Origin of the sequence: Desulfitobacterium sp. THU1, from assembly GCF_038181555.1 — a bacterium.
Taxonomy (GTDB): domain Bacteria; phylum Bacillota; class Desulfitobacteriia; order Desulfitobacteriales; family Desulfitobacteriaceae; genus Desulfitobacterium.
Window position 1 is genome coordinate 346,029 of the sequence record NZ_JBBWUA010000001.1, and the last position, 56,887, is coordinate 402,915.

60 protein-coding genes and 4 tRNA genes (1 of these 64 running past the window's edge) are annotated in these 56,887 nt (G+C 44.5%); 49 read left to right on the top strand and 15 right to left on the bottom strand.

Annotation, left to right across the window (positions count from 1 at the left end; genetic code table 11):
- Window positions 1-115 precede the first annotated feature (115 nt).
- The 3 genes from AAC978_RS01555 to AAC978_RS01565 are packed head-to-tail and all read right to left on the bottom strand — an operon-like array spanning window position 116 to window position 1,997.
- The gene (locus tag AAC978_RS01555; protein WP_341546199.1) at window positions 116-703 is read right to left on the bottom strand and encodes a bactofilin family protein; all 588 of its coding nucleotides are present in this window, start codon (window positions 701-703) and stop codon (window positions 116-118) included.
- A 4-nt stretch (window positions 704-707) separates the two neighbouring features.
- Window positions 708-1,643: a M23 family metallopeptidase gene (locus AAC978_RS01560; protein ID WP_341546200.1), complete on the bottom strand. Its 936-nt coding sequence runs from the start codon at window positions 1,641-1,643 to the stop codon at window positions 708-710.
- A gap of 3 nt (window positions 1,644-1,646) precedes the next feature.
- Window positions 1,647-1,997 carry a LapA family protein gene (locus AAC978_RS01565; protein WP_341546201.1) on the bottom strand — a complete coding sequence of 117 codons (351 nt, stop codon included), beginning with the start codon at window positions 1,995-1,997 and terminating at the stop codon, window positions 1,647-1,649.
- A gap of 392 nt (window positions 1,998-2,389) precedes the next feature.
- On the opposite strand from AAC978_RS01565, the gene AAC978_RS01570 reads away from it, so the two are divergent.
- From AAC978_RS01570 to AAC978_RS01635, 14 genes are all read left to right on the top strand, one after another.
- The gene (locus AAC978_RS01570) at window positions 2,390-3,463 is read left to right on the top strand and encodes a SpoIIE family protein phosphatase (protein ID WP_341546202.1); all 1,074 of its coding nucleotides are present in this window, start codon (window positions 2,390-2,392) and stop codon (window positions 3,461-3,463) included.
- Between the two features lie 4 nt (window positions 3,464-3,467).
- A complete protein-coding gene (locus AAC978_RS01575) occupies window positions 3,468-3,923 on the top strand; it encodes an ATP-binding protein (protein ID WP_341546203.1) in 456 nt (151 codons plus the stop codon).
- A gap of 17 nt (window positions 3,924-3,940) precedes the next feature.
- Window positions 3,941-4,243: an STAS domain-containing protein gene (locus tag AAC978_RS01580; RefSeq protein ID WP_341546204.1), complete on the top strand. Its 303-nt coding sequence runs from the start codon at window positions 3,941-3,943 to the stop codon at window positions 4,241-4,243.
- A 60-nt stretch (window positions 4,244-4,303) separates the two neighbouring features.
- Complete coding sequence (locus tag AAC978_RS01585; protein WP_341546205.1) at window positions 4,304-6,265, top strand: methyl-accepting chemotaxis protein; 1,962 nt, start codon at window positions 4,304-4,306, stop codon at window positions 6,263-6,265.
- A 357-nt stretch (window positions 6,266-6,622) separates the two neighbouring features.
- A complete protein-coding gene (locus AAC978_RS01590; protein ID WP_341546206.1) occupies window positions 6,623-6,811 on the top strand; it encodes a ferredoxin in 189 nt (62 codons plus the stop codon).
- A gap of 15 nt (window positions 6,812-6,826) precedes the next feature.
- A complete protein-coding gene (locus tag AAC978_RS01595) occupies window positions 6,827-7,018 on the top strand; it encodes an aspartyl-phosphate phosphatase Spo0E family protein (protein ID WP_341546207.1) in 192 nt (63 codons plus the stop codon).
- A gap of 135 nt (window positions 7,019-7,153) precedes the next feature.
- Window positions 7,154-8,029 carry a D-amino acid aminotransferase gene (locus AAC978_RS01600; protein ID WP_341546208.1) on the top strand — a complete coding sequence of 292 codons (876 nt, stop codon included), beginning with the start codon at window positions 7,154-7,156 and terminating at the stop codon, window positions 8,027-8,029.
- A gap of 154 nt (window positions 8,030-8,183) precedes the next feature.
- On the top strand, window positions 8,184-8,483 hold the full coding sequence (locus AAC978_RS01605) for a type II toxin-antitoxin system RelB/DinJ family antitoxin (RefSeq protein WP_341546209.1): 300 nt from the start codon (window positions 8,184-8,186) through the stop codon (window positions 8,481-8,483).
- A 3-nt stretch (window positions 8,484-8,486) separates the two neighbouring features.
- On the top strand, window positions 8,487-8,825 hold the full coding sequence (locus AAC978_RS01610) for a type II toxin-antitoxin system RelE/ParE family toxin (protein WP_341546210.1): 339 nt from the start codon (window positions 8,487-8,489) through the stop codon (window positions 8,823-8,825).
- 157 nt (window positions 8,826-8,982) lie between these two features.
- Complete coding sequence (gene mutY, locus AAC978_RS01615; RefSeq protein ID WP_341546211.1) at window positions 8,983-10,140, top strand: A/G-specific adenine glycosylase; 1,158 nt, start codon at window positions 8,983-8,985, stop codon at window positions 10,138-10,140.
- A 19-nt stretch (window positions 10,141-10,159) separates the two neighbouring features.
- On the top strand, window positions 10,160-11,773 hold the full coding sequence (locus AAC978_RS01620) for a S41 family peptidase (RefSeq protein WP_341546212.1): 1,614 nt from the start codon (window positions 10,160-10,162) through the stop codon (window positions 11,771-11,773).
- Window positions 11,774-11,794: 21 nt separating this feature from the next.
- Entirely contained in the window at window positions 11,795-12,136 is a 342-nt protein-coding gene (locus AAC978_RS01625; protein ID WP_445900268.1) for a MazG nucleotide pyrophosphohydrolase domain-containing protein, read from the top strand.
- Between the two features lie 161 nt (window positions 12,137-12,297).
- On the top strand, window positions 12,298-13,215 hold the full coding sequence (locus AAC978_RS01630) for a cell wall hydrolase (protein ID WP_341546214.1): 918 nt from the start codon (window positions 12,298-12,300) through the stop codon (window positions 13,213-13,215).
- A gap of 131 nt (window positions 13,216-13,346) precedes the next feature.
- Window positions 13,347-14,432, top strand: a complete 1,086-nt coding sequence (locus AAC978_RS01635; RefSeq protein WP_341546215.1) for a hypothetical protein — start codon at window positions 13,347-13,349, stop codon at window positions 14,430-14,432.
- A gap of 96 nt (window positions 14,433-14,528) precedes the next feature.
- On the opposite strand, the gene AAC978_RS01640 is transcribed toward AAC978_RS01635, so the two are convergent.
- From AAC978_RS01640 to AAC978_RS01655, 4 genes are read right to left on the bottom strand one after another with little or no spacing between them, the layout of a single operon-like run.
- On the bottom strand, window positions 14,529-14,735 hold the full coding sequence (locus AAC978_RS01640; RefSeq protein WP_341546216.1) for a hypothetical protein: 207 nt from the start codon (window positions 14,733-14,735) through the stop codon (window positions 14,529-14,531).
- A 4-nt stretch (window positions 14,736-14,739) separates the two neighbouring features.
- Window positions 14,740-15,336, bottom strand: coding sequence for a hypothetical protein (locus AAC978_RS01645; protein WP_341546217.1), 597 nt, complete (start codon window positions 15,334-15,336; stop codon window positions 14,740-14,742).
- Window positions 15,337-15,352: 16 nt separating this feature from the next.
- A complete protein-coding gene (locus tag AAC978_RS01650) occupies window positions 15,353-15,478 on the bottom strand; it encodes a hypothetical protein (RefSeq protein ID WP_341546218.1) in 126 nt (41 codons plus the stop codon).
- Window positions 15,479-15,500: 22 nt separating this feature from the next.
- Window positions 15,501-16,007 (bottom strand): YlbF family regulator, encoded by a 507-nt coding sequence (locus AAC978_RS01655; protein WP_341546219.1) that lies wholly within the window; start codon window positions 16,005-16,007, stop codon window positions 15,501-15,503.
- A gap of 174 nt (window positions 16,008-16,181) precedes the next feature.
- On the opposite strand from AAC978_RS01655, the gene AAC978_RS01660 reads away from it, so the two are divergent.
- Window positions 16,182-16,868, top strand: coding sequence for a GDSL-type esterase/lipase family protein (locus tag AAC978_RS01660; protein WP_341546220.1), 687 nt, complete (start codon window positions 16,182-16,184; stop codon window positions 16,866-16,868).
- Window positions 16,869-16,977: 109 nt separating this feature from the next.
- On the opposite strand, the gene AAC978_RS01665 is transcribed toward AAC978_RS01660, so the two are convergent.
- Complete coding sequence (locus AAC978_RS01665; RefSeq protein WP_341546221.1) at window positions 16,978-17,712, bottom strand: ZIP family metal transporter; 735 nt, start codon at window positions 17,710-17,712, stop codon at window positions 16,978-16,980.
- A 211-nt stretch (window positions 17,713-17,923) separates the two neighbouring features.
- Here AAC978_RS01665 and spoIIR point away from each other — a divergent pair, with 211 nt between their 5' ends.
- On the top strand, window positions 17,924-18,622 hold the full coding sequence (spoIIR, locus tag AAC978_RS01670; protein ID WP_341546222.1) for a stage II sporulation protein R: 699 nt from the start codon (window positions 17,924-17,926) through the stop codon (window positions 18,620-18,622).
- 211 nt (window positions 18,623-18,833) lie between these two features.
- On the opposite strand, the gene AAC978_RS01675 is transcribed toward spoIIR, so the two are convergent.
- Window positions 18,834-19,655 carry a LytR/AlgR family response regulator transcription factor gene (locus AAC978_RS01675; protein WP_341546223.1) on the bottom strand — a complete coding sequence of 274 codons (822 nt, stop codon included), beginning with the start codon at window positions 19,653-19,655 and terminating at the stop codon, window positions 18,834-18,836.
- Between the two features lie 188 nt (window positions 19,656-19,843).
- Between AAC978_RS01675 and AAC978_RS01680 the strand changes: the two genes are divergently transcribed.
- The 8 genes from AAC978_RS01680 to AAC978_RS01715 all read left to right on the top strand — a co-directional run bounded on the left by AAC978_RS01680 (window position 19,844) and on the right by AAC978_RS01715 (window position 26,948).
- Complete coding sequence (locus AAC978_RS01680; protein ID WP_341546224.1) at window positions 19,844-20,536, top strand: GerMN domain-containing protein; 693 nt, start codon at window positions 19,844-19,846, stop codon at window positions 20,534-20,536.
- Window positions 20,537-20,875: 339 nt separating this feature from the next.
- The gene (locus AAC978_RS01685) at window positions 20,876-21,352 is read left to right on the top strand and encodes a MarR family winged helix-turn-helix transcriptional regulator (protein ID WP_341546225.1); all 477 of its coding nucleotides are present in this window, start codon (window positions 20,876-20,878) and stop codon (window positions 21,350-21,352) included.
- A 135-nt stretch (window positions 21,353-21,487) separates the two neighbouring features.
- On the top strand, window positions 21,488-22,048 hold the full coding sequence (locus AAC978_RS01690; RefSeq protein ID WP_341546226.1) for an HD-GYP domain-containing protein: 561 nt from the start codon (window positions 21,488-21,490) through the stop codon (window positions 22,046-22,048).
- Between the two features lie 124 nt (window positions 22,049-22,172).
- Window positions 22,173-23,042, top strand: a complete 870-nt coding sequence (gene murI / locus AAC978_RS01695; RefSeq protein WP_341546227.1) for a glutamate racemase — start codon at window positions 22,173-22,175, stop codon at window positions 23,040-23,042.
- 172 nt (window positions 23,043-23,214) lie between these two features.
- On the top strand, window positions 23,215-24,222 hold the full coding sequence (locus tag AAC978_RS01700) for a 2-hydroxyacyl-CoA dehydratase family protein (RefSeq protein ID WP_341546228.1): 1,008 nt from the start codon (window positions 23,215-23,217) through the stop codon (window positions 24,220-24,222).
- 444 nt (window positions 24,223-24,666) lie between these two features.
- The gene (locus AAC978_RS01705; RefSeq protein ID WP_341546229.1) at window positions 24,667-25,476 is read left to right on the top strand and encodes an acyl-CoA dehydratase activase; all 810 of its coding nucleotides are present in this window, start codon (window positions 24,667-24,669) and stop codon (window positions 25,474-25,476) included.
- Window positions 25,477-25,519: 43 nt separating this feature from the next.
- Window positions 25,520-26,389, top strand: a complete 870-nt coding sequence (locus AAC978_RS01710) for a fumarate hydratase (protein ID WP_341546348.1) — start codon at window positions 25,520-25,522, stop codon at window positions 26,387-26,389.
- A gap of 1 nt (window position 26,390) precedes the next feature.
- On the top strand, window positions 26,391-26,948 hold the full coding sequence (locus AAC978_RS01715; protein WP_341546349.1) for a Fe-S-containing hydro-lyase: 558 nt from the start codon (window positions 26,391-26,393) through the stop codon (window positions 26,946-26,948).
- A gap of 90 nt (window positions 26,949-27,038) precedes the next feature.
- Here the strand turns inward: AAC978_RS01715 and AAC978_RS01720 are convergent, their stop codons facing one another.
- The 4 genes from AAC978_RS01720 to AAC978_RS01735 all read right to left on the bottom strand — a co-directional run bounded on the left by AAC978_RS01720 (window position 27,039) and on the right by AAC978_RS01735 (window position 29,624).
- Window positions 27,039-27,449, bottom strand: coding sequence for a PIN domain-containing protein (locus tag AAC978_RS01720; protein WP_341546230.1), 411 nt, complete (start codon window positions 27,447-27,449; stop codon window positions 27,039-27,041).
- Window positions 27,442-27,729 (bottom strand): AbrB/MazE/SpoVT family DNA-binding domain-containing protein, encoded by a 288-nt coding sequence (locus AAC978_RS01725; RefSeq protein WP_341546231.1) that lies wholly within the window; start codon window positions 27,727-27,729, stop codon window positions 27,442-27,444. The genes AAC978_RS01720 and AAC978_RS01725 overlap by 8 nt, the downstream gene beginning before the upstream one ends.
- 76 nt (window positions 27,730-27,805) lie before the next feature.
- Complete coding sequence (locus tag AAC978_RS01730) at window positions 27,806-28,570, bottom strand: formate dehydrogenase subunit gamma (protein WP_341546232.1); 765 nt, start codon at window positions 28,568-28,570, stop codon at window positions 27,806-27,808.
- Window positions 28,551-29,624: a 4Fe-4S dicluster domain-containing protein gene (locus AAC978_RS01735; RefSeq protein WP_341546233.1), complete on the bottom strand. Its 1,074-nt coding sequence runs from the start codon at window positions 29,622-29,624 to the stop codon at window positions 28,551-28,553. Before AAC978_RS01735 ends, AAC978_RS01730 begins: the two co-directional genes overlap by 20 nt.
- Before the next feature lie 337 nt (window positions 29,625-29,961).
- On the opposite strand from AAC978_RS01735, the gene AAC978_RS01740 reads away from it, so the two are divergent.
- The 17 genes from AAC978_RS01740 (at window position 29,962) to AAC978_RS01820 (ending at window position 44,857) form a co-directional block, all read left to right on the top strand.
- A complete protein-coding gene (locus tag AAC978_RS01740) occupies window positions 29,962-30,981 on the top strand; it encodes a two-component system sensor histidine kinase NtrB (RefSeq protein WP_341546234.1) in 1,020 nt (339 codons plus the stop codon).
- Window positions 30,982-31,134: 153 nt separating this feature from the next.
- A complete protein-coding gene (locus AAC978_RS01745) occupies window positions 31,135-31,329 on the top strand; it encodes a hypothetical protein (protein WP_445900272.1) in 195 nt (64 codons plus the stop codon).
- Window positions 31,330-31,502: 173 nt separating this feature from the next.
- Entirely contained in the window at window positions 31,503-32,750 is a 1,248-nt protein-coding gene (locus tag AAC978_RS01750; protein WP_341546236.1) for a globin-coupled sensor protein, read from the top strand.
- Window positions 32,751-32,799: 49 nt separating this feature from the next.
- A complete protein-coding gene (locus AAC978_RS01755; RefSeq protein WP_341546237.1) occupies window positions 32,800-34,026 on the top strand; it encodes an HD domain-containing phosphohydrolase in 1,227 nt (408 codons plus the stop codon).
- Between the two features lie 145 nt (window positions 34,027-34,171).
- Window positions 34,172-34,828, top strand: a complete 657-nt coding sequence (locus AAC978_RS01760) for an O-methyltransferase (protein ID WP_341546238.1) — start codon at window positions 34,172-34,174, stop codon at window positions 34,826-34,828.
- Between the two features lie 113 nt (window positions 34,829-34,941).
- Window positions 34,942-35,664: a ribonuclease PH gene (rph, locus tag AAC978_RS01765; protein WP_341546239.1), complete on the top strand. Its 723-nt coding sequence runs from the start codon at window positions 34,942-34,944 to the stop codon at window positions 35,662-35,664.
- 51 nt (window positions 35,665-35,715) lie between these two features.
- Complete coding sequence (locus AAC978_RS01770; protein ID WP_341546240.1) at window positions 35,716-36,324, top strand: XTP/dITP diphosphatase; 609 nt, start codon at window positions 35,716-35,718, stop codon at window positions 36,322-36,324.
- A gap of 65 nt (window positions 36,325-36,389) precedes the next feature.
- Window positions 36,390-36,466, top strand: a tRNA-Pro gene (locus AAC978_RS01775).
- Window positions 36,467-36,495: 29 nt separating this feature from the next.
- Window positions 36,496-36,572: transfer RNA gene (locus AAC978_RS01780), tRNA-Arg, on the top strand.
- 16 nt (window positions 36,573-36,588) lie between these two features.
- Window positions 36,589-36,664, top strand: a tRNA-His gene (locus AAC978_RS01785).
- A gap of 245 nt (window positions 36,665-36,909) precedes the next feature.
- Window positions 36,910-37,683 (top strand): IclR family transcriptional regulator, encoded by a 774-nt coding sequence (locus tag AAC978_RS01790; RefSeq protein ID WP_341546241.1) that lies wholly within the window; start codon window positions 36,910-36,912, stop codon window positions 37,681-37,683.
- A gap of 285 nt (window positions 37,684-37,968) precedes the next feature.
- Window positions 37,969-38,607 (top strand): hypothetical protein, encoded by a 639-nt coding sequence (locus AAC978_RS01795; protein ID WP_341546242.1) that lies wholly within the window; start codon window positions 37,969-37,971, stop codon window positions 38,605-38,607.
- A 297-nt stretch (window positions 38,608-38,904) separates the two neighbouring features.
- Window positions 38,905-40,149 (top strand): (Fe-S)-binding protein, encoded by a 1,245-nt coding sequence (locus tag AAC978_RS01800; protein WP_341546243.1) that lies wholly within the window; start codon window positions 38,905-38,907, stop codon window positions 40,147-40,149.
- A 61-nt stretch (window positions 40,150-40,210) separates the two neighbouring features.
- Window positions 40,211-41,512, top strand: coding sequence for an FAD-binding oxidoreductase (locus AAC978_RS01805; protein WP_341546244.1), 1,302 nt, complete (start codon window positions 40,211-40,213; stop codon window positions 41,510-41,512).
- A 19-nt stretch (window positions 41,513-41,531) separates the two neighbouring features.
- Window positions 41,532-42,911, top strand: coding sequence for an FAD-binding oxidoreductase (locus AAC978_RS01810; RefSeq protein WP_341546245.1), 1,380 nt, complete (start codon window positions 41,532-41,534; stop codon window positions 42,909-42,911).
- A gap of 267 nt (window positions 42,912-43,178) precedes the next feature.
- Window positions 43,179-43,529, top strand: coding sequence for a cupin domain-containing protein (locus AAC978_RS01815; RefSeq protein ID WP_341546350.1), 351 nt, complete (start codon window positions 43,179-43,181; stop codon window positions 43,527-43,529).
- 206 nt (window positions 43,530-43,735) lie between these two features.
- Window positions 43,736-44,857 (top strand): DUF5667 domain-containing protein, encoded by a 1,122-nt coding sequence (locus AAC978_RS01820; RefSeq protein WP_341546246.1) that lies wholly within the window; start codon window positions 43,736-43,738, stop codon window positions 44,855-44,857.
- 170 nt (window positions 44,858-45,027) lie between these two features.
- Here AAC978_RS01820 and AAC978_RS01825 read toward each other — a convergent pair whose 3' ends face one another.
- Window positions 45,028-45,474, bottom strand: coding sequence for a hypothetical protein (locus tag AAC978_RS01825; protein ID WP_341546247.1), 447 nt, complete (start codon window positions 45,472-45,474; stop codon window positions 45,028-45,030).
- 345 nt (window positions 45,475-45,819) lie between these two features.
- Here AAC978_RS01825 and AAC978_RS01830 point away from each other — a divergent pair, with 345 nt between their 5' ends.
- From AAC978_RS01830 to AAC978_RS01840, 3 genes are all read left to right on the top strand, one after another.
- Window positions 45,820-46,374 carry a flagellin gene (locus AAC978_RS01830; protein ID WP_341546248.1) on the top strand — a complete coding sequence of 185 codons (555 nt, stop codon included), beginning with the start codon at window positions 45,820-45,822 and terminating at the stop codon, window positions 46,372-46,374.
- Window positions 46,375-46,561: 187 nt separating this feature from the next.
- Complete coding sequence (locus AAC978_RS01835) at window positions 46,562-47,299, top strand: LytR/AlgR family response regulator transcription factor (protein ID WP_341546249.1); 738 nt, start codon at window positions 46,562-46,564, stop codon at window positions 47,297-47,299.
- A 339-nt stretch (window positions 47,300-47,638) separates the two neighbouring features.
- Window positions 47,639-48,634, top strand: a complete 996-nt coding sequence (locus tag AAC978_RS01840) for a sensor histidine kinase (RefSeq protein ID WP_341546250.1) — start codon at window positions 47,639-47,641, stop codon at window positions 48,632-48,634.
- Between the two features lie 43 nt (window positions 48,635-48,677).
- On the opposite strand, the gene AAC978_RS01845 is transcribed toward AAC978_RS01840, so the two are convergent.
- Window positions 48,678-48,760 (bottom strand) — tRNA-Leu (locus AAC978_RS01845).
- Between the two features lie 184 nt (window positions 48,761-48,944).
- On the opposite strand from AAC978_RS01845, the gene AAC978_RS01850 reads away from it, so the two are divergent.
- From AAC978_RS01850 to lon, 5 genes are all read left to right on the top strand, one after another.
- The gene (locus AAC978_RS01850) at window positions 48,945-50,060 is read left to right on the top strand and encodes an MGDG synthase family glycosyltransferase (RefSeq protein WP_341546251.1); all 1,116 of its coding nucleotides are present in this window, start codon (window positions 48,945-48,947) and stop codon (window positions 50,058-50,060) included.
- 315 nt (window positions 50,061-50,375) lie between these two features.
- Window positions 50,376-51,656, top strand: coding sequence for a trigger factor (tig, locus tag AAC978_RS01855; RefSeq protein WP_341546252.1), 1,281 nt, complete (start codon window positions 50,376-50,378; stop codon window positions 51,654-51,656).
- A gap of 40 nt (window positions 51,657-51,696) precedes the next feature.
- Window positions 51,697-52,962 carry an ATP-dependent Clp protease ATP-binding subunit ClpX gene (gene clpX, locus AAC978_RS01860; RefSeq protein ID WP_341546253.1) on the top strand — a complete coding sequence of 422 codons (1,266 nt, stop codon included), beginning with the start codon at window positions 51,697-51,699 and terminating at the stop codon, window positions 52,960-52,962.
- 164 nt (window positions 52,963-53,126) lie between these two features.
- On the top strand, window positions 53,127-54,866 hold the full coding sequence (lonB, locus tag AAC978_RS01865) for an ATP-dependent protease LonB (protein WP_341546254.1): 1,740 nt from the start codon (window positions 53,127-53,129) through the stop codon (window positions 54,864-54,866).
- 110 nt (window positions 54,867-54,976) lie between these two features.
- Window positions 54,977-56,887, top strand: the 5' portion of a protein-coding gene (lon, locus tag AAC978_RS01870; RefSeq protein WP_341546255.1) for an endopeptidase La. Its footprint extends 501 nt past the window's final position; the window shows 1,911 of its 2,412 coding nt (coding positions 1-1,911); the start codon lies at window positions 54,977-54,979; its stop codon lies beyond the right edge, outside the window.

Sequence of the window (56,887 nt, forward strand, 5' to 3'; positions counted from 1 at the left end):
GTAAAAAAATCCTCACCCACCAGAATTTTTGGATAAGAGGTCAAAAAGAAGAGTGTCACCGGCCTTATTAAAAAGGAACGGTGACACTCCTAAGTATAGATAAGTAGAAATACTTCTAGCGTCTTCTTCTGGAAGACTTGCCATAGGCAACATTTCTTGGTTGCGAGCCATGAGAACTTTCATCTGTAGAAGATTCCTCAGTATCATCTTCGAGTGGATCTAAGGGTTTTAAAATGTCATCCACATCGATATCGCTTTCTGATTCTCGTTCGCTAGCCGAAGCGACTTCTTCAGCAGCTTTAACTTGTTTGGGAGCCTGCTTCTGTGCATCTTCTAAGAGACAGCTTGTGCCAATGAATTGGGCCCCTTGGTCGATCTTCAGCTGTTTGCTAAAAATATTGCCTTTCATGCGGGCAGTGGAACAGAGCTCAAAGGTCTCTTGGGTGACTACATCGCCACGGATTTCGCCGGAGAGGCTGACGGCATTAGCTTTGATATTGGCCTTGATAACAGCACTGGGGCCGACGATGAGGTCCCCGCTGATAACGATTTGTCCTTCAACCTTGCCGTCGATGCGGGCATTGCCCTTGAGGCTGAGTTTGCCATTGAACTCGGCATCACCGGCAATATAGGTTGTTTCACCGGAACCGGCTTGAAATGTACTGGACGTGCGCTTTGGACTCTCTGGATTTTTACCCCACATTCGCTCATTGCTCCTTTGTAAAATCTGTGAATTGTAGTGGATCGACGGTTACGCCGTTGATGCGGGCTCCATAATGGAGATGGGAGCCGGTGCTACGTCCGGAGTTTCCGCTGTAGGCGATCAGTTCACCTTTCTCTATCTTATCTCCCTCTTTAAAAAGCAAGCGAGAATTATGGGCATAGATGGTTTCTATCCCCTGACCATGGTCGATCTCGAGGACGCGACCATAGACTCGATCGTAGGTTGAGACGGTGACTACACCGGAAGCGGTGGCATAGACTTCGGTACCATAATCACAAGGCATGTCTACCCCGTTATGAAACTCCTTCGACCACCCACCGAAAGGATTGCGGCGATAACCAAATTCCGAAGCAATGTCGAAATCCACCTTGAGGGGCAAGATACTGGGGGTGTGGTCGATTTCCTCTTGGTTCTCTACGGCCAGAGCATAATAGTTTTCCAAAAGTTTCAGCTCTCGGGAAATTTGTTCTGGGTCACTGATCGTAGGTGCTGGGGTGGTAGGGGTGGTAGGGGTGGTGCTACCACGGCTTAGGGTAGAGGAAGCGATGCTGGTATTACTGGTGGTAGAAAAGGCGGATGATTTATCAGGGTCAATTTTGAGGATAGAGGTGAGACGCAATTCGAGCTCTTGCATGGTAGCAATGTCTTTCACTACCTGTTGAGATTGAGCCTTCAGCTGAGCAATCTCCTGATCCTTGGCCAGGTTTTCCTGCTTAAGCTCTTCAACAGCTGCTAATTGAGCTTCTTGTGCACCGACAGTTTTAGATAGATAGAGATTAAAGGAGAACATTCCAACGAAGAGGAGGCAGATGGAACAGATTCCGGAGATAATCAGTTGTCTCCCTTTTCGGGTCACTTGAAACTGCTTGGTTTGACCATGATCCGGTGGGATCATTAAAAAGGTATATTTATTCTTCACAAGTTAAACTCCTTCGTCAGCTGGTTTAGACTCTGAGGCGGACATTGCTTCAGCTTTAGCTATTTCTGCTTTGGCAGCTTCCGAGATGGCTTTGGCTTTGGCTGCTTCGGCTTCCGTTAGGGCCTTGGCGTCTGCTTTGGCCTTCGTTTTGGCCTTTCCTTTGATGCGAAACTCACGCCAGATGGCCATAAAGAAGACAATGAGGGCACCGGCCAGGGCCGAACCCAAGATAACAAGGACTAGGGGAACCTCAGCAACATACCACAATAAATTTATGGCCACGGGGGCGGCATTTTGTACGGCAAAGATGGCCACAATTAAAGCAATAACTAGGGTGAAAATCAAAAAAATCATCTTAGCACCCCTTTCATTAAGATGGTAACGCATTCCAAGACGTAGAACAACCAAATTTATTTTCGACCTTGTCCCTTGAGAATCCTGCCAAAAGAAGGGGATTTTCGAAAATTTATCTCGACTATCCCTTAGTATGGCAATATTATAACAAAAATATATGTGGGAATTTTCTCAAAAGGTCGGAAATTAAGCAGGATTATTGCAATTTGTCGAGAATTGATATTAAGAGTAATTATAATAATTTACCAGTATTTATAGTAATATAAGGAAATAAACGGCGGGTAGACCCCAAAGGAAACTAAGGAAAAGCCGAGAGAAAAAGGCGATAGAACTGTGAGGAATGATGAGTGCGAGCAGAGGGAAACAATAGATCAAGGCCCTTATCCCTAGGGATGATAGATTTTTGTGAATCCACAGGCGATATTTTTGCTCGGGTTTTCGAGTATGCCCAAGAAGGGATTTCCATCACAAACCCCCAAGGTGAGATTATCTATGTGAATTCGGCTTTTACCCAAACTACAGGCTACACTCTAGCAGAGGCGCTGGGTAAGAATCCGCGGATTCTCAAGTCCGGTCGTCATTCGCAGCAGTTCTATGCCACTATGTGGGGAGATCTGTCTGTCAAAGGTCAGTGGCATGGGGAGATCTGGAATAGGCGAAAAAATGGGGAAATTTATCCGGAATGGCTAAACATTCACGCTGTTCGCCATGGGGAGCTGGGTCTCACCCATTACATAGCGATTTTCCGGGATATCACTGAGGATATGCGAATTCGCCAAGAGGTCGAATTAGCTGGACGAATTCAAAAAAAGATTTTACGGCCAGATTTTGCTAATGATAAATTAACCATGAAGAGTATTTTTCTTCCTTACCAGCATTTAAGCGGAGATTATTATGATTATCGCTGGGATGAGAAGAATCAGATTTTTAAGGGCTTCCTTTTTGATGTGATGGGTCATGGCGTGGTTACAGCCCTACAAGTGTCTGCCCTGCGAGTTCTCTTCCGACAAGTGGTCGGACGGCAAATCCCCCTCTCCAAGAAGGTGGAGTGGATGAATAAGGAAGCAGTCGGCATTCTTCCAGAGGATTCTTTTGCAGCGGCGACACTTTTTGATATTGATTTAGCTCAGGGGAAGCTCACCTACGTGATGGCAGGCATTAACCATTTCCTAATATCTTCTGCAGAGGGAGGAGGGTCAGGGGTCGAGGCCCTAAGCCAACCGGGGATTTTTTTAGGGATTTCAGAGCATGCCGAGTTCGAGGAGCACGAATGCCCAGTTAGACCGGGGGATGGGCTGATTTTCCTTACGGATGGCTTCTATGATTTGATTCAAGCAAAAGCATGCCCTCTACAAGGGCAAAGTATAATGGGTGTGATGACTTGGCTGGATTCCTTAGCCAAAAAGAAAGAACTAACCGATGACGCCACTGCTTTAGGGTTTATCCTCAGTGAAAAAGGAGGGTAAGGATATGCGGCAAAAAATAATGCGGAAAACTTTTTATACAGAGCAGGAGTATCGCGACGATCGTGAGCAATTGCAGCACTGTTTGCGGGAGGCTTTGGCGATGCAGGGTGGCAAGGATACGGACTCCTTAGAAAACGAGGTCACTTTGCTGGAAATAGCTCTGAATGAAGCGGTGAACAACGCTTTTAAATATGCTGAAGACAAGGTCGCTGTTCCGGCGGTAACCCTTAGCATGTGTTTGCTCCATTCCCAATGGCTAATTATTCGAGTTAAGGATAGTGGCACCGGCTTTAAAGCTGATCAAGTCATGGCCAAGCTTGCTTGCTTGTGCGGGAAGGAAGAGGAGGCATGGCAGTGGGGAGAATCTGGTCGAGGTCTATATATTATGGCTCAGGTCATGGATAAGGTTCGTTATAATGCCAAGGGTAACTGCGTTATGCTTTTGAAAACATTATTTTAAAATGGGGGTTATGTTTCATGTCAATAAACATTCAGTCTGATAAGCCTGAGGTCCAGGTGGAATTAGAAGGCAAGATATATGTGGAGGATGCGGCGATCCTTAGGGAAAATCTCCTGCAATTGATTGAGAAAGGGAAAACACATTTTGTTTTCGATATGACCAAGCTGAATTACATTGATAGCTCAGGGCTGGGAGTTTTAGTGGCTATTCACAAACGAGCTGTCGAACGCGGCGGCGGGATCGTCGTCAAGGGACTGCAAGGTGCGGTAAAGGAGCTCTTTCTTTTGACCCGCCTCAATCGAGTATTTGAAATAATTTAAGGACCTTAGGCACTAGGAGTTTGATGACTAGAAACAAGGTATATGAAGTGAGGTGTTGAGATGAAAATTGGTGTAAGACTAAAAATTCTCGGCGGATTTCTAGGAATTATGGTCATTTTTATTGCCACGAGTTTAATCAATATGTATTACCAGAACCAGGTGAATGATGAAATCGACAATATCCTGCATCATTCCAGCGTTGTTAATTCTGCCCAGACAATTAAAGCGGATATCTGGAGAGCACAACAAGGGGATATGGCGGGAATATTGCAAAATTTTGAGGAGTTAAGGAGTTTAGAGCGGCTGGAAGTGGAGGATAAACAGGATCTGGAGAAACTCCAACCTTTACTAGAGGCCCATCAGGCTGATCCTACTACGGGGTCGTCAAGCTCTCTCGGGCCCATTGAAGAGGTTTTAACTTCTATTATTGATAGAAATGATAAGGTCCTGTCTGAGCATGAAGGCTTGGTCCATGACATTACCGACCATGCGTCGATGGTGAGTATACTAGGCTTAGCTATTGCCGCTTTGTTTGCCTTATTGATGGGTTATTTTATCTCGCGTTATGTCCTGAATTCTATCAATGAAATCCAAGAGACCATGAGCAAAGCAGGGCTAGGAGACTTAACCGTCGTTGCACCCGTCAAGTCTAATGATGAATTTGGTGACTTAAGTGCGGCCTTCAACGTGATGATCACCCGTTTGTCGGAAGTGGTAAAGCATGTCCGTGAGATGACCGAGAATCTGGCAGCGACATCGGAAGAGTTAGCGGCAACTAGCGAAGAGGCTTCGGCGGCTGTAGCCGAAGTGAGTGAAAGTATGCAGAATGTAGCTGCGGAATCCGATACGGGGGCAAAGTCCATTGTGGAGGCATCTCAGGTTCTACTAGAGCTTTCCTCCTTAACCCAAATCGCTAAAAACCAGAGTCAAGCAGCGGCCGTGAATTCACAACAAACCATGAAAACTGCGGAACAAGGCAAATATACGGTGGATGATGCAGTCAATCGTATGGCGACCATCCGTTCCAAGACCATAGAGACAGAAGAATTGATGCTACAGCTCAATGAGCTTTCCAAACAGATTGATTCGATTACAGGGACTATTACGGGGCTGGCGGACCAAACAAATCTCTTGGCTCTCAATGCTGCTATCGAGGCTGCTCGGGCTGGCGAATCCGGACGGGGCTTCGCCGTGGTGGCTGAGGAAGTCAGGAAGTTGGCCGAGCAGTCTACACAAGGAGCTCATGATGTAGCAGGCTTAGTCCAAAAGGTTCTCCTAGGGGTTGAGGATGTGGTACAAGCCACCCAAATCACCCGGCAAGAGGTGGAGAGTGGAGTTCAGGTTATGAACCAGGCAGGCGACGCCCTCAATAATATTTACGGTGCCGTTAAAAAAACTGCTGAGGATGTCCAGTCCAGCGTCGAAGTGACGGATTCGGAAGTAGCTAGCTCAGATAAGATTGTGACCTTGATTAACTCCGTGGCTTCTGTCATTGAGGGCACCTCCGCTCATGCCGAAGAAGTAGCGGCTTCTTCCCAAGAGATCAACGCATCCTTGGAAACGGTGGCCTCTAGTATCCAAGGAACTGCCCAAATGGCCCAAGAGCTTAATCAAAATGTCGAGCACTTCAAACTCACGGGTACGGTGCTATCGACGATCGAGACTTTGGAAAAGGCTAAAACCGACCACTTGCTCTGGAAGTCACGCATTGTCAATATGCTGAAGGGCATTGAGAAGGTTGCGCCTGAGGAAGTTACTTCACATGTGCACTGTCGTTTGGGTAAATGGTACTTCCAAGATGACAATACTTTAAAGGGGTATCCCGAATTTAAGGCGTTAGATGAGCCCCATAGTCAGGTTCACAAAATGGCCCAAGAAGCGGCCAAGGCCTACCACGAAGGGAACATTAGGCATGCACAAGCCTGTTTGAAAAAGCTGGATAGACACTCAGGCAAGGTGATCAAATACTTGAATAATTTGATCGAGAAAGAAAAACGCAAATCCCCGACTATTACCTCATAAAATAGACACCATACGATAATACGATAAGTTGTAAAGCGAGATTGGGTTTCAGCCATGGAATCTGTCTCGCTTTTCTTTATTCTTCCATATTCCTACAATTTCTACTAAAAAACAGGTAAATCCCAGCTGAAACAAAGGCTGGCCTCGACATTTTTTTCGATATTTTTTAGCAAAAATACATTAGAATAATTATAGAACCATATATACCCATCTCTCAAAAAAAGAGCTAATCCGTAAGTATGTCAGAAGGACAAGTCAGTGTGATTAAATGTACTCTTTTCCTATGCGTTGTATCAACCTTCCTGTATCTCCAATCAAGTAGAATGGTCTTAAAATGATGAAGGGAGTGGTTTGGGTATGATAGCTAAAGTTAACAGAGAGAGTTGTATTGGGTGTGGGGCGTGCGAAAGTGTGTGTCCCAAGGTATTTCAGATGGATGAGGAAGGATTAGCCATTGTCATTGCGACCCCTGTTCCCCAGGATGAGGAAGCTGGGGCACAGGAAGCAGCAGATGGTTGTCCAGTCGAAGCAATTACCTTGGAATAGAAAGTGACTGATTATATGGACAACGAGTATTTACTTAAAGAAATTGAAGATTTAAGGCACCAACTTTATGTCTTATCCGAAGATAAGGAACTGGCGGACCCTGAGGTGGTCCAATTGAGCCAGGAATTAGATATCTTGTTAAATATTTATTATAGGAATTACCTGAATAGGAACTATCTTAGGCTAGATTATCGTAAGGTTGTTTGAAGGGAAGAGTAACCCCAAAGCAGTAACTGCTTTGGGGTTTGCTTTATAGGAGAGTGGTAAAAGTCTCAGCGAAGCCGGGTTTTCTTTATCCAAAAGTCAGTATATAATCCAAGGTAGAGATTGGAGTTGATGCACATGATAGAGAGTACAGGGATTGCTTGGGTAGATGGTAAGATTACCAGTATGGAAGAGGCGAGGATACCTTTTCTTGACCGTGGGTATTTTTTTGGTGATGGAGTTTATGAAGCGGTCAAGGTCATCGAGGGTAAGCTTTTCGCTTTGGAAGAGCATCTGGAGCGTTTTGAACGGAGTATGAAGGAAATTCGCATTACCCCACCTAAAACGAAAGCGGAATTTACAGATATTATCAGGGAGTGTATAGAAAAAGCAGGAATACCTAATGCCATGGTTTATTTACAGGTAACAAGAGGGGTTGGCCCGAGAATGCATGCCTTTTTACCCCAAGGGGAGCCGATGGTCACTTTGTTTGTGGCCCCGATGGACTCCTTAGAGGAAAGTGTACGGGTAGCTGGAGTCAGCTGTATTACGGTACCGGATGAGCGATGGGCTCATCCTCATATCAAGACCCTTAACCTCTTGCCTAATGTCTTAGCCAAACAGGCTGCCGCAGAGAAAGGAGCATTTGAGGCTATTTTTGTCCTAGGAACAGAACCTGGTGGAGGTGTGGTTACAGAGGCCTCCAGCAGTAATATAGCTGCAGTCATCAACGGAAAAGTAGTGACTCCGCCCCTCAACGGACGGATCTTACCCGGGGTCAGTCGGGCGATCATGCTGGAGACCGCCCGGGCAGCCGGAATAGAGGTAGAAGAGCGGGAAATTACCTTAGAGGAGCTACTTAGCGCTGAAGAGGTCATCCTCACCAGCACGGGTGTCGAGGTCTTAGGGGTGCGCGAACTAGATGGGGTGACTGTAGGACAAGGGGTTGCCGGTCCGCTGACGCGACGGTTATATGAAGTTTTTATGGCTGGATCTGTTCAGCGATTATCGTAGGCGTTGTCCCGCAAGGGATAGCGCCTATCTCTTTTTCAAGGATTAACGTTAGAAGTGCAAAACTGAGATATGGAGTCGGAAAAGGATGATGAATAATGTATTGCTTAACGTTATACAATAGAATATAATAATTAGAACGAAAGGTGGTGCTATTATGGCTACTAAAACTGCAAATGTTCTCGCACGTGTCGAGCCAGAAATAAAGGAAAAAGCGGAAGCTATCATGTCAAAACTGGGAATTCCGGCTTCCGTTGTTATCAATATGCTCTACAAGCAAATTATAATGACCAAGAGTATTCCGTTTTCTTTGTCGCTTCCCGACTTGCCGATGGCCCGGGATGAAATGAATGCAGACACATTCAATACAATTATGCAGAATGGCTTGGATGAAGCAAAAGCTGGCCATTCTCGTGTAGTTTCTGAGGTGTTTGTTGACCTAAGACGAGGATTATAGCTTATGGCAGACAATATGTATACGGTTAAAATCACCACACAGGCGGAGGAACAACTGCAGGAAATCGTAAAATACATCGCTTTCGAGTTAAAGGCACCGAAAGCAGCCATACGCCTGCTTAATGAAATGGAAGACTCGATCTCGTCTCTTTCACAGTTTCCGCAGCGGGTTGCGTTGACCGAGGAAGAACCGTGGCGTACTTGTGGCGTTCGCAAAATGTCTGTGAAAAATTTTTTCGTTTATTTTTGGATTGACGAAGAAAATAGTAAGGTGCAGGTTACCGCCGCTATTTTCAGCAAGCGTGACCAACTAAAACAGCTTTCGCAGATGGGTATGGAGTAAAATACTGCAAATTATAAGTATTTATGATTAAAAGGGCTTGGCCTCGTTTGAAGCTAAGCTCTTTTGCGTACAAAATATAGTTGGGTGAAATATCCAGAGCATGGCCGGGGGAGATGCTTTATAATAAGTTTCAGAGGATTGGCAGAGGAGAGCTGTGATGAGAACTGAGATAAATAATTGGGCTCCCAGCCTTGTGGGTTGGTATAAACGGGTTAAGAGGGATTTGCCTTGGCGAAGGTCAAAGGATGCTTATGCTATATGGGTATCTGAGGTGATGCTTCAGCAGACTCAGGTTATCACTGTTATTCCTTATTACCAACGGTTTATGGAGCGGTTTCCGGATGTCTTCGCTCTGGCTAAAGCAAGCGAAGAAGAGGTGTTGGAGCTATGGCGTGGGCTGGGGTATTACTCTCGTGCCAGAAGGTTATGGGAGGGTGCCCGCTACGTGGTGAGGACAACAGCGGGAAGAATGCCGGAAGACTTTACCTCCCTGCTCATGATCCCCGGAGTTGGTGAATATACTGCCGGGGCTATTGCTAGTATTGCTTATGAAGAACGTGTCCCGGCGATCGATGGGAATGTGAAAAGAGTGTTGAGCCGCCTTCGGCGCTGGGAAGAAGATGTGGAAAAAGCCAAATCTTATCGCTTTTTTCAAGAGTACTTAAAAATTATTTTACCTGCGGATTGTCCGGGGGACTTTAACCAAGGATTGATGGAGCTGGGGGCGACGGTGTGTACTCCCAAGAATCCTAAATGCGGACTATGCCCACTGCAGGATGATTGTCAGGGTTATACATTAGGTGATCCTATGGTCTACCCGGTGAAAAAAGGTCGTGAGAAGGTTAAGGAAGTCCTTCGTCCAACTCTAATCCTGTTGCACGGGGGGCAAGTTCTTCTGAAGAAACGACCCTCGAGAGGGCTGTTGGCTAATCTGTGGGAATTTCCGGGGGAAGAACTCATGCTCGACTCCCTGGCAGACTATTCTTGGTATGATCTCTACAAAACACAGGTGATCGACCGCACTTATGATGAGCTCGTCGAGGAACTGCTTCAGGTTAAACCGAATGTACAAGGGCCCTTAGTCCATACGTTCAGCCATCGACGTTGGCATATGTATTGGGTAGTCATAAATCTTGATACCGTTCATGATTTAGAACGAGTGCTTAGGGAGTCATCTTTAGATTATCTTGGGTCTAAGGATGGGGGCAGGTGGCTGGAGATATCGCAGCTGGAGCGCATCGCTCTGCCGGTGGCTTTTCAGAAGATCTGGTCCACCGCAACAGGAATCACAGAATGTGTGTCGAATTCCTGTTAGAGATAAGGGGGATAAAGAAATGTTTAAAGTAGGAAGAATGCTGGCGGCATCCGCCCTGGCATTGATTATTGGGATATCTGCGCCGGCTCAGGCTTGGGCAAGTCCCATAGAAGATGTGCGCTCTTTATTAGAGAATCAATATGTGGAGCCTGTTGACGCTCAAGTGCTTAACGCACCCACTGTTGATGAGATGCTGAAGCGGTTAGAGGACCCTCATACGGTCTTTTTCACCCATGCGCAATACGAGGATTTTATCAATTCCATGGACATGAGTTTTTCGGGGATTGGAGTGTATATTGAGCTAGTGCCGCGAGGCTTGCGTATAGTTTCGGTGATTGAAGGCTCACCGGCGCAGGATGTGAAGCTCCAGGCAGAGGATGTAATTATTGAGGCAGCCGGGCAGAGCCTAGCTGGTCTTCCTCAGGAGGTGGCCACGGGGCTTCTCAAGGGGCCCTCGGGCAGCAGTGTGGATATTGTGGTGCTACGGGGAGAGGAGCGCCTAAATATCAAGGTTCAACGGCGGGAGATTGAGGTGCCCACCGTCGCTGGTGAGATGCTTAATGAAGATATTGGCTATGTAGCAATTCAGTCCTTTGGCGCGACCACTGAGGAGACTTTTGCAAAGGTCGTCAAGGGATTAGAAGCCCAAGGGGCTGATGCTTGGATTATGGATTTGCGGAATAACCCGGGAGGGTATCTAGAATCAGCCTTAGGTTTGGCGGGCTTTTTTGTCGGTGATCAAATAGCCCTTCAGACCAAGGATAGCTCCCAAGAATTCACTTCTTATAAGGGTGAAAAGCAGGACTTTATCTTTACCGAGCCTGTGCTTTTTTTAACCAATGGGAATAGTGCCAGTGCCTCAGAGATCTTAACTGCGGTGGTCAAGGATTATCAGAAGGCCGCAGTGGTGGGTGAGACAACCTACGGCAAAGGTTCAGTGCAGAGTTTATATGAGCTCAGTAACGGTGATGTACTAAAGATCACCGTGGCTAAGTTCTATTCTCCCCTTGGCAAGGAGATCAACGGGATAGGAATTGGTCCCGATGTGGAGATTCTAAAGAATGATCCGGTGCTGCTGGCCGAGCTGATGCTAGATAAATATACTCGCGAGGATGGCAAGAGTGAATTAAATCCAGATATTGTGCAATTTGCTTCCGGTGGGAAGGATTGGGAGATACCCCTTGAGCAAGCGAGAACTTCGGAATACTGGTCTACTTATCGGGAATTTATCCAAGGTAATAATCCTCCCGGCGGACTAACCTGGCGGAGTGGATCAAACTGGAAGGAGTTTTCTGTTACTGAACAAAGGGCAGTGTGGCCACTTTTTTACCCCGGCTATAAGGGGATGAGCGAATTAAGGGATATGCCCTTAGATAAAACCTTTACGGTTCGCTTCACGGCACCTATCAATTTTCAAAGTGTGACTGGAGAAACCATCGAGCTTGTGGAGAGTGAGAGCGGACAACGCATCCCAGTGAAGTTCGAGGCTAAGGACAATCGGACCGTTTTGGTTAGTCCTGTGGAGCCGATGGAGTCAGGAAAAACCTATTGGTTGATCACCCATCAAGGGATTGAAGATCAGGAGGGAACGACTCTGCACGAGGGGGTTCTCACCCTAGTTAAAACTAAGTAAGACAGTGAAGTAGGAGTGTTGATGATGGAAAAGTGTAAGGGGGATTCCGTTCTCTGCCACTCGAAAACAGTGACCCTGCCGCGTTTAAATCGACTGAGTCCCTCTTTAGAGAGCACGGCGTTAAAAATCATGGAAGAGTCGGGTGAGTTGGCCCAGGCCATTGGCAAATTTCGTGGGCTCAATGGTGAACTCCTAAGGGTCGAAGAGACAGAAGCTATGCATATGGTGGCTCAAGAGCTGATCGATGTGGCTCAAACGGCAGTGACCATGATGTTTGTCTTAGAAGAACAGTACGGAATTGATATTGAAGAAATTCTCGAGGAGCATGTCAAGAAGCTAAAGCAGAAAGGGTATTGCGATTAAGAAGTGTTGACTGAGTCACAAAAAGCCAAGATCTGACCTTTAAGAGGTCAGTTTTTTGGCTTTTTGTGACTTTTTTACCAAAAAATTAGGTTTGGTGTTATAAAAATCATCCATCTTGGGAAAGACTAGAAATAATTTATGAACTCAAGAGGTGATTTTGTTTGCCACTCCGACGAAGCCGAAAAACCACGGCAATTTTCCTGGGCTGGCTACTCGCGACATTGTTTTTGTGTCAGGGTATGGTTTACCCAGTCAATGGAGAATTAGGTATGATTACGTTCGAAATAGTTGACATTCAAGTACCGGATCCAGATAAGAATGCGGTTAAGGACGAAGTTGAGAAAGATCATGTCATTGAGAATTCTCAAGAAGTCAGCAATGGTCAGGCTAGTAACACTCAGATCAGTAATCCACAGACCAGTAATACACAGAAAAGTAATGTGAATACACAAAAAGTTAACGATCAAAGCATGGATACTAATAGTACTGCCTTGCCGGCTTATGAGCTAGATTTAAAGGGCGGGGCTCAGCTAGTAACCATCCAGATGGGAGAGACTCTCTCAGAAGTTGCCCATAAGTACCGCACATCAACGGCAGATCTGGTAAAACTGAATAAGATTATTGAGCCGAATTATGTTCAGGCTGGTCAAAAACTATGGGTTCCTGCCTCAGGTAAGATTATCTACTCGGCAACAGCAGATCCTACTCGAGGAATGCCGACTGTGACTCAAGAAGAACTTGACTTGCTGGCTCGCGTAATCCATGCGGAGGCGCGGGGCGAAGATTTCGAAGGACAAGTTGCGGTAGGGGCTGTGGTACTCAATCGGGTTGAAGATCATCGTTTTCCGGACACAATTCATGATGTGGTCTATCAACCGGGTGCTTTTACTGCCGTCATCGATAAGCAGATTCATCTTACCCCGAACCAAAGTGCTTATCGGGCAGCAGAAGCTGCCTTAATGGGCGAGGACCCAACCCAAGGAGCAATTTACTATTATAACCCAAGAACGGCGACTGACCGCTGGATTAAGACCCGCCCGGTGGTGAGAACCATTGGGAATCATGCCTTTGGCATTTAATTATTTGAATTTATCTGATGGAGAGCCTGTTTTGCTTAAGCAAGACAGGTTTTTCTCTTATATGTAGGAACACAAAACAGTTCAGATCTTCATATTCTATGGAGAGAAGTTTGTCGTCGGGAGGGAGAAATGTGAGATTTACCTTGAATCAAGGTAACGGGTCCTTTAGACAGATGGATCCACGAACACCGCGCCGGGTGGACACCTATCAGGGGATGCCTGGGAGTGGGATGCCGCCCGGACAAAGTCAAGGATGGGGCCCGACCGGAAATACACCGATGTTCACAGGCGGGGGATATACCTACGGATCAGCAAATGCTCCGGGAGGGGTTAACCCTGCAGGAATGCCGGCAGGATTTCCGCAGGTCGGAGGTCCACCATCGGGAATGCCCGGTTATGGTTATATGGGTCAACCCCCTATGAACGGGCCCGGGATATCGCCTGGGGGATCTATTCGCAACAATCTGGGCTCAGAATTAAAGAAACGGGGCTTTTTTCAAAAGGATGGGCAAATTAACAACTCTCGGGGTGGCTTCTTTGGTGCCAAGCCGCATAAGCAGGGAGCACCTCAAGGAGGGGTAACTATGGGGGCCGGACCTTTTTCGTTCTTGGGTAGTGGGGGCGAACCCGGGGCCCCCGGAATGCAGCCCCGGCAATTGTTTCTCGAGGCGGCACAGCAGGGAATCAATGCCAATGGTATTGCCTCTATCTCTAACGATAATGTATTTTCCTGTATAGCCAACTTACCGTCGCCAACCACCCTGACTGGACGCGGTCCCGGAACTTATGCAGCCTATCTTGTGGATAATAAAGGCCAAACTGGTTTCTTGGCCGGTATCTTGAGGCCCGTGGGGAATGGTGTATATCAAGCTCAGTTTCGCAGTCAGGTTCCCTTAGCCCACTATAGTCGGGTCGTCATCTCCTTGGAAAATCCTCAGCAATTGGGTCATGTACCCCAGGGGCCGATTATCTTACAAGTGAAACAAGCCCCGGGTCCCATTCGCTTTCTTTCCCCCATTAAAAAGGCAGGGGGGTCTGTGTGGAGTAAGGTTTCCGGACTGGTACAGAGACGCTTCGCCTCCCCGGCTAGTGTCGAAGGAGTGATACCAGAAGGAGTAGCCGTTGCCCCCGGGGCGGAACTACCTTCGGGTACTCTAGAACCCGTGGTGGAAGGGAGTGCCACCGCCGTCAGCGCTCCTGGAGAAATTGTGCCGTAATAGGCGTCGGGAAGAAGTTGTACCGTGATCGGAAAGTAAGTAGATTGATTCAGAAGTCTCGCTATTTGGCGAGACTTTAACTTTTATAAAATTCTATTACAACAAGAACAGGATCATCAGGATAATAAGTAAAAATCCTAAGACACTTAGGGTAACAGCAATGCCTAGGGTGCGCAGGGTAGTTGAATTAAGAATCGGATTAGCAGTGAAGACAATGAGAAAAAAGAGGGTAATGGCAATGAAGCCGGCCCCAGCAGGTGGTGAGGTGAAGACAAAGGCTGAATTGTTCGCTGGCCTATTCATAGAGTTACCTCCTTAGACACTGAGGGGCGGCTGTGCCAGCAGAGCCATTCACGTTGGCCTGCTCAAGGAGAAATTGAGCGATTAGAGTAATCACGGCAATGATAAGATTGCCCGGCACTCCGGGTATAGAAAATAAGGGGACATTGAAGGAGGAATCAGGTGATCCGTCAAAACCATCGAAGGGGCCGCTCACCAAGAGGGAAACACTTAAATGATCAGGAAAAAGAGGCTCATCCCCATTCAAGGCTCCCTGCGGGACGGGTCGGCACGGACTTGGGTTAACACTAGTGCTTTGGCCTTGGGAATAATTTTGGATAAGGTCGGCCAGTTGGGCTAGGGTCAGGGTCACGGGATAGTTCTCCCGAGGAAAGTTTTGGGGAGATGCTAGTTCATGTGTGAAGCGCTTAGCTAAAAAGGCTGTAAAGATATCTAAGGTGGCTACGACGAGGCTGGCATAGGGTAGTTTTACCTTAGCTAAGGGCAGTATGGCGGCAGTAACCGGGGCGAAAGGGATATTTCGCCGAATGGGACTGGAAATAAGCAATGAAAAGGAAAGGGGAGTGACAGGCGGGGTGGCGATGGATTCAGTTGCTGTTGCCAAATCACTCACATCCTCTCTACATAAACCAGGTGTTGAGGATGAGAAATCCTCCGATGGCGAGCACGATGAGAAAGGCCAGAAGGGTAACGGGATGGGTTATCTCATTTTTGAATTGAGGGCCGCAATAATTATTCGGTGGCATAAATGATCACCCTGATTAATTATCAATTATCGTTTAGGCCGGGGATTTTTAGGCCTGGGGGCAGTTTTAAACCTGGGGGAAGCTTCAAGTCCTTGGGAATTTCTAAGGTCTTCGTTTGCTTGCCTCCCCCCACACTGTCGAGCACTTTTTGGGCCATATTTTTGATTTCATCAGGCAAGGGAAGCTGATCAACACTAGGCATACCATGAATGGTGGTAGTTATGGTGAGATTAACCATGGCCATGACCCGTTCAAAGCTCTGTTGGGCTTGGAAATAGGTGCGAATCAGTGGGTATTTGTTCATAAGACGAACCTTAAGGTCGATAAGAGCCAGAGCTTCCTTCTCAGGTATGACCTTACTGATCATTTGGGTGGTGACGATCTGTCGTTCTTTCTCTTGATACTGGAGAAAGGCTTCATTGGCCTCCGAGTCAGCTTTGATGGCCGCTTCAGCAGCTAGCACAGCTTGTACTTCGTGGGTTTGGGATAGAGCTTCCCCGAGCTCTCTGGCCTTGTCAATGTAGCTCATTAATAGGGCACCTCCTTCGCTTCCTTACACTAAAGTATGCTTAGTAGGTGCTGATGGTGATGAGGAGATTTTGATGGTCTTCTGTAGCAGAAATTCTCATAAGTTGGAGGGATTGGGGAGAGATTCGTAGAATATTTATTCATTGACGTTTTGGTTAAGGGGGATGACAGATTTATGCGAACTTATCGAATTGAGATACGCTTGATTCAGCTTTCAGTATTTATTAGTATGCTTGTCGTGATTGCAGGCTTTTTGGGCCTATGGGATAATCAGGTTGGCAAGCAAGCTGTCACTACCCCTCAACAAGAAGATACAACCCCTCCGCCTGTTGAGAATACAAAGATTGTGGCTCTGGGGGATTCCTTTACCTTTGGTTATCCTGGCGATTTAAAAAAAGCTTGGCCCGCAGTTCTAGGGGAAACCTTACAGGTGGATGTGGTGAATAAGGGTAAGACCTTTCAGAATGCTAAAGATCTCTATTCCCGATTTGAAACGGATGTGCTCAATGAGAAGCCTGGCCGGGTGATTATCTTTTCCGGGAATGGGGATGCTCTTCAGGATATTTCCTTAGAGATCTATCAGGAATATATTCAGGCTATGGTTGATAAGGCGGAAAGTAATCATATTACTCCGATTCTGGCCTTGCCTTTGCCATATCCGGGGGTACAATCTCTGATTAAGGAATATCGGGAGTGGGAAAAAAGCTATGCCAAGGAGAAAGAAATCCTTGTTTTGGATTTTGCTTCTGTTTTGATGGATACTGATAATAAATATTTAGAGGGTTTATCCGAGGATGCTAAGTATCCCACGGATACCGGTTATAAACTCATGGGGGATTATGCAGCTCGTGTACTGCGTTAAAGTTGGTATGCTGTGCTCGTTCACTGGTTCAATGGTTGATCAGAAAAAGGCTTCCTACAGATTCTGGAGTGTAGTTCCGGAGCTGCGGGAAGCTTTTTATTATTCTTTATTAATGTAGAAGGCTGATGAGGGCGAAGAGGATATAACCGGTGACCCCGCCCAGCAAAGCGTAATGAGGGTGACGTTCGCGGGAAAGGGGCCAGAGTTCCGCGACAACTAAGAAGGACATGGCGCCGCCGGCTAAAGCGAGGAAAAAGGACAGGGAGTTTTGCACCCTATCCATAGCGAAAAGACCGATCAAAGCCCCAAGGGGCGTAAAGAAGGCGATGCCGAAATTTAAAAGGAGTATTTTCCACCCTTTTAGTTTAGCCATTTTTAGTGGCGCAGTTGTGGCCATCCCCTCCGGTAGATTGTGCAGGGTAATGGCTAGGGCGATGAGGAGGCCAAGCTCCCCAGTGGCTTCTTGTCCGACGGAAATAGCCATACCCTCTGGAAGGTCGTGGAGGGCAATCCCCGCCGCGACTAATAAACCGATTCGCTTCAGCCTTTGCTGGCGAGAGAGCGGTAAGGAGGGGGAAGAAGAATTAAGTTGACGGTCGGCTAGCTTCATAAAGATGATGCCAAGGGCAAAACCGAATATGACCTGTCTTAAGGGACCGATTTGCCAAGCGGTAGGTAACAGATCTAAGGAGACTACAGCAAGCATGACCCCACCTGACCCGGCTAGAAGCGTGGCAAGTACGCGTTCTTGGGGTCGCCCGAAGATCAATACCAGAACACTTCCTAAAGTTGTCGCAAGTCCTGCAACGGTGCTTACCCAAAGGATGGGGAGCCAATCCTGCATTATGGATTCCTCCTAAGAAGAGTAAAAAACTAATACTTTTTGATAGGTATGTAGAAAAGGTTACGGATAGAAGTTGACCACCTTTTTTCCTAGGTTGCAAACTGGGACCTGTCACATCTTTTTATTTTTTATCAGGCATATGTCTAAATCTTGTACCTCTTTGGACATAATGGAGCTAGATGGATGTTCTGAGAGAAGAGAGGGTTTTAGTGTGAAGAGTGCTCAAGGTGCTGATTATTCAAAGATAGCAGGGACGATACTGGTTCTGATCCTAACGGTTCTTTTTCAAATCGAAGTTTTTCATTCCTCATTTGCTTATGCTCGTTCTGTAGAGCAGGCCAAGGACATGATCGAACTAACTCAGGCAGCAGAGAATTGGCGAGAGCTTATTCGTTTTCATGTAGTGGCGAATTCCGATTCTAATGAGGACCAAGCACTCAAGCGTGCGGTCAGAGATGCGATTCTTAAAGAAGTCTCCCCCAAGCTTGCTCGGTCCAAGACCTTAGCGGAGTCGCGGCAAATCCTGACAGGCTTGCGCCCGGAGATGGAAGAGATTAGTCGAGATGTCATCAAGGCCTGGCAAAAAGGGTATGAGGTAAAAACAGAGTATGGAGATTTTATATTTCCCACCAAGTCTTATGGCTCACTCATTCTACCGGCGGGAGAGTATGAGGCGGTACGTGTAGTGATTGGTGAGGGAAAGGGATCAAACTGGTGGTGTGTGCTTTTTCCGCCTCTTTGCTTTGTCGATATCGAGCATTCAACAGCCCAACCCGTCGACGGTAAAATAGGAATCCCTTATGACGAAAGCAATACCCTTTCTGATACTATTGCCGTGAGCGAGCAAGCAAAGCCTGAAGTTCGTTTTTGGGTGGTAGAGAAGCTTAGGGATATAAAAGATAAAAAATAAAAGACAAAAGACAAAAGACAAAAGACAAAAGACAAAAGATAGAAGATAGAAGTTAGAAGATAAGTAATAAGTAATAAATGATTAAAAAATGATTAGTGATTAATGATAATTAGAAGAGCCCCGTCCTTACAAAATACAATAGAAGGATATCGCTGTAAGGGTGGGGCTCTATTCTATATAATTTTGCTTTAAACCAACCTGGAAATTCCTGCTAAAGGCCAAGGATTTCCTTTAATTTACGGGATTGGGTACGGCTGACGGGGACTTCGCTGCGCTCTTGGTCGTCGACCACGACGGAGTAGGTGCCATTAAAATAAGGAACGAGCTCGCGCATGCGTTTGATATTGACCAGGTAACAGCGATGAGTACGGAAAAACAGATTGGGATTAAGGCGCGCTTCCAAATCTCTGAGGGTAAACCGAGTAAGATATGATTCTTTCTGGGTTTTGGCAAAAACATTGTCTTTATCAGTGTAGATATAGATAATCTCTTCCGGTCGCAAAAGGATGGTTTTGCCGCGCTGTTCCACAGGAATGACTTCCAAGGCACGGGTACCGTTTTCCGTCGAAGGTCTTGGTGGCTGAGCTTGGGTATTTGCGGTGGGCTCACCCGGTTCAGGTGAGGACGAGGGCTCGGTGGTTGGCACAGCTGCCGAACCGTTTAAGGCTCCATGAAGAACAAACAGTTTTTTAATGGCTTGGTCCAGTCGCTTCGTATTGATGGGCTTAAGCAAATAGTCTAAGGCATTGACACAAAATGCATCAACAGCAAATTCTTCATGGGCCGTGATGAAAATAATCGCCGGAGCATCTTTTTTGTCCTTGAGTTGGCGTGCGAGATCTATTCCTTTGAGACCGGGCATATCGATATCCAGAAAAACCACGGAGTAGTCCAGATTATTGATGAGCTCCAAAGCCTCAATAGCGTTGGCAGCTTCACCGATAATCTGAAGATCCGGATAGTCTTGGAGTAGATAGCGTAGCTCTTTGCGAGCGGGAGACTCATCGTCAACTAATAAAGCACGTAATTTCAAGAGTTCCACTCCTTTCTGCGGGGGAAAAGCAAAAATTAACCACTTTTCATACTATTCTGATAATAACTGGAGATTCCTGCTTTTCGAGAGAAATTAATTCCAAGAATTTGCTGGTAGACCTGTACTATTTTTCTGGACAAAGCATAGCATTAAGTAGAGGAATGGGAAGTTGGATGGGAGGAATGAGAATGAGAAAATGCTTTCTCTACTTAGGAGTGCTTTTAATTGTATCCGTCCTGCTTGGAGGGTGTGGAACATTGCAGACATTGGTAAAAGAGGATAGTGAGAAATCTCTTTTGGCTGATTGGATCGGGGGCAACAGTGAAGAGGCAACAATTCCGGCCACAAGCAACCTCGGGGATGGCAAGATGATCAGTCTTTATTTCCCAGATGCCACAGGGAAGGTGCTCATCAAGGAGGAGCGGAGTATTCCCAAAACCTTGAGCCTGGCTCGTGAAACTGTAAATCAGTGGTTGATGGGACCTGCAGTCCAAGGGTCAACCCAAGGGGCAGTGGATCCCGCCACAAGCTTAGTGGATATTGCCATTAAAGATGGAGTGGCGATTGTGGATCTGAGTCGAGAGTTTACCCAAGTCTACGGGAATGTAGACCAAGAAGTCGCTGTCTATGGTCTAGTCAATACCCTGACTCAATTTCCAACGGTCCGCGAAGTTACTTTTAGGATCGAAGGAAAAGCCTTAACCCGTCTGGGAAGCCTCGATGTGACCCGCTTATCTTACCGAGAGGGTTTAGTGCTAGGTGGAGGAGCGGTCAAAGAGGGTAGTAGCAACATAGTCTCCCCTATATCGCCCCAAAACACCAACCCAGCGGATTCGCCAAGTTCAATTAATATTTTCTCAGCTCCAGCAACCACAAGTTAGAGAAAGTGAAGGTGTCCCACTATATAAAACTGTGTTTCATTATTTGGGCAAAAAAAGAACAGCTGGGCAGTTGCGTTTTGAATATTATAATACAGAATGATGAATTCGGGTAGTATAATTTTCAAAATATTTTCAAAAGCCTATGCTCCAATGAGTAGTGAGCTTATACAATCCAGGCCTTCTGAACGCCTGGATTGTTTTGCTGTAACCGCGTTATTCTCCGCGTAGGCTGAAAAAAGTTAGCCTGCGGGCATGTTCATTTGAGAAAAAGTGTGCTAAAATGATAAAAATAATAGAGTGAAAATTGGCAATATTTATCCATTATAAGGGGGTTGGGGAATGAAAGTCAATAAAGAGTTAAGTAGAGAATTAGAAGAGGATATCCGTCGCTCAAATACTGTGATCTCGCGCAGAGGACAAGCTCTCCTTGCTGAAATGGGAATTTCAAACCCTCAGTTCAATACTTTATTGGCCTTGTATGAGTTTGGTCCGCTGACTATGGGCGATTTAGGAAAACATCTTTTTACTGCTTGTAGCACGGCCACAGATTTAGCCGATCGCTTAGAACGGTTTGGATTTGTGGAGAGGAAGCGTGATGCTAGGGATCGTCGGATTGTTCGGATGCATCTGCTTGCTAAGGGAAGGAAGATTGTTGAGATCATCATGAATGAGCGCTATCGCTTTTTAGAAGAAGTATTGACCGAATATACCTCTGAAGAACATCAAGCCATGTTGGAAAGTCTGAAACGATTGATAGAACGAGTCGAACGCATGGATAAAGCAAATCCGGTCGAGGTGGAGAATATTAAAATATAAGATCTGTAAATAAATATTTTCAAGTATGCCATAAAGGTTTATAATGATGAAGTGTCGAATAATTCGAGACATCACGAGGAGATAGGATTTGCGTCGACAGAAAATAGCTTCACTTACGGAGGACAGATTATCGACATGACAAGCTGTAAGATCGGTGAATACATAGGATGGATTGAGCAGAAGAACCCTTTAACTTTCAGTCATTGCAGTAAAGCAGCTGAGTATGCAGTGCTTCTCGGCAAAGGTGTAGCGTTATCCACCAATGAATTGGCGATTTTAAATATTGCAGCACCCTTGCATGATTTGGGGAAGATTAGAGTGCCAGATGAGATTTTGACTAAGCCTGCTTCCTTAACAGCTGAGGAATTTAAGGTGATAAAGCGACACGCTCTTTGGGGAGCTGAGATAATCTTAGATCGAGCTGGTGGCAATCTTGACTGGCTCTACGTAGCTGAGATTATTCTTAACCATCATGAACGTTTCGATGGGCATGGATATCCGGCTGGGATCAACGGCAGGGAGATTCCTTTCCTTTCTCAGATTATTTCTGTGGCTGATGCCTACGATGCGATGATATCGGATCGACCCTACCGTAGTGCCATGTCAAAGGAACAAGCTTTAAGCATCTTTGTGACTGAGCGCGGTAAGCAGTTCCACCCCGAATTGGTTGAAGAATTTATTCGACTCATTGCTTAAAATAAAATAATTAAAGAACAACGAACGGGGTTTTACACCGCGTTCTTTTGTTTATACGCATCAGGGAGTATAATTTGTATCGTCCGATAATATAACGCAACTAGGTAAGGGAGGCGTTTTTGATATGAAACAACACGTGATTGGGATGTTTGATTCGGGTGTGGGCGGATTGACGGTTATGAAGGAGATATTAGCTCAGCTTCCGGAGCTTCAAATTATTTATTTTGGCGATACGGCACGTGTTCCTTATGGGAATCGGAGTCGGGAAGAGTTGATCAGTTTTGGCGAAGAGATTATTTCTTTTTTAATAGCTCAGGGTGCCGAGGCGGTTGTGATTGCTTGTAATACCAGCTCAGCTAATGCGCTTCCTGTTTTGAAGGAGCAATTTAACCTGCCTTTAATCGGAACTATCGAACCAGGAGCGAGAGCTGCAGTTCGAGCAACAGAAAACGGAAAGATCGGACTGATCGCTACCGAGGCGACGGTCCGTAGTAAAGCCTATAATTCAGCGGTGAAACGAGTTTTAACTAAGGGAGTTTTTCCAAAAAAGGATGAACTGCGTGAGGCATGGCAGATGGAGGAGACTGTGATTGAAGTGGTTCGAGCACAGGCTTGCCCGTTGTTTGTCCCTTTGGTGGAGGCGGGTCTCGCTCACTCACCAGAGGCCAGAGGAATTGCTCGTACATATTTGGCTCCTATCCAAGAGGTTGGGGCGGATACTCTCATCCTAGGCTGCACCCATTATCCGTATTTGGCTCCGGTAATCCGAGAAATAATGGGGGATAGGATCACTTTAGTGGATCCTGCCCAGGCCATGGTTGAGGAATTGAAAGAGGTACTTCAACAGTTAGAATCTAATGATGGAAATGATGAGGAGTGTTTTGATGGGCATCGGTTCTTTGTCAGCGGGGATCCGGCCTTGTTTGAGCAGGTGGGTAATACTTTGCTGCCAGGACTGATTCATGATGTGAAGCAAGTAAGCTGGCATGTTTAATTCTTAATTGCTTGGTATTTCTTTGCATTCGTTTTAAGATAATAAGATAGAGCTACAAAGGCTTTGAGTTTTGTATATACGTATCAAATTTATAGGTTTTATCGGTTAGGGCAGCCGCCGTCGTCCGAGGACTAGGCGCCGGCCAAGTTTTGTATAAGGGGCTTTAGATTGAATGAGTAAAATTGGTTTAACAACGACGGTGCCGGTCGAGGTCATTTATGCGGCTGGGGATACCCCGGTGGATCTGAATAATATATTTATCTCGGATACCGTAGAAGCCATGCGCCGGATTGAAGAAGCGGAGCTGGCAGGGTATCCAAGAAGTGTTTGTGGGTGGATTAAGGGCTTATATGCGACGGCTCTACAGAATCCAGAGATTAAGAAGATCGTGGCTGTAACCCAAGGTGATTGTAGTAATACTCATGCTTTGATGGAGACTTGGTCAGAGCATGGCATTGAGATTATTCCTTTTGCTTTTCCCTATGACCGAGATCGGGATATGCTTGTATTGCAGCTAGAGAAGTTAATAACAGCCTTGGGAACCTCATGGGATAAGGTACAGGAGCAAAAGCAGCGCTTGGATGAGGTGCGTAAGCTTGCTTGGGAGATTGACCGACTCACTTGGGAAGAGAATAAGGTCACAGGTTTTGAAAATCACCTTAATCTAGTCTCTTGTTCCGACTTTAATGGAGATCCGGAAGGGTTTGCCAAGGAGATGGTGCAGTTTGTTGCTGAGGCTAAGGAGCGGCAACCTTTCAGCAGCATGTTTAAAGGACGTAAGAAAAGAGAATTGCGCATCGGTTTTATGGGTGTTCCGCCCATCATGCCGGATCTTTATGATTTTTTAGAGGACCATGGAGCGAGGGTTGTTTTCAATGAAGTGCAAAGGCAATTTAGCATGCCCTTTGCCACGGAAGATATTGTGGAGCAATACCAACTCTATACCTACCCCTATAATGTATTTGGACGCATTGAGGACGTGGCGCGGGAAGCGGAAAGAAGGGAATTGGATGGTCTCATCCACTACACTCAGAGCTTCTGTTATCGTCAGATTGAAGATTTGATCGTGCGCAAACGGCTGGAATACCCTATTTTGAATCTGGAGGGTGAGAATCCCACTGGTTTGGATGCTCGAAGCAAGATGAGGTTGGAGTCTTTCTTGCAGATGCTGCGCGATTAGGGGATTTTGCTTTACAGGGTTCACTCGGTAAGCTGCGCGGACAAAACTAATCGCTTAAGCCCTTCGCTCCGTCGGGTGCCCGGCTAAATCGGCTCCTGCCTCGTAGCCGGTTGGAAACGTCCTGTTTCCACCCCGACTCCGCTGCGTGCTTTTCGCGAAGTTTTGTTTCCTGCTCGCTTAGAAGTCGTTCACCTCTGTAAAGCAAAATCCTAGAGTGCTTTGATTTATAATTGCTACTAGCTAAAGCTAGTAGATTGTGGTTAGTGGGTGCCGGCCAAGGCTAGTAGGTTATGGTTGGTGTTTGTGGTTAGTAGGTACCGACTAAAGCTAGTAGGTTATGGTAAAATGTAGAGTTAGTATATGCATTAGGTACCAAGCTACCAGCTAAAGCTTGTAGTTTAGTTGAGATTGGTTAGTAGTAAGAAGATATAGGAGTAATGTTTTATGGCTTTGGTATGTGGGATTGATTTGGGGAGTCGGAGTGTTAAGATTGCGGTGATGGAATGTGGTCTGGCGGGGGATATTCCGCAGGTTAGGCGTTTGGATCGGTTGGATACGATAAAGTTTTATCGGGAATATGGGCGGAAGGTTCAGGGGAAGCTAGTTGTTGATTTTGAGGCCTTGGGATTGCCTGAGGTAGATAGTATTGTCTCGACGGGGTATGGGCGTAATACTCTTGAGGTAGCTGGGGGGGAGACGATGCCTGAGTTAAAAGCCCATGTTAAGGGGGCGATGTTTCAGACGGGGTTGGAGAATTTTACGCTTGTGGATCTTGGCGGTCAGGATAGCAAGATCATTAAGGTTAAGAAGGGTCGGATGTTGGATTTTCAGACGAATGATAAATGTGCGGCTTCTTCGGGAAGATATCTGGAGAATATGGCCCATGTCTTAGGGATGTCCCTCGAGGAATTAGGGGAGCATGCGGTGGATCCTGTGATCTTGAACTCGACCTGTGCTGTGTTCGGGGAAAGCGAATTGATTGGTAAGATTGTGGAAGGGGAACCTTTGTCTCGTCTTGCCGCTGGAGTCAATGAGACTATTGTGAAGCGCATTCTGCCTCTTCTCCGTACGTATACCAGTGAAGTCATCGTGTTTACGGGGGGAGTAGCCCATAATAAAGCGATCCGGGAGCTCTTGGGAGAGGGAACGGGGAAAGAAATCGTCGTACCTAAGGAACCCCAATTTAATGGAGCCATCGGTTGTGCGGTGTATGGGTTTGAGGAGCTTGAGGAGAACGGGGAGTATGAGGAGTAGCGATGAGTATGAAGGTTTTGAGGCGAAAGGGGTGAAAATGAGCATGCCGAAGATAATTCATGTGGATGAAATCACCGCTGCGGTAGAGAAGCTTTGTATCGAAGCCAATTATGATCTGGGGGACGATATGATGCTTAAGTTCAAGGAATCTTTAGAAACGGAGGAGTCCCCTTTAGGCTGTGAAGTTTTTGAACGGTTGATTGAAAATGCCACCATAGCTCATGAAGAGCGGGTTCCTATGTGCCAGGATACAGGTATGGTCGTGATCTTTGTTGAAGTGGGTCAGGAGGTCATGGTCACGGGTGGGGCTATCGGGGTTGCCTTAAATGAAGGTGTCCGCCGAGGCTATGAAAAGGGCTATCTGCGCAAATCCATGGTGAAAGATCCCTTCGAACGTATAAATACCGGGGATAATACCCCGGCGATCATTCATTATGATATTGTGCCCGGTGATGAACTGAAGATTACGGTGGCACCCAAAGGAGCAGGTAGTGAGAATATGGGTGCTTTGAAAATGTGCAAGCCTTCCGAAGGCTTGGAAGGGGCTATACAGTTTGTAGTAGATACTGTGGAGCGGGCGGGTGGAAATCCTTGTCCGCCGATTATCGTCGGGGTGGGAATCGGTGGCACCATGGAAAAGGCCACTTATCTGGCCAAAAAGTCCCTCCTCCGCCAAGTGGGGGTGCCGAATCCGGAAAAGCGTTTGGCTGATATTGAGCAAGAAATGCTCAAACGGGTAAATAAATTAGGGATTGGCCCGCAAGGGTTTGGGGGATCGAATACAGCTTTAGGGGTTCATTTAGAGGTTTATCCCACCCATATTGCCTCCTTGCCGGTTGCAGTGAATATTCAATGTCATGCCGCTCGACATAAGGAAATTGTTATAAGGGGCAGACAGGAAGGTGCGGTATAAGATGGGGGAACAGATTCGCATAGAACTTCCTTTAACTCAGGACAAAGTGGCTGGACTTCACTCCGGAGACAGTGTCCTGCTGAGTGGCATAGTTTATACTGGCCGTGACGCAGCTCATAAGAAGATGGTGGAAGCCTTAGACCGAGGTGAAGAACTCCCCTTTGATGTCCGTGACCAAGTCATCTATTTTGTAGGACCGACTCCACCTAAACCAGGTCAGGTGATCGGTTCGGCGGGTCCGACGACCAGTGGTCGGATGGATGCTTATTCCCCTAAGCTGATTGAACGAGGATCGACGGGGATGATTGGCAAGGGCCTGCGTTCCCCAGAGGTCATAGCAACCATGAAAAAACATGGAGCGGTGTATTTCGGAGCCATCGGAGGATCCGGGGCACTGCTGGCTAAAAGGATTGTCTCTGCAGAAGTCATTGCCTATCCAGAACTGGGCACCGAAGCGATTCGTAAATTAGAGGTCAAGGATTTCCCTGTGATGGTGGTCATTGATAAGGATGGCAACGATTTATATGAGTCAGGCAAGGCTCAATATCGCAAAGAGTGAATCAAGGGGACAGGTTCGAGTTTTCATTTCTGAAAACTCGAACCTGTCCCCTTTGTCGTCTTGATTCCATTCGCAATTCTGCTGTTATACTTATGCTAAATCTTGCGGTTTGTAAAACTCACATTCTAGCTTTCTAAAATCCTTAGCATTCCAAGTTAATATCGGTAACCCTGAGCTTCTCGATTTTTCAGCTAAGTAAATATCTATGAAATCAACATTTACCCCTCGGAAACGAGCAAGGATACGTCGTATTAAACCTTCTTCATCAAGCTCAATTCCGTCAGCTTCAATAAAATCCTCAAAGACTTGCATTATCGTTTCCTTATCGAAGTTATATACTTTGTGTAAGACCCAATAGGCTTCTATTATAACAATGGAAAGCACGTGAAATACTATATCGCCCTGTTCCATAAGCTGAACTAATTGTTCGATCTGGTTGTCGTCATCCTTTGTAAATAAACGAATAAGAATGTTAGTATCTACTATCATTGTCTTATTCATCGTTTGACTCCTTCGATCTAGCTAAAATTTCTTTTGCCCGTTCCGCCCTAGCCAAATCGATGGCTTCATCTGCATCTACGTTAATAGTAGATTTCAATACTCCCATTACGCCGCGAATGGATTTCTTGGTTTTAGGTTGAACTTCAATGATTCGTTCATTTTCATCTAAGACAAAAGCCAGTCTGTCTCCTTCTTTAATGTTTAGAAGGGTTCTCAGCTCGACGGGAATAGTTAGTTGACCTTTACTGGTTAACTTTCCAGAGAGAAGTTGCTTTGCCATAATAATGAACCTCCATTCTAAGGTATTACTTAAATTATAAGTAATACTTTAGAAGAAGTCAAGTTTTACTATTCGACTACATAGATGAAGATTTTGCAGGGATATGAGTGCTCTTTTTGCTTGAGGTGCCTTGGTTAGTGTTTCCTTTAGGCTGGATTTCTTCATCTTGGGTCTGGAGCTTTTTATACCAAAGACTATGACGATGCTTTACATAGTCGTGGTCGATATAACCGGTGAACATTCCCGGCAATAGGGCGCGATTTTCCTTGATGAGAAAGGCTGCAAGGTGGCCAATAATGCCGAGGATGAGCAATACGGTGCCGATGTTATGAAACATTGTATTCCAAAAGAGAAGTGAATTCGAAAGCTCTACCCCGGGAACATTCTTATACATTTTGATTAACCCGGTAAGAATGAGTAAAAGTACATTACCGCCAATAAAAAGATAAGCTAGACGTTGTTCGGCAAGGTATTTATCAGAGGGGGGTTCTTTGCCTTTAGTAAACATGGCCTTGATAATCAGGTAGGATTCCTTTAGATCACCGCGACGAGGGAAGATATCAAATTCCTTGCGAATAAAGGCATTAACAATATGGTAGAAGGCGATAAAGATGAGGAGAACAGCGGCCAAGTAATGGAGGCCGACCGTAATAAAATAATCACCTAGCCATTCTGCCCCGGGTAACTTCGTGACATTATAGCGATTATAGAGGGGCATTTGACCGAGGCCGGTGAGAATCAACAAGAAGATGGAGAGGGCTGTTGACCAATGAACAAAGCGATTGATAAGACTTTGGCGTAGGACTTTCCCTCCCTTGTGCTTAATTTTCGTGGTTGTCATAATCTTCTTCCTCCTCTCGCGGATTAACAGGGGATGAGGTGAGGTCTTTGACCGGATTACCCTTGAGGGTCCGATAAGCGGTTATGCCTGCCGCAGCGGCACCGGCAAAGGGGGCGATGAGAGCGCTATGGAATACTCCTTTTTCGCTTTTGAGATAATTATCGACCTTCACCGGCATGCCCGGCCGCCCGGGAGAAGTGTCATGTTTTTCTTTTTTATCGGCCTTGATAGCTTTATCGATTTTGTCAAAGGGGACGGTGGAAAGGTAAAGAGTCGCAGTACCGCCGTTTTCCTTGTCGCCATATACATAACCACCTATTTCTTGAGCCTTTTTGTGGGCCTGAGCTTTTATTTCCTCACGAGGACCGATAGATAGTGCTCCTTGGGGACAGGCTTGGACGCAAGCGGGTTGCTCTCCCACTGCAAGAAGGTCGCTACAGAGATCACATTTATACATCACCCCACCGCCGGCTAAATCGGGGGCGATCTGCATATAAAGACCAACACCTGCTTGGCGTTGGGGGATACCCCAGGGACAGACATCCCGGCATTTTGCTCCTCCGAAGCAAATTTCATCATCGATGGAGACAGCGCCAGTGTTCTCCTTACTAATCGCACTAAAAGGACAGAGCTTAAGACAGGTGGGGTTATCACAATGCATGCAGCGTCTGGGAACATGGACTTCATGTTCGAAGCCATCGTGCTCGACCTTGACTTGGTCGACAAAAGTCCAATTGTAGGGTGTAAGGCGGGAGGTAAGGTCTCTTTTGTCGGACCAATCCTCTACCTTTTTTTGTGGCCAATACATTTTAAGTGGCTTCTGGGGCTCGGGGAAGCGACTTTGATTGTGCTGACGACAGGCAGTCGCGCAAAGAGGGGTGGGTTTGCCTTTACAGCCATCACATAAGGTTAGATCGATTAGGGTTCCCAGTTTTTCATTATTCAATTCAGAAGCTTGAACGGAAGTGCTTAATCCGGTTGCGGCGAGAGCACCCAGTAAGCCGGCGGCTGAAGTGCGCTTGAGAAAGGCACGTCGGGAAATCTTGTTGTTCATACGGATACCCCCTATAGGTATAATGCTATGATTACTTTTTTATCATACCTGTAGAGAAATTGCAAGAGAAACTTTTATTACTTTGGTCAGTGCTTTATTTGCATAAAACTTAAACATATCAAATTTCGTCGCGACAGTAAAACTTTATATTCGACATATTTATCTCTAACCAATTCCGCATAAACGTATTAAAATGAACAGAGTAGACGAAAAACTTCGGGAATCAACATAAAAAGTCATAAATCCAAATAATCAACCATAGGTGTACATCAGCTGAAGATGGTTTTCATTTCTTCAATACGATAGAAAATGGTATTTACAAAAGAGGTGTTCAACTTTGTGGTGTCAAACAATTCTTGATCATGTGGATGGTGGTGTAATCCGGGTCAAAGACGGACTAGTTACGTCTTGGAATAAAGGGGCAGAGAAAATCTATAAGTATTCCGAGGAAGAAATGCTGGGTAAAGAAGTTGATCTTATTGTCTGCCCAGAGTGGAAGGAGCAGCTGCATGATTGTTTACTGCAGATTCCTTTCGAGGATGTACCTTCCTGGGAAATGAAGCATATTGGGAAGACAGGTAAGTTAATTTATGCTTGGGTTACTCTAGTCCCTAATTTTAATAGCAAAAAAGACCTCGAAAGCATCATTTTCGTGATAAAAGATATTACTAAGCAAAAGATAATCAGCGAAAAAATGCAGCGGTTGGAAGAGCTAAACATGATAGGGCAGTTAGCGGCTAGTCTAAGCCATGAAATCAGCTATCCGATGAGTGCCGTCGAAGGATTTTTGCTGACGTTGAGCGAGAAGAATGAATTGTGCCGCTACACAGATATTCTGGATATGATGATTTCTGAGATTGGCCGAGTGGACTCCATGATGAGCGAATTTCTCGCTTTTGGTCGCTTGAATGGTGGCGGTCGCCCTCTTTGCAACCTCAATAAGGTTGTTCGCGGGGTTTTGCCTTTGCTACAAGCTCACGCCGGTGAGTTAAATAGGGTGGTATCAGTGGAGTTGACAGAGGTCCCTGAGATCGAGCTCAATGAGAAAGAAATTCGGCAGATCATCCTAAATTTAGTGCGAAACAGCCTAGAGACTGTGCCTGAGGGAGGCATGGTAGCCCTGCGCACCTCCTACGAAGGTGGGAAAGTCGTCTTAGCTATTCAAGATCAGGGAGAAGGTGTTCCCGCTCACATACTCGAGCAATTAGGTGCGCCCTTTATGACCACCAAGGCAAAGGGGACAGGTCTTGGACTTTCTGTGTGTTTGCATATTATCGCCAAACATTGCGGAGAGGTTGACGTTCAAACCTGTGATAATGGAACAACCTTCTATGTGAAGTTTCCTTGTGAATTTTAGAGATTTTTGTCTATATTTACATTTGTTCACCAAAAATTCACACTTTCTTAAGAGGAACTTAAGAATTGTCTGCTATACTTTATGTTATAACGCTATATGGGTAGATATACTGGACTTGGGAGTTCAGTATGAGAGGAGTTGGCTGCTTTGAGCGTGTGCCCAATGTGTAATTCAAGAGAGACTGGCAAGATCAACCGTGGTAGATACTTTTGCGGAGAATGTTGCCATGAGTGGACCGTGGAAAATGAAGGTAGTATTACGGTATATAGAATCACTAGTGATGGGACCATCGTGCGCCTGCGCCCCAAGACGAACATAACCGTAGAGCTTTCTACAACCGCTTGCTGATATAATGGATATACTTATTATGGAAGCAATTAATGGAAGAAAAGATTTGTAAAAATTCCTGTAGGTTAGATATCCTGCAGGAATTTTGTTATTTTGAAAGAAGTAATAATAAGTAATAAATATAAGAAGTTTTGTGAGCAATGCAAATATTTGATGAAAAGAGGCAAAAAAGAATGGCGAATCTCCACCAATTCGACATAAGTGAATCCATAAAGCTTTTAAGATTAGAACAGGACCAGTTGAATCTCTTAAAAGATTTTAAGCCTATTATGGAGAGGGATGTCGACCAGATCGTCGACGAATTTTACGCTCATATTATGAAGCTTCCGCGACTCAGTGGGATTATAAGTGAGTTTTCATCTGTAGAACGACTTAGAGGTTTGCAAAGAAATTATTTGCTATCCATTTTCCCGGATACAATCACTGAAGAGTATATTAATGGGCGGATTAAAATCGGCAATACTCATAAGCGCATCAATTTACCACCTTTTGTTTACTTGAGTTCTTATCAAACCTTTTTTGATTTGATTTTGCCGAGAATTTTTGCTTATTACCGCAAGAAACCAGATCACGCGATGCGGTTAAGTTTGGCTGTCCTGCGCATTTTTAGTTTTGACCAACAGGTGGTTATGGCTAGCTACATACAGTCCTATATGGCTGAAATCGATAAAAAGGATGATTTGGAGAAGGCCTATAGGGAGATCGATCATCTCCAACGCCGAGTCAGTGAAGCCAGTCAAGCCCTAGCGGCTACCTCGGAACAAACAGCAGCGTCGGCGGCTCAGATGCATGAAGCTACTGAGCAAATCTCACATAATGCCGGCGATGCCGCAGAGTTCTCCCGTCAGGTGGACAGTCTGGCTCAGGAAGGAGCTCAGAAGATTCAACAGATCTCAGAGCGAATTCTTGGGTTGGCGGGCATGTCCGAAAAGATGCAGGAAAAGATGACGGAGCTTGATCACAGCTCTGCTCGAATTGCCAATATTACTGATGTAATCAAAGAGATTGCTGCGCAGACCAATCTTCTGGCACTGAACGCGGCTATTGAAGCGGCGCGGGCCGGTGAATCCGGAAGGGGCTTTGGCGTAGTTGCCGAAGAAGTGAAGAAGCTTGCCAATAACTCAGAGCAATCCGTTAAGGAGATTAGTTCGATGATTGCTTTGACTCGGCAAAATACTACCGCAGTGAGCAAGGTTATTGAAGATACCACAAAGGCTATGCATGAAGCGGCAGCCGAAGCTCATGAGGTGGTCGATCGCTTTGGGGATATTATGTCGGCTATTCAATCCAGTATTCAACAAGTTCGCGAGATCGCTTCGCAAATTGATGCCTTGACTATGACGGCTGGACAAATCGGGGCGGCTTCCGAGGATGTGGCTAATTCAGCTACTTCCTTAGCTCACATGGGTTTAAGAGAATAATGAATGGATTCTATGAATTAAGCATTAACCCATCGAAAAGAGTGATATTGTGAGGTCAGAGGCTTTATACATCCGCAGAATGTGGAACTTCTCTAAAGCGCTAGATCTTGCCCTGGTGGATGAAGAGATCGTAATTGAGAAGGATATTCCCATTGGTATGCGTCATGGGGAAAGAGTTGGATACATATGCTTAAGAATTGGTATAGCCATGGGAATGTCTCATCAGGAGTTGGTCCGCCTTCTTATCGCTGGATTGATGCATGATATCGGTGCCGTAGGAGGGTTTCACAAGTTTCATGGAACACCTTATTGGATGAAGGATCATACTCTTCTGGGGGCTGAGATAATCAAGGGTTTTCCGGAGGGTGAGATTTTATCCGAGGCTATTCTTCATCATCATGAGGCACCCTATCCCAATTATTCTGCTTTGAAGGTTGATCCATCCCAAGTGAGCCTTACGGCAAAGATCATATCGTTCGCCGATAAGGTGGATGTGAATCTCTCGCGTAAAGTACTTGACCAGGAAGAACGGGGAAAACTAATCCACTGGGTTAAGGAACATGAAGGAAAAACTCTTTTCCAGGAGGTAGTCCCTGCCTTTTTAAAGTTAGCAATGACAGAAGCCTTTTGGCTGGATTTGGAGCACGATAATCTGCTGCAGGTTTCTATGGATCTTCTTTTTTATAAATGGGACGCTTTTTCCACTCTCAGAATTGATGATAAGACGACACACATCTTGGCGAAAACCTTTGCGAAATTAATAGACCAAAAGAGCGCTTTTACTGCTTGTCATTCTCAAGATGTGGCGGCTAACGTCGAAAGATTAGCTATCGGGATAGGCTGGGATAAAAAAGCCTGTAGAGCGATTAAGATCGCCGGTTTGGTACATGATTTGGGCAAGCTTTCAGTTCCCAAGAGAATTCTCGATAAGCCGGGACCTCTAGATCCTCATGAGGTCGAGGTGATTCGGACCCATACCTATTACACTTATCATCTACTAGCAGGGGCTGGTTTTCCCCGACATGTGATTCAATGGGCAGCTTTCCATCATGAGCGTTTGGATGGACAAGGGTATCCCTTTGGTATCTCTGAGGAGAAACTAGACACAGGGGCACGGTTGATGACCATAGCCGATATGTTTACAGCCTTGACGGAGGACCGGCCGTATCGGGAGGCGCTCAGTGCTGAGAAAGCCCTCGAAATTATCGGGCGAGGTGTAGGAACCACCGTGGATCCCAATCTAATGGAACGGGCGCGTAGGATTTTGCTCGCCTGATATTGCATGATAAGACAAAGGACAAGGAACCTTTGTCTTTTTGATTGTCTTATTGTTTATGAGGCACAATTGTTATTTTTGTATTTGCGGGTTATGATACTCACTAAGGAAGACTGGTACAGATTCTTTTGAAGAAGGTGTCGCGATGTTTTATTCTTTTGAGTTGGAGCAGTTTCTAGGAGATTTGTTACCCGAGCGGGAGCCATTATTCTTAGAGATGGAGGAGCAGGCTCTTAAGGAGACTATCCCGGTTGTTACCCCCCCTGTGGGGAATTTTTTGTCTTGGCTGGTTAAGGTCAGTGGTGCATCACGGATTCTAGAGGTAGGAACAGCTATCGGTTACTCAACCCTGTGGTTAGCTAAGGGATTGGAGAATCGTGAGGGGAAGATAACGACCATCGATATGAATGTAGATCGAGGGACTCGAGCCATAGAGTATTTTAAGCGCGGTGGTGTAGAGGATAAGATTCAGGTTCTCCTAGGGGATGCACGCAAGCTATTGCCGGATTTCCAGCCGGGTGGATTTGATTTTGTGTTCGTGGATGCGGCTAAAGGAGAGTATCTGGATTATCTGGAATTGGTCACCCCTTTGGTCGATGCGGGGGGAATTCTCGTCGTTGATAATGTGCTCTTTCGTGGGTGGGTGGTGCCGGGTGCTGAATATGCGCCTAAGTATGAGCGAATGGTCAGTCATCTACGAGAGTTTTTAAGTCGACTGAATCAGAACCCCGAATTTCAAACCAGTGTTCTTCCCTTGGGGGATGGGTTAGCGATAAGTTTGAGAATGGACTTTTCAAATTGACTTTTCCTGTCTACAATAGAGGTAGTATGGATGAGCTATAGGTCATGGGCCATAAGTCATAAGTCATAAGTCATAAGTCATAAGTAAATTATTATTGAAAAGAGGACTGAAACATGAAACGATTCGATGGTCGCGAGGCCTCTGAGCTTAGATCTGTAAAAATAACGCGTGGGTACACACATATTCCTGAAGGGTCAGTTCTTATCGAGGTGGGCTTGACCCGAGTCATCTGTACCGCTACGGTAGAGGAAAAGGTACCTCCTTTTAAAAAGGGTACCGGAGTCGGTTGGGTTACAGCTGAGTATTCTATGCTACCTCGAGCGACTCAAACCCGCAACCAGCGCGAAGCCAGCAAGGGTAAGCTGACGGGTAGAACCATGGAGATTCAGCGTTTGATAGGGAGAGCTCTGCGTTCCGTTGTCGATCTCAAAAAGCTCGGAGAACGGACCATTTGGCTGGACTGTGATGTCATTCAAGCTGATGGAGGGACTCGTACAGCTTCGATTACCGGAGCTTATGTGGCTTTAGTTGATGCAGTGAATTATCTTTTGGCCAAAGGTTTATTAAAAGAGAACCCAATCATTGATTCCTTAGCTGCTGTTTCTGTAGGGAAGGTCGACGGTGTGGCTCTTCTAGACCTTGCATATGAAGAGGACTCTAAAGCTGAAGTAGATATGAATGTGGTGATGACCGGTCAAGGGAAATTTGTAGAGATACAAGGTACTGCTGAAGATATTCCCTTTGGTCGGGAAGAGTTAAATCAGTTTTTAGAGCTAGCGGAGAAGGGAATACGCGAGCTTATCAGTGAGCAAAAGGTGGCTCTTCAAATATTGTAGGATGTTGATGTCAATTGAGTGACGATTAGTGTGATTGAAAGCAGGTTGGTTATGAAGGTTTTGTTAGCAACAAAAAATCTCGGTAAAGTAAAAGAGCTTCAGGATCTTCTTTCAGGAGAAGATATTGAGGTAATTTCTTTAGAGGACCTTGATGCCTGGGAAGAGGTTGAAGAAACAGGAGTGACCTTTGCCGAAAATGCGTCTGTGAAGGCGAGAATTGCGGCTGAGCGAACAGGGCTAATCTCAATCGCGGATGATTCAGGCCTAGAGGTGGATGCTCTAAATGGGGCGCCTGGGGTATATTCTGCACGCTATGCAGGGGAACCTACCGATGATGAAAAAAACAATGATAAGTTATTGAAGGAACTGGAAGGGGTACCGGAAGCACAACGCACTGGGCGCTTTTGGTGTGCTTTAGTCATTGCTACTCCCACTGGGGAAGAATTCTTAACTGAGGGGACAGTAGAAGGTCGGATTTTAAATGAGCGCCGCGGCAAAGAGGGATTTGGTTATGATCCTTTATTCTATTTGCCGGATTTTGGACGAACCATGGCTCAACTGAATTTGTGCCAAAAAAATAAAATTAGTCATCGAGCACAGGCTTTGTTAAAGGCAATTCCGATTTTAAAGGAAATTGCGCAAAGACATACGACCCGCTAAAGAAAACTTTTAAAAGTGCTTGACTATAGTAATCGAATCAGATAGAATAATCATTGTCACGAAAACGGGGTATAGCGCAGTTTGGTAGCGCGCCTGCCTTGGGAGCAGGAGGCCGGGGGTTCAAATCCCTCTGCCCCGACCAATTTTCAGTGTTCGAGCTCCCTTTATTGGGCGCCTGTAGCTCAGTCGGATAGAGCATCTGCCTTCTAAGCAGGTTGTCGGGAGTTCGAATCTCTCCAGGCGCACCATTTAAACTTTAACGTGGTGGTTGTGGCGAAGTGGTTAACGCACCGGATTGTGGCTCCGGCATTCGGGGGTTCAAGTCCCCTCATCCACCCCATATGAAAGTAGAAGCCGTGCAGCGCACGGTTTTTTTTATATGAAAAGGATGAGCGGACTTGTGCCACATCCACACCATATTAAAGTAAAAGCTGTGCAGCGCACGGCTTTTTCCTGTATTGTCAGAAAAACTTGGAATTCATGACTTGACTTAAGTTTTTAAAAAAGTCATACTAGTCAATAAGTGAGTAAGCGAAACAGAGTTTCGATTGATGAAACTATTATACCTGATTGGAGGATTTTTAAGTGGCAGAAAAATATGTTCAAACATTGGAGCGTTCTTTGGATATTTTAGAAGTTCTTGCACATACTGAAGAACCATTAGGAGTAACGGAAATAGGGAACCGGATTAGTCTACACAAAAGCACTGTACATCGAATCCTGCAAACCTTATGCTATCGAGGTTATGTAGAAAAGGAGAAGAACAGTGAGCGTTATAAGCTCGGAATCAAAATTGTGGAGTTGGGCATTCGGTTCTTCAATGATCTCGAAATCCGCAAGGTGGCGGGACCTGTTTTAGAAGATTTGGCTAAGTCGCTTGATGAAGTGGTCCATTTAGTGCTTCATGATGACGGTGAAGTCGTCTATATTGATAAAAGGGAAAGCTCACACGTAGTAAGTATGCGTTCTAAGGTTGGTCGTCGCGCACCTATGCACTGTACCGCGGTCGGGAAGGCTCTTCTTTCTACTATGTCTGATGAGGAAGTCATTAGAATTCTCGAGAGCAAAGGAATGCCTGGCTTTACCCCGCATACTTTGGTCGAACCGGCAGAGCTTATCAAGAATTTAGAGGAAATCCGTCGAACCCAAATTTCTGTGGAGTATGAAGAGAACGAGATAGGTATTATCTGTTTGGGTACTCCCATTTATGATTTCTCTGGACGGGCGATTGGAGCTATCAGCGTATCCGGACCAGCTGCTCGCATGAGGGAAAAAGGAATTGAATCGATTGGTCAAGAAATGAAGAAGAGCGGCGAGATTATTTCAGCAAACTTAGGATATACCTATTTCCGAGGTTAGGGAATTTAGGTTATGCTAAAAATGGAAGTATGAAAATAATAATTTTTTGAAAATTCCCTATTGACCTTATCGAAAAGAGATGGTATTATAGCTTCAAGAAACATTGAAACGCTGTATCAAATAGTGAAACAACATCTAATTGATGCGTTGCGTTTGCCAGCTTCACAATGGTATCTCCTGTTTCTTCTCTATCTTTCTTTCTCTTTTCTTTTTTTTAAAGCAACTGTGAAACGATGTTTCACAATATGAGACAATCCAAGTCTAGACCTTAAGGAGTGTGACAGAATGAATGCAATGAGATTAACTGTACCAAGCTACAATCCAGTAAAACAATGCCAAGGTTGTTCCCAACAAGACGAGAATAAGGTAGCGGCACAGATTCTGTCCTATCAGCTTGCTCATCTTTTTCTGAAGCGCTATTCGGGGACTTGGCAGATTAAAAAGGATGAAATCCTCCTGAAATTAGAGAGTTTCGAGCAACCCCTACAGTTTGAATTAAATACTGGAACGATAAGGTATAAGACTTTAAGAGCATCGCTTATCTCTCGCTATTCAGTAGAAAAAGGCTTAAGTTGTTTGGCTGACGACATTGCCCAGGACTTTGCCTTCCCTATGAGCTCTGCTGAGACTAAGGATGATTTGTTTGGGCTGTTTGTAAAGTTAATTGAAATTTACCATGCTCGTTGTGGACTGAAGATAGTTCAGTGCGAAAAGGGTAATAATCTGTTGGGATGGGAACTGATCCTCGGCGACGAGAAACTTCGTGGTTGGATTAGCTCAGAGTTTGTCGCTGAAAATCGCTTTGGTGAGCGGATGAACATTCTTGAGTGGTTTAAATTACGCCCTGAAAAAATGGCAGGCTACGTTTTTGGTTTTCAACGATTCTGTGAGAATTATCCAACTCCTGTGATAACCATTAAATAACATAATAATTTGCAAAGCATCAAAACGAGACAGGGATTTCCCTGTCTCGTTTTGATGCTTTATACACGAAATTCCGTGCAATTAATACATATTACCTTAAAATGGTACAAATCATCAAGGTAATGTTAAAAGGATGCAAAGTTCTGTAGTATATTGAAATAATTAAATAAACATTTTCACAATGGGTTGAAAGAAAATATAGATGAGTTATAATAGTCTCAGTAACTTGAATTGTTACGCAATTTAATTTATTTGCATCGGTGGTCTGACCATCTAACAGTGAAGGGGGAAGTTAAAGTGGGGGTTTTAGCAGAAAAGTATGAAATGCTAAACACGTGTAACAGATGTGGTTTCTGTCATACTGCTTGTAAGACATACAAAGTTGACGGAGCTGAGCCTATGGTTTCACGGGGAAGAATCCAATTAATCAAAGCGGTGGTTGATGGTAAAATTGAGCCTGACGCGGATTATGAGGATGCTATCAATAGCTGCTTGCTTTGTGGAGAGTGTGCTGTTGCTTGTCCCAGTGGAGTTAGTGCTAAAGAATTGGTCATGGCAGCTCGTCGTGATCTGAAGCTCAGAAAAGGGGTTAAACCTTTCGTTAAGTCTTATGCGCTTAATACCTTGGCTAACCCACATAAACTTGAACGAGCATTTAAGCTCTTTGGTGGGCTTGGCAAGAATGTCCTTAAGAAAGTCGACGGTATGGATTATTTCCGTGGTGTCGATATCAAAGGGATGAATGTAGCTCGCGTCCCATTCCTTAATCAAGTACCGGAAAGAATTCTTGTAGCACAACCTAAGCATAAAGTTGCTTTTTATGTAGGCTGCTTCTTAAATTTTTCACTTGATGATACAGCTAATTCTGTTGTTAAAGTTTTGACCAAAAATGACTGTGAAGTCATTATCCCCAAAGATCAAGTATGTTGTGGCTTGCCTCAATACGCTTATGGCGATTTCGAGACGGCTAAAGTGAATGCGCGTAAGACCATTGATACTTTTATGGCCAAAGACGTTGAAGCCATCATTACAGCTTGCGGTTCATGTGCTGCGATGCTGAAAGAAGATTACCTTAAACTCTTTGCTGATGATGCTGCTTATCTACCAAAGGTAAAAACATTCTGTGCCAAGGTAAAAGAGTTCTCCGAATATATGGCTGAAATCGGTGTCGATGAAAGTAAATTCCATAACTCTGCCCCGGTCAAGGTAACTTACCACGATCCATGTCATATGGTTCGCGGCATCAAAGTTAAAGCACAACCACGCCAGATGTTAAAGAGCCTGCCGAGAGTTGAATATATAGAAATGTTCGAAGCCGATCGTTGTTGTGGAGCTTCGGGACTGGTCCAAGCCTTCTATCATGAAATGGCTACCAATATTACACGTCAAAAGGCCAAGAACATTCAAGACAGCGGTGCTGAAATCGTAGCTACCAGCTGCCCTGCTTGCATTATGAGATTGCAAGGTGGAATCAATATGGCCGGTGGAAAGCAAAAGGTAATGCATGTAGCTGATTTGATGGCAAAATCATACGAAGACTAGATTCTGGAGATCCATTGAAGCATGAATGCTTTTAAGTGAATGAGTGGAAAGGCGGGTAGTCATGAGCAATACAATCATTAGTGAGTTAAAAGGGATTGTCGGCGAGAGTCATGTCTTAGACAATCCTGGGGATATGGCCCAATATCTTAAGGGAGATGGTAAGGCAACGGCTGTGGTTTTCCCTGGAGATACAGCGGAAGTCTCTGCTATCGTAAAGTTAGCCAATGCGCAAAACGTGAAGATTTCTGTCGCCGGTTTAGTCGCCGATACGAAGGATTTAGAGGGCGGAATCGCTCTGATTATGAATCGCATGAATAAAATGCTGGAGATTGACAGTAAGAATTTTGTGGCTACGGTACAACCGGGTATGCTTCACCAGGATTTTGTCCAACAGCTTGAGGCTGGTGGATACTTATTCCCTGTGGAACCCTATGCTATAGATAGCAGTTCCGTTGGCGGTTGCTTTGCTATCGGGGATTCTGATTCCAAATCCTTCAACTATGGTCCGACGAGAACCTTCATGATGGGGTTTGAAATGGTAATGCCGACTGGTGAGGTCATGTTCATCGGCAATAAGTGTATTAAGAACGTTTCGGGCTATGATTTTATACACTTTGCTGTGGGAAGCCAAGGAACCTTTGGCATCTTTACGAAAATCTTAGTTAAGCTCCTGCCTCAACCTGCTGCAAAAAAGGCTGTTATTGCCCGCTTTGATTGCATGGAAGAAGCCAATAAAACATTTAACATCTTGATTAAGCGTCACATTCATCCTGACCGGATGAATCTTGTGAGTGCTTCCTTAGCCAAAGAAATTCTTCCGGGTGAAGGACATCTAGTTCTCATCGATCTGGAGGGCTTCAATAATTCCGGTACGAAGCTAGCCAACGAGATCGAAGCTATTCTTTGCTTAGGCGGAGGTAAGGACGTTCAAATCATTACGGATAAGGAAGCCTATGAAAAGCTTATTCTGGGCTGGCTGAAAGTGCGTCAAATCATTAATAATGCACAGGAAAGTGTTCTGGAATTTGCGGTAGGTCCTATGAAGATGCCGCAAGCCTTGGCACAGCTAAAGGCAATGAATGGTGCCTTAAGTGCTTATCCCGGAGTCGTTGTCGAAGGACTTCTCGGAGCTGTCATGTTGATGCTGCCTGAGGGTACTGATAAGATGGCTCTTGCTCATAAAGTAAACAATATGGCCATGTCCTTAGGTGGTAATGTTACTGGCCTCCTTGGTCATAAGCTTATGTGTGAAGCGTTTAATGATGCACAGATGTGGTCGGAGACAACCGGTCTGCTCGACGGACTGCGGAAGCAATTCGACCCCAACGGTATTCTCAATCCCGGTGTAAAGCTGTTGGCTTAAGAAAGAAGGAGGGCTGAAAATGTTATCTCAAACAATTATTGATCGACTGACAGAGATTGTCGGAGAGAAAAATGTGGTGACTCGCCCCACAGATCTCTTCGCCTACGGTTATGACGGTACATTGCTCAGCGGTGACGCGGTGGGCGTTGTTTTCCCACAAAGTACCGACCAAGTAGTTGAGCTTGTCAAATATATGAATGAGCAAGATATTAAGATGGTTCCGCGGGGTGCTGGAACTAACGTTAGCGGTGGAACGATCCCTTCGGAGAAATCGATCGTAATCAACTGCACACGGATGACGAAGGTGCTAGAGATCGATACTGAGAATTTCGTTGCTGTCGTTGAGCCAGGGGTAGTTAACTTTGATTTGCAACAAGAACTGGAGAAGCACGGTTTTTACTATCCTCCCGATCCTTCTTCTTGGAAGGCTTCGACTTTGGGTGGCAATATCGGAGAGTGCTCCGGTGGACCACGCTGCTTTAAGTATGGTGTAACCCGTGACTCTATCTTCGGCTTGGAAGTCGTCCTACCCAATGGCAAAGTTATTCGTACGGGTGGACGGAACTTTAAAAGCGAACCGGGTCTTGATTTAACTCGCATCATTGTTGGTTCTGAGGGAACTTTAGGGTATGTCACTAAAGCCTATCTGCGTATTTTACCTAAGCCGACCACGAAAAAGACCATGCTGGCAGTATATAACAAAGTAGAAGATGCTTCACAGACTGTTGCGGATATCGTTGCAGCTGGAATTATCCCTACCACGTTAGAAATGATGGACAACTTGCTCATCAATACCACTGAGGATTATTGTCACGCTGGACTGCCTCGTGATGCTGGTGCTATTCTCATCATCGAGATCGATGGTTATCCGGAAGATATGGAGGAGCAAATCGCGACCATTCGCGGAGTCACTGAGAAAGCAAATGCCAGAGACTTCAAAATTGCTCAGTCTGCTGCAGAAGTAGACCAAATCTGGCTCTCCCGCCGGGTCGCTTTCGGATCGGTTGCCCGTGTTAAGCCTTGCTACTCGATTCAGGATATCACCTTGCCTAGAGACAAGTTCCCACAAGCGATTGAGGGAATTCTCAAGGTGGCTAAGGATTTCGATATGATTATCGGTATCGTGGCCCACGCCGGTGACGGCAATGTCCACCCCTTGGTACTCTTCGATCAGCGGAACGCTGATGAAGTTGAGCGGGTTCATGCTGCAGAACAAGCGCTGTGTGAACTAGCCGTCGATCTCGGCGGTACTATGAGTGGTGAGCATGGTATCGGGATTATTAAGAAAAAATATCTGGATAAGGAATTCACTCCGGAGGCGATGGAAACATTCCGGAAGCTGAAAAAAACCTTTGACCCTGCTAATCGCTTTAACCCAGATAAGATTATTTCTATATAAATTTAAAAAATAAAGAATAAATTTACAATTTAAAGAGTTAGTATATATAAACTATTAAAACCTAGTATAGGCCTGCGGGTCCGTGCTAGGTTTATTTATTTTCTCTTGGCTGTTGTCATCGTGTTTATTCTGATTCAGGCTTACATAATTCCTGGAGTTGTACCTCAGATTCCTGTCGAATAACCAAGCTGGAGAATAAACAAGTATTGTGATAAAATGATCTAGGAGCTTTTGGAAAAAAGCAACAATAAAGTGGGAGTTGATCGTATGGAAAAAAGATTATTTGACCTGGGTGAACTTGCAAAATTCGATGCTAATGTGCCGCAAAAAGTTGTTGTGTACCAATCAGAAAAGACTCTTGCAGCTATGTGGTGCCTAGAACCCGGACAAGAAGTATTCCTGCATATGCATCCCAACGCTGACGATGTTTGGATTTGTCTTGAAGGCGAGTCTGGACTGTACTTCGCGGGTGATGGTAAAGAAGTTCCCATCTCCAAAGGAATGGCGATTCTCGCTGAGCCAGGTCAAACACATGGCATGAGAAACACCGGTAAGGACCGTTTTGTTTTCATTGGTGTAGCTGCACCTGTACCAGTCCAAACTGAAAGATTAGATTGATTAAAAACCACATACTATAAATTAACTGAACCAAATGCTCTCGGTAGGAGGAGTGTGATACACTCATTTCGCCGAGAGCATTTTTAGGTATTTTTCTCGAAAATTAGGTTTGTCCCCCCGAAAAAGGAATAACAGGCTCGTAAATATAGATGAAAGCGCTAAACCGAATTCGGAGAAACAAAATTAATAATTGGGAGAGAGAAACTATGAAAAAACCAATCGCACTAATATTGGCAGCGGCCCTTATGGCTCTGCCGGTATCCCCAGTAATAGCTCTAGCAGATACCACAGAAGAGGCCACTGTAGTTTCCGCAGCAGAAGTCAATCCGGGAACTCTTCCTGACTCCCCCTTGTATTGGCTCGATGAGCTTGTAGAAAAATTGCAGGTTGCCCTGACTTTTGATTCTCAGAAAAAAATTAAACTCCTTGAGAAGCATGCTAATGAGCGAATGTCAGAAGTCTTAGCTTTGGCTGAGAAGGTGAATAGCGAAGAAGCAAAATCGGTAGCTACGGAGACAAAGGATTTGGAGGAGTCAGAGGAGCAAGAGAAATCCGTGGAATCCACCAACGAGCAGCAGGAATCCAAGGAATTAACGAAGGCCACAACTAGCTCCGCAATTGCAAATCCAGAACTAGAAAAGAAGCTCAAGGGGTGTGAGAAGGCTTTAACTCGTTATAATGAGAAAATCGCTCAAGCCCAAGAACTTTTAGAACAACTGGAAAACCCGGAATCAGAAGAATATAAGAATCTTCAAGCAGCTTTGGCAAAGGTTAATGCCAATAATGTGATCGTCCTAGGTAACCTATTAGAAAAACTTCCTCCTCAAGCTTCCCAAAGACTTGCTCTAAATATTGTCCGCTCCATGGAGAAGGCAGTAGATAAGATGGAAAAAATGGAGGCTAATCAAGAAGAGGAAAACATAGATGCTGTAGATAGTGTGGATACTGTAGATAATGTAAGCAAACCGGTAGAAGTAAAAAAGATCGCCCCGGTAGTTTCAGTGAGCGATACTCTAAAACAAGAGAATGTGAAAGTATCCGATGAGCTAGCCAAAGAAGAATACAAAGAACTTAGCAAGGAAGCAAAAGCGGCCTTAAAGCAGTTCCAAGAGGAATTAGGTTTAAAGGGTCCCGAGAAGGAGCACGATAAGGAAAAAGAAAAGTCTAAGGATTATGATCGTGATCGGGAGGAATGGAAAAAGGAATCGGAAAAATTCTACTCTGTCAAGAGCGACAATCGCAACCAACAAAAGGATCACAATGATAAGAATGACCTCGATCGTGACGACGATCGGGGGAATAAAAAAGGAAGCCGAGAGCGAGATTAAGGCTCTTGCAGAGTTTATCAATAAAGCTAATATATAAGCATTATATTTAAGCAAAATTATACGAAGAAAACAAGCCGTATCCTTAGATGTATGCGCAAAAAGGCCATTGCAAAACGGGCATAAAATCCGTCGAGCAATGGCCTTTATAATGTATGAAATGCAATAGCAACTTACGCTAAAAGATTTATAGGCATGGTCATAGATGTCGGCGTTGAAGTTTGAGTAAGTATTTTGTTGGACTGATAGGCTTGGACAGCCTGTTTGCCTAGGTGCTCTATATCAGCTTGCCTTAGGGAAGCAACCTGATCAAGTTTATTAGATAATGAAGCAGGAGCATCTTGATTTGATGGAGCATTACTCTTTTTTTGCACTTTTTCATGTTGAAGCTCTTGGTTTTGACTTTGGATTATTGAGTCTTGTCTTTGTATCTTCTGTTGTTGTTGCTGTACTTTCGATTGATATTTTTGCACATCCTGCCGCTGGCTCTGGATTTCTGATTGCTGCTTCTGGATCTCCGTTTGTTGGCTCTGAATTTTCGATTGTTGCAAAGTAATTAGACTCTGTAATTTTATAGTATATTGACTCGAATTATTAATGCCTGATAAAGTTAAGCTCATTATTTACTTCCCTCCTCTTTTACATCATAAAGAGCCCTCTATGAGAACGATAACATTCAAAATACTCTATGCGTTTTCTGATATATTTAAAGTTTATCATGTTTTTTCATTTTATTATTTCTTCTGTAAAAAACAACAGTTTTTAAAGCAAAAAAAGCATTGCTTCATCATTAAAAATGAAGAGATTAAATAATGTTATCATCTTTTATTAACTCGTCGTTTTTTACAAAAAAATTGTCGCTTTTACAAGATTAATATAATCCGTATCAATTTGTTGTATTCTATATATAAGGATAATTATCAAGGATGAATAAATTAGTATATTATGCAAGGAGGTATGAAAAAATGGGAACCCCGGTTTTAACGAATTACACTTCAACAATACCGTATCAATACAAAACCTTTGAAAGATTATCAAGCGGACTTAAGCTCAATGGAGCAGTAGATGGTTCTACCGCAGGCAAGATATCCATTGAAAAACTCAAAGAAGCGCAGCAAAAGGCTAGTAATTCACAAAGCGGATTAGGTATCAATGCAACAAATAACTATGGGGATAGTGTTACCATTTCAAAAGAAGCAACGGCAATGGCCACTCAGATAACTGCAAGTCAGTCATTGGCTACAGAAGGTAATAAAGTAGCTGGCATCAATACAATAGACTCATCTGTGGCTAGGGTACGTTCAGAAGCTGGGGAGACATATAAGCGAATGCATCAACAGTTTTCCAAGATGACGTTGAATACCGAGAATGCAGTGGCAGCAGAATCACGAATTAGAGATGCGAATATTGCAAAAGAGATAGAGGAATTAATATATGGTAAAACTATAAACCAAGCTTCGACGGGTATGCTGGCTCAAGCAAATCAATCGCCCCAGAGAGTTCTTCAGTTATTAGGTTAAGTTCTAAACATATGACAAGGGGCAATTCTTTAATACATCATGATGTGCAAAAGAATTGCCCCTAAACGTAAAAACCACCGATATAATAACAGTCGGTGGTTTTCTTCAGATCGATTTCATTTTATAATTAATGAAATAGTTAAGGGTGTGATAACATAAATGACACTATCTGTGGAAGGGGACTATTATGTTAATTATAGCTATTTGCGATGATTTAGAATTGGATAGGAACCATCTTGTAAATTTAATTCAAAATTATTGTAATCTATTATTCTATGATATTCGTATCAAGACATTCATCTCAGGAGAAGATTTGGTTGCATACTATGAGGATGAAAAGATGGGCTTTGATGTTGTTTTTCTTGATATCTATATGGGTGGAGATAATGGGATTAAAACAGCAGAAAAAATTCGAAAATTTGACTCCCAATGTAAAATCATATTTACAACAACCAGTACCGACCATGCGTTGGATAGCTTTAAAGTATTTCCCTTCAACTATTTAACAAAACCAATTACAAAAGAAGTATTTAACGTGATTTTTGAAAAAGCGATACTTAATATTGACAAGGAAAAACAAAAGATCTTAACGGTTAAAACAGAACATCATATAAAAAACATCTTGTATAAAGATATTACATTTATAGAGAGTGTCAGCAGGCAGATTCTCATACATACTACAGAGGGGACCGTCGTTAGTTACTTAAAACTTGATGAGGTTGAAATGAAACTCAATGATAAAAGATTTTTGCGCTGCCATAAAAGTTTTCTGGTCAATATGGATTATATAACAAGTGTTGAAGACTATTCATTTATACTTATAAATAACACAGAAGTCCCCATTAAGCAAAGAAGCTTTGCAAGTATTAAAAAAAATTACTACACCTATATCGTGGATAAAACTGATTTGAATAATCATCTGTAATATTGGGGGATTCCTATGACAATGTTTATATCTATAGGTAATTTGGGCGCTCTAGCGCTAACGATCCTATATTTACATATATTGCTATCACGTATAAAAAGCATCAAATTTTGTGTCGTGACACTAGTGATGTTAAATATTGCCATAAATTTTTGTGTCCATACATCCTATAATTTATTAGGAGACACTGCCCTGTTTAAATTTACATATTATTTTTTTGCATTTCTTAATATAATCTATATACATTTAGTGTTTAAAGAGTCATTTTCAAAAAAAGTGTTTACTTTTTTTAGTATTTGGGTGTTTACCAATACAAGCTTTTTTGTGAGTACGTTCATTGTGAATTCATTTTTTGCCCAAGATTTTGCCTTTTCTAAAACCATGATTATTTCAATCCGACTGTTTGTACAAGCTGCATTCCTTCCAATCTTATATTTTTATTTCCGGAAACCCTATAAAAATATGCTGGAAATTGTACCCGATAAAACTATAAATATTATGTGTGTCTATCTGATTTTAGGATTTCTTGTTTTAATTTATAATTATGATTTTAATTCAATGCATCTCACAAATATAAAAGTTTTATTAGGAACAGTGCTTTTTATAGTGTATGTGGTATTAGGATATGCTGTTGTGATGATTGCAGCAATATCGGTATCTAAAAACGTTTTACTTCAAGTAGAGTATAAGGTCATTGAAAATCAAGTCGAGTTTCAGCGTGAAAATTATAAAGCTTTAAATGAAGCTATTCAAAATATTTATGCTTTAAGGCATGATGCAAGACATCATATTTTATTTATCAAAACAATGATCGAAGAAAAGAACTATGATAAGGCGCTAGAATATATTCGGCAATTTAATGAACATGAGCTAAATAAGACGATCCCGACCTTATGTGAGAATTTTACAGCTGATTCTATTATTAAGTATTATATGAGCATTGCCCAGGAGAAGGGCATTGAGTTCAAAACTCAATTAACGATTCCTGAAGATATAAATATTAATAATCTGGATTTATGTGTTGTTTTAGGAAATTGTCTTGAGAATGCCATTGAGGCTTGTGATAGAATAATTGACCCAAGAAAAAAATACATTTACTTTCAATCCAAAATTCTTGGCTCCCATATTGTGTTTAAAATTACAAATAGCTTTAATGGAGAAATTTTAAGCTACAATAAAGGATTAATGTCTACAAAGGAAAAGCGTGGTCATGGTATAGGACTTGCTAATGTTCAAAACACAGTCAATAAATACAAGGGCAGTTTGGATTTTAAATACTCTGGTTATGAATTTAACGTTGATATTGTGATGAATATCGGTGTTTGTAGCTCTTAAAATAAAAAAAGCACACTCATTTAGTGTGCTTTAATCATCATAATGGTGCGAGAGAAGGGACTTGAACCCCCACGGTTTCCCGCTGGAACCTAAATCCAGTGCGTCTGCCAGTTCCGCCACTCTCGCATGTTTGAGCTGCACTCATGTTTGTGCTGCACGTATGATTATAGCTTAGTTCAGATCAAAAAACAAGCTTTTTTAAATGCGCAATCTCTGTTAAAATATGGGATATAGCATGCTTGATTTGAGAATATGCTATAATGAGTTACAATAAAAAAAGATAAGCTAAAGCCTAAGGGAGGACAATAGCGTGGAGGAGTTAAGGGTCTTAGTGTTTTCCGCTACCTTTGGAGCTGGTCATATTCGAGCTGCTGAGGCATTGATCGAAACCATAAGCGAAAAATCACCGAATGCTAAGATAACCCATTTAGATGTTGTTGCTTTCATAAGTAAAAGATTTAATACCCTTGCCAAGAATACATATATTAAATTGATTAAGCATACCCCAAAGCTCTACGGAATGTTTTATTATCGGACTTCTAAGATACGCCATGATTCACTGTTCCAACGATTTATCAATGTTTTGGGGCGTAAAGAATTTTTAGATTATATTAAAGAACTTAATCCTGATGTGATTATCTGTACATATCCGATTATTGGAGTGATATTAGGCGAGCTGCGCATCGGGGGAGTCTTAGATTGTAAGGTCGTATCTGTAGTAACAGACTATGGTGTACATAACCAATATATCCATCGTGGGGTAGACCTCTATATTGTTGGGTGTCAGGATGTCTATGATGGTCTTCGGGCGGAGGGAATTGCTCCAGAACGGATAAAAATCACCGGCATCCCGGTCAGTCCGAAGTTTGAAAAAGTTCTTAACCGAGAAGAAGTGACCCAGCGGCTGAATATCAAACCGATTCGACCTACTGTACTCGTCATGGGGGGAGCCTATGGGGTATTAGGTGGTTCAAAACAAATATGTAAGTTGCTCTTGAATTCAGAGGTATCATTGCAGATATTGGTCGTCTGCGGACGGGATGAAAAGCTTTATCGTACCCTCGAAGGTCTTGAAGGGCGTAATCCAATGATTTGTTATGGCTATATCAAGAACGTCGAGGAGCTGATGAGTGTCGCCGATTTAATTATTACCAAGGCCGGGGGGCTTACAGTTTCTGAATCTCTAACGAAAAAGCTGCCCATGGTAATCTTTAAGCCTATCCCTGGTCAAGAATCTGAAAATGCACACTTCTTAGAGAGGATTGGTGCCGCCAAACTAGCTAAAACTGAGGAGGAGCTTGAGGAAACCATCACCCACCTGCTTTGTCATCCGGAGGAGGTTGTGAGCATGCGTAAAGCTGCTGCCAATGCTTTGCCGGGTCATGCAAGTGAAAGGGCCGTTGAACATATCCTTGCTATACTCTAATAAAATGATGTATACTTTTTAAAATGAGGCTTTGAAGCCTTGACAACTTGATTTTAGGCATGCTGTCTGGTAGAATGGTCAGGAAATTTGTAATTAGTACCTTTGGATAAGTCCATCTGAAGCAAGTTTTTTTATTTGAAACCATGCTTTGAAGGGGAACGCAAGGTTCCCCTTTTAGCACTTGTTTGAAAAGCAGGAGTAGGCAACAAATGACGAAAAATGTCAAGTTTGCCTCTGGAAAATTTCGGACAAACTAGTTTTAGCATGAGGATGAATTGTTTTTTCCAAAGGAAGTATTAAGGGGGAGCACAGTAAATGTCAGTAAAAATGGAGAAAATAGAAAAAAATACAGTCGAGCTTGAAGTAACCGTCGATGCGAAAGTATTTAGCGCAGCAGTAAATAAGGCTGCCAAAGCATTAGCTAACAAAGTGAATGTTCCGGGATTCCGTAAAGGGAAAGCACCACGTATGATGGTTGAACGCTACGTAGGAACTGCCGCACTCTATAATGATGCTGCGGATGATATTCTTGGTGCGGAGTACATGAAGGCTGTAGATGAAGCGGGTATCGAACCGGTCGATCGTCCGGAGATCGAACTTGTCCAAATGGATGATGGCCAGGATCTGATTTTTAAAGCTAAGGTCACTGTGAAGCCTGAAGTAGAATTGGGAGACTATAAGGGTTTACAAGTCGAAAAATTAGCTGCTACGGTGACCGATGAGGAAGTAGAGCAAGATCTAGCTCGCAAGCAAGATCAACATGCTAAGATACTTAATCTTGAAGAGGGATCTGTTCAAGACAAAGATAATGCTAATATTGACTTTTCTGGTTCCGTCGACGGAGTTCTTTTTGAAGGAGGAACTGCTGAAGGATATGATTTAGTCATCGGATCTAATTCATTTATCCCAGGTTTTGAAGATCAATTAATCGGGGCGCAAATTGGACAGGAAGTTGATGTCAACGTTCGCTTCCCTGATGAATATCATGTTGAAGACCTTAAAGGTAAGGATGCATTGTTTAAGGTTAAAGTCAACAGAATTAAGAGAAAAGAACTCGCTGCTTTGGATGATGAATTCGCCAAGGATATTAGCGAATTTGAGACTCTTGATGAATTGAAAGCAGATTTAAGAGACAAACTGATGAAAGCGGCAGAACAACGTGCAGAAATGGAATACAAAAATGCTATCGTTGCTAAGGCCGTAGACAATGCAAGCGTCGAGATTCCAACAGCTATGATAGATAATCGTATTGGTATGATGCTCGATGATATGGCGCAAAATCTTTCTTATCAAGGACTGGACCTAGAAACCTATTGTCAGTATACGGGTACCAGTATGGATGATTTGAAGGAAAATGTACGCCCTCAAGCTTCAGAGAATGTCAAAAGTGAACTCGTTTTAGAAGCAATTGCTAAGGCAGAAGGAATTGAAGTATCCGAGGAAGAAGTTAATAGCGAATTAGCAAAACTCTCAGAACGCTATCAGACCAGTCCGGAAAATTTAAAACAGGCCCTCATGGCACGTGGCGAGATGGGCATGTATCGTCAGAGCTTAGTTTCCGAAAAAACGGTAAACTTCCTCGTCGAACAGGCATAGTCTATGTGCAGAGGTATTCTGTGCTAGAGAGGTGAGAGGAATGGCAAAGTACAACGACGAGAAGAACCAGCTTAAGTGCTCGTTTTGTGGAAAAACTCAAGACCAGGTTAAAAAGTTAGTTGCTGGCCCTGGTGTATATATTTGCGATGAGTGCATTGAACTCTGCAATGAAATCATTGAGGAAGAGCTCAATGAAGATTTAGGGATGGAGATTGGAGATATTCCCAAGCCCAAAGAAATACGGGCGATTCTCGACCAGTATGTGATTGGGCAGGATGAGGCCAAGAAGGCTTTGTCAGTTGCCGTTTATAACCACTATAAACGAATCAATCTGGGTATGAAGATTGATGATGTGGAACTCCAAAAGTCGAACATCGTAATGCTGGGGCCTACCGGATCAGGCAAAACGTTGCTTGCTTCAACGTTAGCCAAAGTTCTGAATGTGCCCTTCGCCATTGCGGATGCGACCTCTTTGACAGAGGCTGGCTATGTGGGTGAAGACGTCGAAAACATCCTCCTCAAGCTGATTCAAGCTGCAGATTATGATGTAGAGAAGGCTGAAAAAGGTATTGTCTACATTGATGAAATCGATAAAATTGCCCGTAAATCTGAGAATCCTTCCATTACCCGTGACGTATCCGGGGAAGGTGTGCAACAGGCACTTCTGAAGATTCTGGAAGGCACTGTAGCTAGCGTTCCGCCCCAAGGTGGTCGTAAGCATCCACATCAAGAGTTTATCCAATTGGATACCACGAATATTTTGTTCATCGTGGGAGGAGCATTTGATGGGATAGATAAGATTATCCAAAACCGGATCGGGAAAAAAGTGATGGGCTTTGGAGCTGATATCAAGGTTAAGGGAGAGCAGAATATCGGGGACTCGCTCCGAGAACTTCTCCCAGCGGATCTTCTGAAGTTCGGTCTAATTCCGGAGTTTGTCGGACGTTTGCCGGTTATGGTCAAACTGGACGCTTTGGACGAGGAAGCTTTGGTGCGGATTTTGACTGAACCTAAGAACGCTTTGGTGAAGCAGTATGAAAAACTCCTCGAGCTGGATGGTGTCGCCCTCGAATTCAAGGAAGATGCACTCCAAGGGATTGCGGAAGAAGCGATTCGACGCAATACCGGAGCGCGGGGGCTAAGAGCTATCATGGAAGAGGTTATGCTTAATGTGATGTATGACCTGCCCTCTCGTAGTGATGTGACCAAGTGCGTCGTCACTAAGGACGCCATCGCCAAGAAGGAAGAACCATTGCTCGTGACTATTGATAAAAGTAAGAAAAATAAAAAAGAAGAATCAGCATAAAAACTGAGGCAAGGATAACTCCTTGCCTCAGTTTTTTGCAAAAAGGGTCAGGTCCCTCTTTGCATTTTTTTATGGCCCAGATACCCACTCGCGTTATTAAAAGCTTCCTCATGGGCAATACTAGCAGGGTATGAAGTATTAGCCTTCAGGAGGGAATAGATACTATGGCTGGTTTAACCGGAATCGTCATGATGGTACAGTTTATCTTTGCCGTCATCATCGGCTTGTATTTTTGGGGCCTGCTTAAATCCCAACAAGGGAATAAGATCTCAATCGAGAAGGAATCAAAGAAGGAATTAGAAAAGTTAGAAAAAATGCGCAAAATTGCTCTTACCACTCCCTTGTCGGAGAAGACCCGCCCTACCCATTTTGAAGAAATTGTAGGGCAGATGGAGGGAATTAAAGCGCTCCGCGCAGCTTTATGTGGGCCCAATCCTCAGCATGTCCTTGTATATGGACCCCCTGGTGTGGGAAAAACGGCTGCTGCTCGATTGGTTCTAGAGGAAGCAAAAAAGAACCCTCTTTCTCCTTTTAAGGCGGAAGCCAAGTTTATCGAAATCGATGGGGCTACGGCTCGTTTTGATGAACGGGGGATTGCTGATCCCTTGATCGGTTCGGTCCATGATCCAATCTACCAGGGTGCCGGGGCTATGGGGATGGCAGGCATACCACAGCCTAAGGCTGGGGCGGTGACCAAAGCCCATGGGGGAGTGCTCTTTATCGATGAGATTGGAGAACTCCACCCTATCCAGATTAATAAACTGTTGAAAGTTTTAGAAGACCGCAAGGTTATTTTAGAAAGCTCTTATTACAGCTCTGAAGACACTAATGTACCTGCACATATCCACGATATTTTTCAAAATGGCTTGCCTGCAGACTTTCGTATGGTGGGAGCAACGACTCGGAGTCCGGAGGAAATTCCGCCGGCGATCCGCTCCAGGTGTATGGAGATTTTCTTTCGCTCTCTCTTGCCGGAGGAAATCGCCCAGATTGCGCGAGGCGCGGCAACTAAAATGGAGATTCCTATCACTATGAGCGCCCTCAACGTAGTCAAACAGTATGCTACGAATGGACGTGAAGCAGTCAATATCGTTCAACTAGCTGCGGGAGTGGCCCAAACGGATAAGCAGATGGAGATCAATGCAGCCACAGTGGAATGGGTAGTCACTTCAGGTCAATACGCCCCGCGGCCCGATCGCAAGATTCCTCTCGAGCCGGAAGCCGGTTTGGTCAATGGTTTAGCAGTCTATGGGCCGAACATGGGGATGCTTTTGGAGTTAGAGGTTACAGCCAATTCTGTAGCTCCCGGCACGGGTGAACTTTTAGTTACCGGCATTGTGGAAGAAGAGGAGCAGGGGAGTAACTTTAAGAAGACACGGCGCAAAAGTATGGCCAGAAGTTCGGTTGAAAATGTTTTGACAGTCATTCGGCGACAACTAGGGATATTTCCCCATAACTATGATATCCACGTGAACTTCCCGGGAGGGGTACCTATTGACGGGCCTTCGGCAGGGATTGCTATTGCAACGGCGGTTGTATCGGCGATTCGCAAAGAAAAGGTGGATAACTACCTTGCGATGACCGGTGAACTATCCATTCGTGGTGGAGTAAAGCCTGTAGGAGGGGTTCCGGCTAAGCTTGAGGCAGCACATCAAGCTGGTTGTCGTAGGGTCTTTATTCCTAAAGAGAATTGGCAGGAGCGCTTTAGGAACTTCGCGGAGGGAATGGAAGTTATTCCTGTGGAGACGCTCAATGAAGTCTTGGTGGGAGCCCTGCTGGCTGATCCCCAAAAAGAAAATGTAGCTACGCCGACACCTTTGGAGGAGGTATTGGCACGGCTGGATATTAACTCAAAAACATCTACCACTTCAGTCAATTTGCCTGAGCAAGGACAGTCGTGCTAGAATAGATGAAACAGAGAATGGCACACTAATAACGGTGTGCTTTTTCAGTCTATCTGAAAGAATAAAATGTGGTTATTATATGATTACCCGATGGGTAGGGAGGGAATTGAATGAGTAAAGAAAGAGAATTACCGTTGCTCCCCTTAAGAGGAATTATGGTCTTTCCGTACATGGTCATCCATCTAGATGTGGGGCGAGAGCGCTCCATGGCTGCTATTGAGCAAGCTATGTTGGATGATCGCATCCTGCTCTTGTCATCACAAAAGGAGACTGAGATTGATTCGCCCCAGCCGGATGACATTCATACAATCGGTACCCTAGCTGAGATCAAACAGCTTTTAAAGCTCCCCGGAGGGACGATGCGTGTTCTTGTGGAAGGGAAGCAGCGCGGAAAAATTCTCGAGTACATAGCGGAGGAGCCCTATTTTAAAGTGCGGGTTGAAGAAGGCGAAGAGGGAGTATACGATATTACTCCGGAAATCGAGGCCTTGACTCATGGGGTTATCCACCAGTTCGAAGAGTACGCTAAGCTCAGCAAAAAAGTCCCTCAGGAGACTTTGGGCACTGTTTTGGGTGTCGATGATCCCGGACGTTTGGCAGATATTGTGGTGTCCCATTTGAATCTAAAGATTGGGGATAAGCAAACCATCTTGGATGCTCTCGATGTAGCTGAGCGATTAGAGCGGTTAACAGAAATTATCATGCGGGAAAATGAAGTTCTTGAGCTAGAGCGTCGCATCGGTCTTCGTGTGCGCAAGCAGATGGAAAAGACTCAGAAGGAGTATTATCTGCGGGAGCAAATGAAGGCGATTCAAAAGGAATTAGGGGATAAGGACGAAAAGCAAGCTGAAGTTGAGGAGTATCGCGAGAAAGTTACTCAAGGAAAGTTTCCCAAAGAAGTGGAAGAGCGAGCTTTAAAGGAAATTGACCGTCTGGAAAAGATGCCCCAGGCCTCCTCGGAAGGAACTGTAGTACGTACTTATTTAGATTGGATTATTGCCCTTCCTTGGACGAAAATCAGCAAGGATAAGATGGATATCAAACGCGCTGAAAAGATACTTGATGAGGATCATTATGGTCTGGAAAAGGTCAAAGAGCGCATACTCGAATTCTTGGCGATTCGCAAGCTGACACCCAAGATGAAAAGTCCCATCATTTGCTTCGTGGGGCCACCGGGGGTAGGTAAAACCTCCTTGGCTAAGTCCGTGGCTAGTGCCCTTGACCGGAAATTTGTGCGCATGTCTTTAGGGGGAGTCCGTGATGAAGCAGAGATTCGGGGGCATCGGCGGACCTATATCGGGGCTCTGCCGGGGCGGATTATCCAAGGGATGAGGAACGCTGGAACAGCCAACCCTGTCTTTCTGCTCGATGAAATCGATAAGATGGCCTCGGACTTCCGCGGTGACCCGGCGTCAGCTCTGCTCGAAGTTCTTGACCCTGAACAGAACAATAGCTTTTCCGATCATTACCTGGATTTGCCCTATGATCTATCTCGTACCCTCTTCATTATGACAGCCAATACAGTGCATACCATTCCACAACCTCTCCTCGACCGGATGGAGGTTATCTCTCTAAGTGGTTACACTGAGGACGAAAAGGTCAATATTGCCAAACGCTATCTCGTGCCCAAGCAACTCAAAGCCCATGGGTTAAAGGCTGGCCAATTGGTGGTCGAGGACGAGATTCTCCTGAAGATCGTCCAAGGCTATACTCGTGAATCCGGTGTACGGAATCTAGAACGGCAGATAGCTAATCTTTGCCGTAAAGTCGCTACCCGGGTAGTGAAAAAGGAATGGAAGACCGAGACCCTGACTCTGGAGATGCTGGAGGAGCTCTTAGGAGCTCAGCGTTATCATTTTGAAAAGGCAAGACTTAAACCAGAAATTGGCGCAGCCACAGGTTTAGCATATACACAAGTGGGTGGGGATGTCTTAACCATTGAGGTCGTTCCATTACCCGGTAAAGGTCAGCTGACTTTAACCGGTAAGCTGGGAGATGTGATGAAGGAGTCTGCCTATGCG

What these genes read in the sequence shown, in the direction of transcription:
- AAC978_RS01555 (WP_341546199.1), bottom strand. Translation starts at nt 703, where the DNA reads ATGTGGGGTAAAAATCCAGAGAGTCCAAAGCGCACGTCCAGTACATTT.
- AAC978_RS01565 (WP_341546201.1), bottom strand. Translation starts at nt 1,997, where the DNA reads ATGATTTTTTTGATTTTCACCCTAGTTATTGCTTTAATTGTGGCCATC.
- AAC978_RS01570 (WP_341546202.1), top strand. Translation starts at nt 2,390, where the DNA reads ATGATAGATTTTTGTGAATCCACAGGCGATATTTTTGCTCGGGTTTTC.
- AAC978_RS01575 (WP_341546203.1), top strand. Translation starts at nt 3,468, where the DNA reads ATGCGGCAAAAAATAATGCGGAAAACTTTTTATACAGAGCAGGAGTAT.
- AAC978_RS01580 (WP_341546204.1), top strand. Translation starts at nt 3,941, where the DNA reads ATGTCAATAAACATTCAGTCTGATAAGCCTGAGGTCCAGGTGGAATTA.
- AAC978_RS01585 (WP_341546205.1), top strand. Translation starts at nt 4,304, where the DNA reads ATGAAAATTGGTGTAAGACTAAAAATTCTCGGCGGATTTCTAGGAATT.
- AAC978_RS01590 (WP_341546206.1), top strand. Translation starts at nt 6,623, where the DNA reads ATGATAGCTAAAGTTAACAGAGAGAGTTGTATTGGGTGTGGGGCGTGC.
- AAC978_RS01595 (WP_341546207.1), top strand. Translation starts at nt 6,827, where the DNA reads ATGGACAACGAGTATTTACTTAAAGAAATTGAAGATTTAAGGCACCAA.
- AAC978_RS01600 (WP_341546208.1), top strand. Translation starts at nt 7,154, where the DNA reads ATGATAGAGAGTACAGGGATTGCTTGGGTAGATGGTAAGATTACCAGT.
- AAC978_RS01605 (WP_341546209.1), top strand. Translation starts at nt 8,184, where the DNA reads ATGGCTACTAAAACTGCAAATGTTCTCGCACGTGTCGAGCCAGAAATA.
- AAC978_RS01610 (WP_341546210.1), top strand. Translation starts at nt 8,487, where the DNA reads ATGGCAGACAATATGTATACGGTTAAAATCACCACACAGGCGGAGGAA.
- mutY (WP_341546211.1), top strand. Translation starts at nt 8,983, where the DNA reads ATGAGAACTGAGATAAATAATTGGGCTCCCAGCCTTGTGGGTTGGTAT.
- AAC978_RS01620 (WP_341546212.1), top strand. Translation starts at nt 10,160, where the DNA reads ATGTTTAAAGTAGGAAGAATGCTGGCGGCATCCGCCCTGGCATTGATT.
- AAC978_RS01625 (WP_445900268.1), top strand. Translation starts at nt 11,795, where the DNA reads ATGATGGAAAAGTGTAAGGGGGATTCCGTTCTCTGCCACTCGAAAACA.
- AAC978_RS01640 (WP_341546216.1), bottom strand. Translation starts at nt 14,735, where the DNA reads ATGAATAGGCCAGCGAACAATTCAGCCTTTGTCTTCACCTCACCACCT.
- AAC978_RS01650 (WP_341546218.1), bottom strand. Translation starts at nt 15,478, where the DNA reads ATGCCACCGAATAATTATTGCGGCCCTCAATTCAAAAATGAGATAACC.
- AAC978_RS01655 (WP_341546219.1), bottom strand. Translation starts at nt 16,007, where the DNA reads ATGAGCTACATTGACAAGGCCAGAGAGCTCGGGGAAGCTCTATCCCAA.
- AAC978_RS01660 (WP_341546220.1), top strand. Translation starts at nt 16,182, where the DNA reads ATGCGAACTTATCGAATTGAGATACGCTTGATTCAGCTTTCAGTATTT.
- AAC978_RS01665 (WP_341546221.1), bottom strand. Translation starts at nt 17,712, where the DNA reads ATGCAGGATTGGCTCCCCATCCTTTGGGTAAGCACCGTTGCAGGACTT.
- AAC978_RS01680 (WP_341546224.1), top strand. Translation starts at nt 19,844, where the DNA reads ATGAGAAAATGCTTTCTCTACTTAGGAGTGCTTTTAATTGTATCCGTC.
- AAC978_RS01685 (WP_341546225.1), top strand. Translation starts at nt 20,876, where the DNA reads ATGAAAGTCAATAAAGAGTTAAGTAGAGAATTAGAAGAGGATATCCGT.
- AAC978_RS01690 (WP_341546226.1), top strand. Translation starts at nt 21,488, where the DNA reads ATGACAAGCTGTAAGATCGGTGAATACATAGGATGGATTGAGCAGAAG.
- murI (WP_341546227.1), top strand. Translation starts at nt 22,173, where the DNA reads ATGAAACAACACGTGATTGGGATGTTTGATTCGGGTGTGGGCGGATTG.
- AAC978_RS01700 (WP_341546228.1), top strand. Translation starts at nt 23,215, where the DNA reads ATGAGTAAAATTGGTTTAACAACGACGGTGCCGGTCGAGGTCATTTAT.
- AAC978_RS01705 (WP_341546229.1), top strand. Translation starts at nt 24,667, where the DNA reads ATGGCTTTGGTATGTGGGATTGATTTGGGGAGTCGGAGTGTTAAGATT.
- AAC978_RS01710 (WP_341546348.1), top strand. Translation starts at nt 25,520, where the DNA reads ATGCCGAAGATAATTCATGTGGATGAAATCACCGCTGCGGTAGAGAAG.
- AAC978_RS01715 (WP_341546349.1), top strand. Translation starts at nt 26,391, where the DNA reads ATGGGGGAACAGATTCGCATAGAACTTCCTTTAACTCAGGACAAAGTG.
- AAC978_RS01720 (WP_341546230.1), bottom strand. Translation starts at nt 27,449, where the DNA reads ATGAATAAGACAATGATAGTAGATACTAACATTCTTATTCGTTTATTT.
- AAC978_RS01725 (WP_341546231.1), bottom strand. Translation starts at nt 27,729, where the DNA reads ATGGCAAAGCAACTTCTCTCTGGAAAGTTAACCAGTAAAGGTCAACTA.
- AAC978_RS01730 (WP_341546232.1), bottom strand. Translation starts at nt 28,570, where the DNA reads ATGACAACCACGAAAATTAAGCACAAGGGAGGGAAAGTCCTACGCCAA.
- AAC978_RS01735 (WP_341546233.1), bottom strand. Translation starts at nt 29,624, where the DNA reads ATGAACAACAAGATTTCCCGACGTGCCTTTCTCAAGCGCACTTCAGCC.
- AAC978_RS01750 (WP_341546236.1), top strand. Translation starts at nt 31,503, where the DNA reads ATGGCGAATCTCCACCAATTCGACATAAGTGAATCCATAAAGCTTTTA.
- AAC978_RS01760 (WP_341546238.1), top strand. Translation starts at nt 34,172, where the DNA reads ATGTTTTATTCTTTTGAGTTGGAGCAGTTTCTAGGAGATTTGTTACCC.
- rph (WP_341546239.1), top strand. Translation starts at nt 34,942, where the DNA reads ATGAAACGATTCGATGGTCGCGAGGCCTCTGAGCTTAGATCTGTAAAA.
- AAC978_RS01770 (WP_341546240.1), top strand. Translation starts at nt 35,716, where the DNA reads ATGAAGGTTTTGTTAGCAACAAAAAATCTCGGTAAAGTAAAAGAGCTT.
- AAC978_RS01795 (WP_341546242.1), top strand. Translation starts at nt 37,969, where the DNA reads ATGAATGCAATGAGATTAACTGTACCAAGCTACAATCCAGTAAAACAA.
- AAC978_RS01805 (WP_341546244.1), top strand. Translation starts at nt 40,211, where the DNA reads ATGAGCAATACAATCATTAGTGAGTTAAAAGGGATTGTCGGCGAGAGT.
- AAC978_RS01810 (WP_341546245.1), top strand. Translation starts at nt 41,532, where the DNA reads ATGTTATCTCAAACAATTATTGATCGACTGACAGAGATTGTCGGAGAG.
- AAC978_RS01815 (WP_341546350.1), top strand. Translation starts at nt 43,179, where the DNA reads ATGGAAAAAAGATTATTTGACCTGGGTGAACTTGCAAAATTCGATGCT.
- AAC978_RS01820 (WP_341546246.1), top strand. Translation starts at nt 43,736, where the DNA reads ATGAAAAAACCAATCGCACTAATATTGGCAGCGGCCCTTATGGCTCTG.
- AAC978_RS01825 (WP_341546247.1), bottom strand. Translation starts at nt 45,474, where the DNA reads ATGAGCTTAACTTTATCAGGCATTAATAATTCGAGTCAATATACTATA.
- AAC978_RS01830 (WP_341546248.1), top strand. Translation starts at nt 45,820, where the DNA reads ATGGGAACCCCGGTTTTAACGAATTACACTTCAACAATACCGTATCAA.
- AAC978_RS01835 (WP_341546249.1), top strand. Translation starts at nt 46,562, where the DNA reads ATGTTAATTATAGCTATTTGCGATGATTTAGAATTGGATAGGAACCAT.
- tig (WP_341546252.1), top strand. Translation starts at nt 50,376, where the DNA reads ATGTCAGTAAAAATGGAGAAAATAGAAAAAAATACAGTCGAGCTTGAA.
- clpX (WP_341546253.1), top strand. Translation starts at nt 51,697, where the DNA reads ATGGCAAAGTACAACGACGAGAAGAACCAGCTTAAGTGCTCGTTTTGT.
- lonB (WP_341546254.1), top strand. Translation starts at nt 53,127, where the DNA reads ATGGCTGGTTTAACCGGAATCGTCATGATGGTACAGTTTATCTTTGCC.